The following is a 55,821-nucleotide window of genomic DNA, read 5'->3' on the forward strand; positions in this document are numbered from 1 at the left end:
TTTCAATGGCGGTACTAAATATGAGCAGATTGATGGAAAAGTAAATCCATTAGGCGCGATTAAGCCCGCCTAAATCCCCAACCCACTCATCTGCCCCGCCACTGCATCCCTGCGCTCGTCCAATGATAAATCTTCCGAAAGCACCACTGAGGCGGCCTGGGTTGGTCGGAGACTAGGTTTTACCCTAGGAGGAAGATCAGCATGGCACGACCCAGTCAGTACGACGCAGCCACGCAGGAGCGCGCGGTGCGCATGTACTTCGAGCGCCTCGAGGAAGGCGATATCTCCAAGGCGGGCGCCCGCCGGGAGATCGGTGAACTTCTCGGTGTGAAGGAATCCACCCTGCGCAACTGGATCCGCAAACAGGAAAAGCAGGCCGAAGCTCCTGAGCCTGGTTCCCTGTCCTACGAGCAACTCCAGGCCGCCTACGACGAGCAGGCCAAGGAAGTGGCCAAGCTGCGACGCGCGAATGAGATCTTGAAGACGGCGTCGGCTTTTTTCGCCCAGGCGGAGCTCGACCGCAAACTTCGGTAATCGTGGATTTCATCCGCACCTACCGCCACCGCTTCGGGGTCGAGCCAATCTGCGAAACCTTGACTGCCCATGGCATCGCGATTGCCCCAAGCACCTTTTACGACCATCAGGCCCGCGGCTTCGGCCCTTCGGGCGCCGAGTTGGATGAGGCCTATGCCGCTCACCGCATCTACCGGCTGTGGGAGGCCAACCGCAAGGTCTACGGCCGCCGTAAACTCTGGAAGGCCGCTGTCCGCGACGGCATGACTGTTGGCCGTGACCAGGTCGAACGACTGATGAAGATCACCGGAATCAAAGGCGTCTCACGTGGAATGCACCGTAAGAAAACCACCGTGGCCAACCCGGCCCACCGCCGGCACCCGGACCTGATCAACCGGCGGTGGAGCTATCCGTCGCACCCGAATCAGTGGTGGATCGCCGACTTCACCTACGTGTGGACACGCCAGGGCTTTTGTTACGTCGCCTTCATCGTCGACGCGTACTCACGGATGATCCTCGGCTGGGTCGTGACCCGGGTGATGGACACCCGGATGGTGCTCATGGCCCTGGAGCATGCCCTGTTTTCCCGCCGGCGTACGAAGATGGACTTCACCGCCACCGGCATCGTCCACCACTCGGACGCGGGTGCCCAGTATACCTCGCTGGCGTTTACCGACGCGCTGACGGAGGCCGGGTTGCAGGGCTCGATCGGCTCGGCCGGTGACGCGTTGGATAACGCGATGATGGAGTCGACGAACGGGCTCTACAAGACTGAGCTCATCGACTTCGACCCTGCACGGACATGGAGGGACGCCAAGGAGGTCGAAACGGAAACGGCCTCGTGGGTCTACTGGTATAATCACCAACGTCTGCACTCATCGATCGGTGACGTTCCCCCGATCGAATACGAGCAGGACTACGAGGAATTCAACACCACTCGAAAAGCCCAGTAAGGCTTTTAACCGTAGTCTCCGAAAAACTCAGGCCGATTCACCACATCCTCTTTAATCTTGCCGTCGCGCATAAACAGCACCCGGCCGGCACGTGCAGCCACGCGCACGTCGTGAGTAACCAGCACAACCGTCGTGCCCGCCTGGTTGATCTCCTCGAAGGCCTCCATGATCTCGTCGGCGGTTTTGGTGTTCAGCGCGCCAGTAGGCTCGTCGCCGTAGATCACCTTCGGACTGCCCATCAGAGCACGCGCAATTTCGGCACGTTGCAGCTCACCACCGGATGTCTGGGTAATCTCGCGGTCCTCCAAATGCGAGATGCCCAGATCAACCATGATTGAGCGCGCTTCCTGGACAATGGCCTCGCGGTCCGAGCGCCTGGACTTCATCGAGGGCAAGATGATGTTGTCCAAGATGTTTAAGTTTTTCAGCATCGTGGGATGCTGAAACACGAAACCCATCTCGTCGCGGCGTAGATCAGCGAGTTCATTCTCTGAGGCGGTGGCCAAGTTGTGGTCGTCGAAAAGCACCTCTCCGCTATTGATCGCGTCGATGCCGCTGAGCGCAAAGAGTAGCGTGGACTTGCCGGAGCCGGATGGGCCCATGATGGCGACGAATTCGCCAGGCGTGATGGTCAGCGAGACGTCGTTGAGCACGAGGTTCTCGGCGCCGTCGCTGCTAAACGATTTCCGGATGTTGCGTGCCTCGATGATATTGGTGCTCATGCTATTCCCTTATGTTGTTGGCAATTGTGATCTGCTTGGCAGCGCGCATGCCCAACATCGTGGCGAAAATGACGGAGAGGGCAAGGAATGCTGGGTAGGCGGCGTAGATCAGCCACGGGTTGGTGATGAAGCGGACGGAGGTCGCGCCGATTTGTGACAAGAATAGTCCGGCCAGCCAGGCACCGAGAGTGTTTGCCAGCACAATTCCGAGCAGGATTGCCACAATCGTGACCCCAAGGGTGCGGGTGAGGTACTGCGCGGTGATATCGGCTGTGGTGAATCCGCAGTATTTTAAGATGGCGATCTCGCGGCGGTCTTTGACCACGATCATCTGCACGAATAGGAGAGTGATCAAGAGTGTTAGGCCGATGGCTACGAGCAGCGCAATATAAGAAATGGACTTGATCTGCGCGATGGTATCGCCGAACATTTGTTGGGTGTACGTGTTCACGCTGGCCACTTTGGCAAAACTGAACTCGCTTTCCAGGGCGCTGACCTTGGCCTCGATGAGGTTTGGGTCGGTGGTGTTGAGATACATCATGGCGCGCAGAACGTCGGTCTGATTGTCGGTAAAGCTGGCCTTGGCGGTCTTGCCGCCGTTGGTCACGTCGGAGTAGATGCCGGAGACCATAAGATCGCGGGGTTGGCCCTGGATAGTTACGGTCAAGGTGTCGCCGACCTTCTTGCCCAGCTCGTCGGCGTTGATCGTAGAAAGCGCAATGTCGGTATCAGTGAGAGGAGCAGAGCCGGAAATATAGGCAACGGGGAAGACGGAGTGGTCGCCGAGTTCGATCCGAATGTTTTGGGTCTGGCCGGCAGTCTCCGTTGTATAGGACTTGGTCAACAGCGCCACGGAACGGCCGATCTCGGGATCGGCGGCAACTGCTTGCTCGATCTGCGCGGTGTCGCCGGCAATGTCGTCGGATTGCTGCAGGGTAATAATGATGTCGCTTTGGCCAATGCCAAGGTATTGCACGAAGCTCTTATCCGACATGGTGGTTGCAATGTTCTGCGGCACCGTCATGATGATCGTGGAGATGATCAGGATCAAAAACAGGGTCACGTACAGTTTCTTCCTGGTCAGCAGATCCTTCACGCCGAGAAAGGCATTGACACTGAGCGCGCGGTTCTGAGACAGCTTCAGTACCCGAGTGGGAGAGACCTTCTCTGCCGCCTCGCCGAAGCGAATGGCCTCGGTAGGCGAGATCTTCCGCAGCCGGTTGAGCACCTGATTGACGTAGGCAATAATCGCCAGCAGTACGAGGAGAATGCCCGCAACACCAACAATCGGAGCGTATTTGTCCAGGGAGCTCGTGCCCATGTACAGCCGGATATTCTCGCGCAGCGATCCCTGAAATGCCAGAGCCAGGAAGTAGCCGAGCAGGGCGCCGGCCACGGCAATCGCCACGTATTTCGCCAGGTAGATCTGCTTGATATCGCGAATCCGCAGGCCGATTGCCTTCATCACGCCAATCTCGCGGGTATCCTGTTCAATCTTGGTCAGCAGAGTAAACCGAATACACAAAAAAGCCACCAGCACGACCATGAGGCTCACGGAAATCAGAATGAGAATCATCATGCCGTCCGAGAGCGCATTGATCATCCGAAACAGGGGATAGGTGATCGTCGGCCCGTTCGCCTCCAGTCCGCGTGCGACATAGTCGGCCTCGAAGGCACCCAGATCCGCCGCGTCCTTCAGCCGAAATTCGATGAGGTATTCCACGGTGCCGGCCTCGCGCACGGCGGCAAAGTCACGGTCGCTGATAAGAAAGCGTTTCGACGACGAGAGCGTGGAATTCATCTGTGAGTCGCGCAGGAAACCAGCCACAACAAAGTCGCGGCCTGCGATCGAGGCTGATTCGCCAACAGTAGCCGAGCCGTCCTTCATGTAGGCCAGCGGAACCCAGAGCTCGCCGTCGGCGGGGTGAATCGGCTGATCATTGAGGTCCAGCAGAAAATCGAAAGACTGGTTCTGGGTGACCACGCCATTGTCTTGCACACTGTCAGAGAGCGATGCATCCCCGAGGTAGATTTGGCTGCCCTCGAGGTTGAGAAACTCTTGGACTTGAAAAGAGTCCACGCGGTCGTCGTGAAGCGAAAATTGCTCTAAGCGCTCGCGATCGAGCGGACCTGTGTGCATCTGTAGGAAATGCGGGGTTTGCGCGTTCGTCATGAGTGAGTCGATGGCGCCGGAGAGGTTCATGGTGAGAATCGTGGCGAGTGAGACCAAGGCCGATGCGGCCGCGACAAAGAGCACCATGGTGATGGTGACTAGCTTGCTGCGCGCAATATCGTTGCTAATGATCTTCAGATTCACAAATAATGCGGCAATCAAAAAGTTTTATTACCGATGGTTATGACATTACCCGGATAGGCGAATAAATACGCCGTGGGCTGGTGTGATCTAGCCCGGCGCGCGGTGGCTAGAATCGAAAAATATGGCAAAGAAAGTCAACGATCATTTAGCTACTCCCGCCTTGGCAGTGTTGACTGAGAAGCAGATCCCTTACCGCCTGGATATCCACGAGGCGGACCCGAAGTCGGCGAAAGGCTTCGCGCTCGATGCCTCTGAGGTGATGGGTGTGCCGCCGGAGCAGGTGTTTAAGACGCTGATGGCTGAGGTTGATGGGGAACATGTTGTTGCTGTGGTGCCGGCGAATCGCACCTTAAACCTGAAGCAATTGGCCAAGGCGGGCGGTGGCAAGCATGCGGCGATGATGGATCGCAGTCGCGCACAGGTGGTCACTGGTTATATCGCTGGTGGGATTTCGCCGATCGGGCAGAAGCACTCGCACCGCGTGTTCTTGGACGAGTCCGCGATCTTGCAAGACGAGATCTATCTCAGCGCTGGCAGGCGCGGCTGGTCGCTGATCATCGCCCCCGATGACGTGCTGCGTGCCACCGGCGGCAGCTACGCGGATATAGCTTCTGCTAATTGATACACCCCAAGATCTTAATGGCTAATCTTCAGCCAAACCGGATTAAGGTCAAAGCCAAACCAGAAGACCGGTTCTTAATATTTGGGGAATGAAGAAGTTCATCCTCGGGCTCGGCGTCCTGTCCACACTTGTGGCGTACAGCTACGGTATCCGCGCCCAACAACAACCCATTAATACAGCCGCATCCGAACCGATTGCCACCAGCACGGCACCATCGAGTGCCACAAGTGCCGCACCCTCGAGCACCACAAGTGCAGCGCCTTCAACCACAACTGCCTCCTCGGGCGCCTACACCGACGGCACCTACACGGGTAGTGCCGAGAACGCGGTCTACGGCACCGTTCAGGTCCAGGCCACGATCACGGGTGGCAACATCACCGATGTCACCTTCTTGCAGTCGCCGGATTCGCGCTCGGCTTCAGTGCGCATCAATCAGCAGGCAATGCCGTACCTGAAGCAAGAAGCCATCGCTGCGCAGGACGCCCAAGTCAATACGGTCAAGTCCGCGGGAGTGGTGTTTCTGCCTTTCGATAAAACAAGCAGCGTGACGACCTCAGGGACCGGCACGAGCTCGATGCTGGCGCGGGCTCATGCAACCTCCTGAGTGGATTCCCTGGCGTCGATCACAGAGCTGGCCATCATCGCCTTCGTCTGCTCCAGGCTCGTCAACGACATGTAGCGCTTCTGCTGGATCCAATCATCGTGCTGCTCCGCCAACACGGCACCGACGAGGCGGACGACGGCGTCGCGGTTGGGGAAGATCCCGACGACATCGGTGCGCCGGCGGATCTCCCGGTTCAACCGCTCGGTCGGGTTGTTCGACCACACCTTCGTCCACACGGCCTTCGGCGCGTTCGTGAACGCCAGCAGCTCATCGAGGGACTCCTCGAGGTAGTCCGCGACATGGGGGAACTTCTGCTCACAGAAGCCCACCACCTCCCGTGCCTGATCCCACACAGCCTGGGCGTCGGGTTGCTGAAAGATCGTCTGGAACATCGCCGACAATGTCGGCCACTGCGTCTTGGGCACAAGGCCGGAGAGGTTCTTCGAAAAATGCGTCCGGCACCGCTGCCAGGACGCGTTGGGCAGGACGTCGCTGATGGCGTGCTGGATGCCCAGGTGCGCGTCGCTGGTGACCAGGTACACCTGATCCAGGCCCCGGGCCTTGAGGTCGCGGAAGAACCCGGTCCAGGAGGCCACAGACTCGGATGTGGCGACCTGCATACCGAGTAACTCGCGGTAGCCTTCGGCATTGACGCCGGTGGCCAGCAGGACGGAGGTTTTGACCACGCGGCCGCCTTCACGGACCTTCATCGTCAGCGCGTCGCATGAAACATACAGGTAGGGTCCGGTATCCAGGGGCCGGGTCCGGAAGTCCTCGACCATGACGTCGAGGTCTTTGGCCATCTCTGACACCTGTGATTTCGACAGGTTGTTGATCCCCAAGCTGGCGACCAGGTCGTTCATCCTGCGGGTGGAGACACCTTTGAGGTAGCAGGTGGCGATCACGGTGGTCAGGGCCCGTTCGGCCCGGGTGCGTCGTTCCAGCAGCCAGTCGGGGAAGAACGAACCGGTACGCAGCTTGGGCACGGCGACGTCGATGGTGCCAACCCGGGTGTCGAGGTCGCGGTGGCGGTAGCCGTTGCGGACGTTGGTGCGGGACTCGGATGTGGTGGCGTATTCGGCGCCGCAGATCTGGTCGGCCTGGGTGGACAGGATCTGGTTGATGAAGCCCTGGAGCATCTGTCTCATCAGGTCCGGGGAGGCTTGAGACAGCAGGTCGTCGAGATAGGTGGTGGGGTCGATAGAATGGGGGCCAGCGGCCATCGTGGTGTCCCTTTCGAGGAGATGTAGGAGTTGATTCGAAAGGTACTGCGGTGGTCGCCTCGTGCATTCATGAGGGTTGTCACCGGCAGTTACAGATACACCACGCTAACGGACGCAACCGTGCGCGTGTTCCCGCACCTGATCCAGCGGGTGGGTACCTCTGCTACAAGTGCGGACTTCGTCTTCGTCACTGATCGGAAGGTGTCCTATCGCCCCGGTCAATACATGGAGTGGACGCTTCCGCACACAGGCGTTGATGCGAGGGGCAATCGTCGCTACTTTACGCTCGCGTCCTCGCCGACCGAGCCTAACCTGCGCCTCGGCGTGAAGTTCAACGATCCCAGCAGCAGCTACAAGCGAGCGATGGCCTCGATGAACTATGACACCCCAATGGTGGCGGCGCACGTTGCCGGCGACTTTGTCCTGCCCCGTAATAAACGCAAGAAGTTGGTCTTTATCGCGGGTGGCATTGGCGTGACTCCGTTTCGCAGCATGGTGAAATACCTACTGGATATGAACGAGCCCCGCGACATTATCATCCTCTACGCTGCGAAAAACTCCTCCGAGATCGCCTATGCGGACGTCTTCGAACAGGCACGAACCCAATTAGGCTTGTCGACGACCTACGTCTACTCCCAGCCCACCCATTCCCAGATTGATACTCCGTATATACGCACCGGCCACATCGACGGGCCAACTATTCAGGCCACGGTGCCGGACTTGAAGAACCGCACCTTCATGATCTCGGGGAGCCAGCAAATGGTCGACAGCGTTGAATCTGTATTGCTGCAGCTTGGCGTTTCCCGCCACAAGATTAAGACAGACTTCTTCCCCGGCTTTGTCGAAGGCGCAGATTCCCGCGACCACCACCAGAAGGGTGCCCGCTTGGCTACGCTCAATCTATGAAACCAAAAACCGTCCTGCTTCTAGCAGCACTCTTGCCCGCCGTGTTGATTGCGGCATGCAGCTCGCCCAGCCAAGCAAGTTCCCCACAAGGCAACTGGGGGAGTAATGAACCCCAGCAGCCACAGCTGACCCTCGCCGATGATGGCTCGCTGAGCGGCACCGACGGTTGCAATCGGATCATCGGGAGTTGGGAGCTTCACGACGAACGCGTCCAACTTTCACCACTTGCCACCACCATGATGTTCTGCGAAGGCGTGGACACCTGGCTGTCGAATGCTGCCACCGCCGAGGTGAAGCGCGAGACGCTGCACCTTTACGACGAGGCCGGCGCTGAAATCGGCACCCTGGAGCGCCAGCAATAGCTGGTTAGTAGTAGGTGCCCAGGGGTTCAAGAGTTGGATCAGGATCCTGGAGAACAGCGCGAACTCGGTCGCTGAGCTCTAGGCTCCAGCCCGGTTCGTCCAGAATTCCCGCCCACATATCCACCGCATCGGCCCCGTAGGCGTGCCCGTACCCATCTGGCACGCCCGTAGATAGTGCCATATCGGCGGTGACCTGCCAGAAAGTCACAAACGGCATCCACCGCATATTCGTGTTCACGTCCGGCCCGAGTTCTTCTTTCAGCCAATCGGGGCGGTGCAAGATTAAGTCGAAGCTCCACCAGACGATCGGGTCAGAGGCATGCTGCCAGTAGACGAACCGAGGCGTTGCCCAATCGTCGAGAAGCGAAAGATCTTCCCCGCGCGCAGCAAACCGGATATTCTCTCCGCCGTCAATCACTGGGAGGCGCTCGGGCGAGCCCGCGTCGCGCTGTTCGGTGAGGCGCTGCCACGGCTGGGAGAAATGCGGATTACCGATGATCAGCGCGCCGTCGAGGGTTTCAATGAGGTTCATTTTCGAACCAACCGCACCTTGGGCGCCATATCCGCCGAGGCTTTCGCCCATGACCACCAGACGTGGCCGGTCGGCCTCGGGAATGGTGGTCATCGCCTCCTGGACCTTATCTAGCAGCACAATGCCCGCCTCGAGGGGAGTCTCTCGGTCAGCCATAAACGCCAGCGGGCTTTGCAAGTAGCTGTACTGCATCGATGCGATTGCCGAGTTGCCAGCCGTGATGTATTCCAGGGAATCGGCACCCGCCGGGTTTACCCAACCGCGCCCTGTCGTGGTCACAACGGCGATGGTGCCACGCTCGAAAGCCCCGGTGCGATGCATTTCGGCGACGACATTGTCCGCGATTTCCTCCAGCGTATCCGCTGACTGTCGACCCGCATACACCCGAATCGGCTCGATCGCTTCCTGCCCAGTAACTGCAGTGATGTCTTGTGCTCGTGGGCCAGAGGCAACGAAAGAACGCCCGTCGCGCCCCAGCGAATCCCAGCTTTGCAGCGATTCATCCGAACCCGAGCGCAGCGGTTCGCCTGCGGGTTGCACGATACCTTCGCGGGTTTTCGAATTCACGGCAACCTGGGAGCTTTCCATCGCGCGCACGATCAGGTTCGGCAGGACTCCGTCGGCAAAAAGCGTTACGACGATGACAAGCACCGCCACCGTTGTCAGGCGTGAAACGGGACGCGGCACGTGCTTGGCTCCCCAGTTAATGATCTTCGCAGTAAGCGCGCCAATACCTCGTCCCAACTGGATGAACAACGCAGCCAGAGCGAAAGCGATGATGACGACAAGGATATAAAAGCTCCGTGCCTCCGTTTCCACCCCGACGAGCTCTCTGGTTTCACGCTGCCACTGGGCACCGAGAATGCCGAAGAGGGGAATGAGCACAATTGTGGCCACGGCCAGGGTCCACCAGCCGATCTTTCGTACCTGCGGGGAGGGCATCACTTTCACACCGGACCAGCGGAGTATCTTGGCAACGAGAACTCCGAGGCCATAGCCGATGGCCATGCTGATTGCAGTGGCCAGCGCCTGGAAATACCACATCCGGGGCAGCAGCGACGGGGTGAGCGACCAAGTGAAAAATAGGAGGGCTCCAACTAAACCTGCTGGGTGGAAGGAGCGCAGATAGGGCAGAGTCGCCCCTTTGATGTTTTGCACTAAGAAATCGTACCGATAACTCGGCCGAGCATGTTCAAATTCCTTGTTTTGGGTTTAGGCTGTTGCAGGGACCTTCTCCGGATTGAGCACTCCCAAATAGGCGGCGACGAAAGTGACCTGGAGCAAGCCGACCCCTCCCCACAGCGCGTGAGCCCAACCAAATCCGTTCAGTACCCAGCATTCGCCGAAGATCCAGCAGACCATGACGAAACCAGCCGCCAAGTGCGCGAGCGCGAACCGCTGCGGCCATTTCCAGCCGACAATGATGGCCGCCCACTGCCAGCCACCAACGACGACGCCGAGCAGAAAACTGGCAAGCAAATATTGCCCGGCAAAAAGCGTGGGATCTAAAGCAGGGGCATAGATGTGCGGAATAAATACGAGTGTGGCCCAGCCGATAAGTGTTGAAATAGCTTGGAACCAGGCGATGATGATGAGCAGCGTTTTCCACGTGCGTTTCATAACTTAAGTGTAAAACTTCGAGGTCCTAGCCCTGAGGGCTTTGCCCGTGGGGTCTATCACGCCGTTTTCGAGTTCCGGGGGAAATCGAGTTAGATGCGTCCAGTTTCGGTTAAGAGCTTGGGTGCGTCGCCGGATGCGAGAGCCAACGCACGTTGGTTCAGTTCCTCGACGCTGAGCTTTGTGCTCTGTCCGAAATCGACCAGTGCCAGTGTTGTGTTTAGCGACAAGGCGCGAATAATCGTCCACTCGACTGACTCGTCCATTGATTCAAGATTTGCTGTTTCAAGGGCAGGGAGCTCGGCCAAGATGTCTGTGCCGTGGACGGTTCGGAGGTCTCGAAGCTTGAGAATCCTGAGTGTGGGGTGGTTAGCCAGTGGCGTAAGGTCTACGTCTTCGATGTCGGAAAGACGAAGCTCTTGCAGTGGGAAATCGGCTATTCCGTTGAGATCAATCTTCTCCGATGTGTAAAGACAAAGACTAAACGGACTCTGGCCAGCCAAATCGCTCACCCGAACTAGGGGTTGACCGCCAATTGTCAGTTCTTGCGTGCCAAAAGGAATGCTGGCCGGATCGAAGTGATCTTCTGGTTTTACAGTGAACTTTCGATTCGGCGGCTTGATCTCAGGCGTCAAGCGACCAGCAATGTAATCGATCAGTGAGTCCGCGATCAGTGTAGGTCCGTCGTATTCATCGTCGCCGAAGGTAATTACTTGCCCCGGGGTTCCGTTGGGCCCGGGAACAGTATCGATGGCCAAGTAATTTCCGCCGTAATCGTTGGCGAAAGGGATCCATCCGGGGTGTTTTTGGCGAAGCTGAGTAGCTCCTTCTAACCCGTTCGTGTATCCGACGTTATTGTAGGGTGGGTAAAGCGCCACGTCGGCAGTGTTGGTGTAATCCCTTTCGATGATTTCCGTATTCGACAAGGACCAGTCCCCGGTTAAGCTTTCCTCCTCGACGTTGTCGAAAGAGATGAGCTCCGGGCCATTGGACAAGCGCAAGAGCGCTGCCAATTCGGGAGGTACGGGCTGACCGAGAACGTGAGAGAGCTCGTCGAGTTGCTGGTCAGTAGCGACACCAAAGGATCGGTAGAACTGGGAGTGGCTGTCCCAGAGAGACGTGAGCTCGTCGATACGTTCTTGTGAAGGCTCCGGAAGAACCTGCGGCGCATCGTTGATAGGAAGGTCGCGGAGCACTACATATTTGGGATTACCAGGCACGGATGCGACTTTCCAATAGCCGTCGACATCCAATGTCACCGCGATTGTCACCTGCTCCTTGGGGGCGAGAGCAACATGAAGTGCTTTGACGGGTTCGCGAACAAGTGGATAGAGCCTATTTGAATGCTCGAGGCGGTTTCCTTGTGCATCTTCGCACCAGAGCTGGAAACCATGGTTTCGTTGACCGTAGCTGAGGCGGATTGTCACAGATTCAGCGTCAGGCACTGCGACAAATGCAATGCGGAGGGTTTGCAAGAGGGGATTGAGGTGCTGCTGCTCAATGTGCATGGCCTCATTGTCTGGGAGGCCACGCACTCCTGCAACTGCTGGGGTTTAATGGTTGTGAGTGTTGTCTTGGGCTTTCTTCGCCTCATTGCGGATTTGAATGCCACTGATGAGCTGGAAGATGCCCCAACCAAGTGCCAGCAAGCCGAGGAAGACTGCGACACCGACGGCGGCGCTACCTGGGTTCGCAATGAAGAGGATGCCAGCGATGATGAAAAGAACACCGCTGATACCAATCGCCCAGCGCGAGCCCATCGTGACAGGCCCGAAGGCTGCGATCAGCCCGATGATGCCACGCAAGATCAGCCAGATGCCAAGAATCCACGCGATCGCGACCGCGCTTTCAAAAGGCCGGAAGAGAACGAGCAGGCCAGCGATGATGCCAATAATTCCCATCACAATCAGCCAGCCACGCGCCGGACGTCCTGCCGGTTGGAAAGCCGAGATGAGGGAGAGGATGCCATCGATGAGGGCGTACGCACCCCAGAGCATGACTAGGGCAAGGACTGTTTCTGTCGGCCAGACCAGCGCGACGATGCCAAAAATGATGGCAATGATGCCGGATCCGATGAGGAGAGTTCCTGAGCGTTTTACAAAGTCAAGCATGTTTTACACCGTTTCTTACTTGAACGATTTCCTCAGCATCACCGACTAAGGAATTTACCCCTCAAGTCTATCGGCATCGAAGATCAAATGGCTCGTACTCCAGAAACTTGGGTTTCGGTCTACGCTCGGAAATCAGCATCCACGTCAGCCAAGGAGTATCAATGCCCACTTATACCGTCTGGTCAAAGCCGAATACGATCTCAAGCGAGGCGAAGCGCCGAATTGCCGAATGCATCACAGCCGCTCACCACGAGGAAGCCAAAGCGCCTCGGTTTCTTGTCCAGGTGATTTTCACTGAAATTGCGCCGGACTCGCACTTCCTGGGCGGTCAGCCCGCCCCAGCGAGCCAAGTGTGGGTTCGCGGTGACATTCGCAGCGGCCGCGCCACCGAGCAGAAGGAGAAACTCCTGCTCCGCCTTACCAACGAGATCGCCGACATTCTTGGCATTGCGTCAACCGAGATGATGGTCTACCTCAACGACATCCAGGGCGCGAACATGACCGAATATGGCCGCTTGCTCATGGAACCAGGCGAGGAAGACGCCTGGTTTGCGAAACTCCCCGAGGAGTTGCGGGAGCACCTGCGTCGCCTCGAGGAATCCTAGTTAAACCGTGATTTTCGCCGGTTCCGTGTGGATCAACGTCTCGGACTTGGGCAGTGCCTCGAGGATTGCGGCCTCCAACTCGTCGGCAAGATCATGTGCGTGCTCTACGGTCCACTCGCCGGGAACGTTCATGATCACGTAGATCAGGCGCTGACGACCCGACGCCACCGTACGAGCAGGCTGAAAGGTCACGCCCTTCTCGGCACCGAACTTGTCCAGCACTTCGTTCAAGACTTTCACGTCTTCCGCAGGTAGCGCTTCGCTGATCAAGTTGCTTAACGACGATTTGAGCAGCGTGTAACCCGTCCACATGATATTGATGCCAACAAGCAGTGCAATGACTGGGTCGAGCCAGGTCCAACCGGTCAGCGCCACCGCGGCGATGCCGACGACGACGCCGACTGTGGTCCACACATCTGTCATCAGGTGGTGGCCGTCTGCGTTGAGAGCAGCGGAACGATACTTCTTGCCGCCCCGGATGAGCGCTTGCCCCACGAGGAGGTTGACCAGTGCAGCCGCGATGGACAGAACTAAACCGATTCCCACTTGCTCAAGTGGTTGTGGGTTAAACAGGCGCTCAACCGCGGTGTAGATGATCATGCCGGCAGCAACGAAAATCATTGCGCCCTCGACCAGGGCTGAAACGTACTCAGACTTGCCGTGGCCGAAGTTGTGGTTGTCGTCGGCAGGCTTGGCTGCAATCCTGATGGCAATGAACGCGACAACTGCTGCGATCAGGTTGACGCCGGATTCCAGCGCATCCGAAAGGAAGCCGACCGAGCCGGTGAGTACTGCGGCTGCGAACTTGAGCACAATGGTGACAATGGCCGCGGCGATGGACAGGAGCATAAATCTTTCGACGATTTTCTGCTCTTTCTTATGGGATTCTGAATCAACTGACGTAGTAGTCATGATGAAGCCTTCTATTTCAGGGCTGGGGCAGTGTCTACCCAAGCGCGGGATTGGATAGAAGGTCTCGTTCGCCCGTTTGTACGGACTGATTGGCCGGGCGAAAACTTCGCCAGGATGTCGACCATTCATCGCCACTGAAAATGTGGGTGTGAACTACTCCCCTTCGGTAAATCATCCTAGCACTACTATTCAGTAGTGCAGTGATTTAGGTCTGACTAAATAGGGGGTTACCTGGTGATTTGTATCATTGGGCATTGTTCATTTATTGTTAACGAGTCGCAAACAAAGCGAGCGCGCCCCGTTCGTCTAGCGGCCTAGGACGTCGCCCTCTCACGGCGGTAACACGGGTTCAAATCCCGTACGGGGTACCAAAGTATAGACCCAAGCTATTAAGCTTGGGTCTTTTTCTTTCCCCTTCTTCCAAAAGTCCGGAAGATCCGACATAAATTAAATTTCTTATAAATTTTAAGTTTGTATTTTTAATTGTTGACGTGTATACATTTATATGTTGTCACGTCACCGAATGTGTGCCTGAAACGCTGGAATCTTAATTGCGGGTCACATTTCCTTATCTAAGGCATTGAAAATGGCTAACTCTGTTGCTCGCATCTCCTACGAAAATTCAACCGACCTCACCGGAACACTTCGCAATTCAACCAAAGTCACATACCGCCGAGTTCTTAATGGCCGAACCCGCGTCGGTCTACATATCTGGGGCCTGATCATGCTGATCACCAGCCTCGCCCTACTAGGGTGGATCGCATTCGGTGCAGCAGTGAATCCATCCCCGCTAGTCATTGTCGCGGCTGTGCTCATGGCTTTGATCGAGCTGATCCGCATTTTCCAATCAGTGACTCTGTGGATTTTTGCCCGACATGCACATGATCCCGTGCCAATGAAGCCCGTCCCAGGACTTCGCGTTGCCGTGCATACAACTATCGTGCCTGGGAAGGAACCCTTTGACTTAGTTGCGAAGACGCTCCTTGCGATGAAGGAGATTCGCTACGAGGGCGGTTCTGTTGACGTTTGGCTTCTCGACGAAGGCAACGAACCTTACATCGCTCGTTGGTGTCAGGAAAATGGAATCCACCATTTTTCGCGAAAGGATATTGAAGAGTGGAACCAGCCCAGCGGACAATTTAAAGCGAAAACTAAGCACGGGAATTTGAACAGCTTCCACGCGGCGCACGGTCATGAATATGACATCGTTGCTCAGATGGACCCAGACCACGTCCCTTCACCGGAATTTCTTGAACGCAGCCTGGGCTACTTCGCTGATCCTTCCGTAGGCTTCGTGGTTGCGCCTCAGGTCTACGGAAACATTAAGGAATCCTTCATTGCTCACGCCAGTGCCGTCCAGTCCTATATTTTCCATGGCGTGATCCAGCGCGGTGCAAACGGCTTAAATGCCCCTCTGTTGATTGGCACCAATCACCTCATCCGCACCCAAGCACTTCGCGATGTAGGAGGCTATGCCGACAACATCATCGAAGACCACCTCACCTCAATGGCGCTTTTTAGCACAAAGAATGAAGCCGGGGAATTGTGGAAGGGCGTATATACCCCGGATATCTTGTCTGTTGGCGAGGGTCCTACAACCTTTAGCGACTACTTCTCTCAACAACAACGGTGGGCCTATGGGATCTGGGATATTGCCATCGCACACTCGCCACGTACCTTGAGGAAAATGCCCAAGAACCAAGCGGGAATGTTTGTCATGTTGCAATCCTTTTACCCGTCGGTCGCATTGACCTGGGTGCTTAGCATTATTCTGACCGGACTTTACTTAACTGGATTTGTTCACGGTCGCCCAATGACCGAATGGTTAATCTTCTGGGTGCTGTCCATGACTTCGACGCTGGGGTTCTTCTTCTGGCTGCGACGTTTCAATCTCGTCGAACACGAGCGCAAGGACCTGGGACTTTCAGGCATGCTCCTGCAGTTGATGTGCATCCCTGTATACGTGCGGGCAGGCTTCCAGGCAGTGCTTCGTCGAAAATTGAAATATGCAGTCACCGCAAAAGGCGACTTAGCCTCTCCGGATAGTCTGCGGACCTTTGGATCACACTTTGGGTGGGCAGCGGTGGCATTGGTCATGCTCGGTGTAAGCTTTGCGGGTCTGGGCTCGACATTCTTTGGTGTCCGCTTTTGGATTATGTGGGTCATATTTGTCTGCCTACTCGGTCCGACGGTGTGGATGGGAATGAACGCGCGTAGGCGTACAAAGGCGCAGCAGCTTGCAATTACGGCTGGCTCTCGAGAAGCCCAGCCGTGGATTCACATGCCAAAGCGTATAAGAAAAACTGCGTAGTGCCTGCAGAATTCTTTGCGAAGCAAGCTAAGGATAACCCCTACCGGAATGGTCAATCGCCTCGATAAGCACACGCTATTGAAGCGAGTGGGTTATAACCAGTGGTGTGATTGGGGAAATTGGTTCCCTTCGCACAAAGTGCAGCCTAAAGTCAGAAGTACGAAGTCAAAGCCCCCCGCAACACATGTAAAGCAGGGTAGAGCCTAGACATCGTGCACCTGAACCAAGAGGCCGAAAGGAGACTAGATGGCAGTAAGTGACAACACTTATTTCAGCCAAGCTGAGCACCCGGTACGCCGAGGGCTGATCGCGGCATAGCCATAATCCAAACTTCTGATTCGCTAGGTATGCGAGAAGTTACGGAGCTTACGCCCGAGAAATACCAAAGGTATCAGCTGCCTGAAGATTTGAATAGCGAATGAACTCCACTGTATATATGCACGTCACCCACTTATGAAACCGCGGACGTAGTTACGGGTAAGCACGAACCCGGATTAGAGAAACCTCCGCAAGATGACTTAGCTTCGCAGTAGAGTCCGTTCCTTTCAGACGGGTTCAGAAAACCGCATCCACAACCCCCGTGGATGCGGTTTTTCATTGCCTGGAATCACCGGTGGATTTTAGATCTTTTCCATGATCGCGTCGGCCATAGCCTGCTGGCCGAGTGGGGTCGGGTGCATCGGGTAGGTATCAGTTTCGATGCCCGTCACGTCGGTCCACCGGTCCTCGGGTGCGGCGCAGACTGTGTGGTCTTGCGCATTAGCCGGCATGACATAGGCCCACCCATGGTCCGCTGCGACCTTCGCTACGTGCTCGTTGAGCTGATTCGTCAGATCTACGGCCCAGGCGCGGTCCTGCGGGGAGACGAAGTAGGCATCTGGGCACTCGCCTTCGGCATTGAGCAGCGGCAAGTAACCGGTGACGTACACGTAGGCGTTGGGTGAACGCTCCGCAATGGTGGTGTAGACGTTGGACAGGTTTTCGTCGATATTAGCTAGCAGCTCGGCGTTGTCGTACTCTTCCGAGCAATCCGAATGGGTTCCGGACAGAAGGGCATCCTGGAAACAGTCGGCGAAGACGGGGAAATTGATGTCGTTGCCGCCGATGGTAACCGTGACTAGGTCCGTTTCTGGAGTGAGCGCGTCCGCCTGAGGTGCAATCATGTCGGCGCCTTCGCCACTCGGCGCCAAAATATCTTCTGTTGTTGCGCCAGAACAGGTGACGTCATCGGTAACTTCGACGCGGTCGTGTTGGCTAATCAGGGTGGGGTAGTTGTCAACCGAGCGCACACAGGCTTCTGGGCCAGTGGTGTCTCCGCTGAATGAACCCATGGCCGCGTAGGAATCGCCGAGGGCAACGTAGTGGTGATACGTCACTTCTATGGGAGTAGGGGCTGCCGTCTCCTGGGCAGGTTGGGATCCGCACGCGGTGAGGGCCCCAGCGGCGAGAAGCGTGACTGCGGTTAAAGTCCAGATCTTCTTCATATCGCTCAACACTAGCCCTTGGCGTACCGGATGCTCGAAAACAAAACCCGGTTGCTCGAAAACCAATTTCGAGCAACCGGGATGAAACGCGCGGGAACTAGACCAGCTTGTGGGTCAGGTTCGCTGGGCGGGTGTAGGTGTTCACCACTGGCGACCACTGGATTGCGTCATCCACGATCTTCTGCAGGGTCTCGCGGTCTGCGTCGCCGTCCAAGTCAACGGAAACGCGCACATCGGAAACACCTGGACGCTTGTGCTCGCCGAGGTCGCCAACGCCCCAGGTAGGGGAGATGTCAATGTCGCTCTCGATGTCAATGTTGATCTTGGTCAGGTTCACACCACGGTTGGTAGCAATAGCCTGGATGCCCACCGAGATGCATGCAGCAAGGCCGGCCTGCGCGGTATCGGTTGGATTCGGCGCGGAATCGTCGCCAAGCAATGCTGGTGGCTCGGAAACCAAAACCGGCTCCAGATCGCGGATCTGGGTGTAGTTGCGGAAAAGACCGTCAGCCTCGGTGTGCGTCTTGATGGTGCGGCGGCCGCCCTCTGGATTGTCAATGTTCTTCTGGGCAAGCGATGCCAGCTTGTCCTTGTCAATTGGCTCCAGAACTTCGCCGTCGTTGTGGTTTGGCGTCAGATCAGACATTTATATGCTCCTTGAAAGCTGAGTGTGAAACTACGGTGTTCACCATAGTCCGGGTTGAATTAAATTGCTAGACCGCTTGGTTCGCAGAAACTGAACTGAGTGCAACAGTAACCGCACTGTTCGCTGCCTTGTCAGTCTCCTGGATAAACCACGGATCCGTGCCGGGGATCGGCGGCGAGATCGTGGTGTCCGGGTACTGCGAGTGCGCCGGAATGCCCACCATGTGCAGACGTGGGTCCTGCTCACCGTCGGGATTGATCACCCGACGAGTCACCGGGTGCTGGTCCACAGAACCCGTCGGCAGCTCAGTGCCGTCCTTCGCCAGATCGGTAAAGGGACGCACGCGCTCGCTATCTACCAGGTTCAGGGTGAAGGCATCCACGGGTTTCCGGCGAATATCGGGTTTGTTCACCCACGCGTCGAGAAGCGTGGTGCCCTTATAGCGCACCCCGCCCGACGACGGCGAACTCATGGTCCACTCGCCGGTGTGACGGTCGGTATCGAGGAAAGGATGTGCGCCGATGAAGCGCACGATCCCGGCATCGACGAGCGCAAGCAGCTGGCGCGTTCTAAAGATCGGCGGTCCGGAGCACGCCAGCTGACCCAGCGCAATCGCCTTGTCGAACATGTGGTGCCGCGATTCCACCGTGTAGCGACCTTCCGCACCGAGTACCTGCGTTGGCTTACGCGAGAATCCGATCGACCACAACGCAGCACGGACAGGGCTGTCTAGTCCGCCCTCGGCGTCGCTCAAATCCTCCTGCATGCGCTGGACAAGGTAGGCGGTCAGTTCCTCAGTATTGTCAAAAGTTGCCGGAATCAGGTGCAGCCAACGCAGCAAGGAAAAGCGCTTCGTGGTGTACTCGGTGATCACATCGTCCATGGCAGTCACGCCGTTGAAAACCACGCTGGCGTCGACCTCGGCGTCGTCGATAGCTGCAACGATCGTGTCCAGGTCGGCCTTGAGTGCCTCCGGTTCTACGCGCGCCAGCGTCTTCACATACGCGTGATACGCGTCGCGCAGCACGGCCGGCCAGACCTCCACGTCGTAGTCGATGGAACGCTTTCCGCTTCGCGACGAAAGCTGCGCAACCACCTTCTTCAGCCGTGGGATTTCAGCTGCAGGAGGCAGCCCGCCATCATCGGACTGCGGCATGAATGGATAGCCGCGGCGCGAGCTGGCGTAGAAGGTAGGTTCCTTGCCAGTGGGAATGTAGCGCACTCCGCCGGAGGCGTTTTCGTCCTCGACAAACTGGCCCCCGCGCTCGACGGTGGTCATGATCAAAACGTCGAAAAATCCCATGCCAAGTCCGCGCGCCAGTACACTTTCATTAGCCTCGATGGAGTCAATGTCCTGCTCAATGGGGTTATCGGCGCGAATCCACTTGAGGTTTTCGTGAGCCTCTAAGGTCTTCTTGATCCACTTTTCCTGCTCACCTAAGCCCTGGTTTTGCCAGCCGGTTACCGCGATCGTGGCAGAGGCAGTGACTTCCTCGCCGTTGTCCAGGGTGATTAGATCGTGGTCGTCGACAGACTCAGTCTTGGTCGCACGCGCCTTGTGCTGGATAACCGTGACCCACTCCGGGACATCTTTGAGAATGGAGTGGAAGAACCAGAGCAGGTAATAGCCGTACAGGGCGCGCGGTGGGTAGGACTCGGGGTGGATCGCCTGGAGTTCTTCGTCGCTGAAGCGCTCGTTGACCTCGGGTTCAAGCGGATGCTTTTCGACGAAGGCCAGCTTCTCAGGGGAGACCTCGGAGGTATCGCCGAGGTGGAGGCGGACCCACTCATAGATGGTAGGGCCTTCGACAACAGGAGCCTCGACGCTGGCGCCCGGCTCGGCAAAGAGCGTCATGCCGTGGGCGAAGGTGTTCATGCACAGCGCCTTGGTTTGGTTAATGTCCCAGACTTTTCCGCCGCCGTGTTGTGCGTCGTCGATCAGGTGCAGCTCGAGGCGCTCTGGCGGGTTTTCCACTGTATTTAGGCGTGCAATGAGGCGCTCCAGCGTGGATACGCCGCGGGGTCCAAGGCCGATGAGGGCGATGGAAGGTGTTGAAAGTGGCATAGTTTGAAAGGTTCCTCAAAAAGTTTTTAGACCGCTAGGTCCGCGCTAATCTTTCCGAAACTATACCATTCTGTCTATTAAATTCAGACTTCTTTGTGGGGTGCCGCTTTTGCTCAAAGGCCCAATATTGGTGACGTTGGGCAAATGGACTGTTTACGTCGACTTTTGTGCACTATGTTGAAGCGTCGTCAATATCTAACGCCGTGAATAAAATTCCCTATAAGCCCGCCGAAACCAGCTCGGCGGCCTCGCTCAGTTCCTTGCCGCAGCACTGGGCGGGCGAGGGGCGCAGGCGCTCGGCCGGGCCAGAAACAGACAGGGCGGCAACCAAGGCCCCGGAAGAATCAAAGATGGGGGCCGAAACGCTGGCCAGGCCTACTTCGCGCTCGCCGATGGACTCGGCTAGGCCGGACTCGCGAACTGCGGCTAGGTCGGAGGGGGAGAAGGGCTCGTCGTGAAGCGAGCTAAATGCTGCGAAGATGCGGGCGGCCGAACCGTGAGTTAACGGCAGTTGTGAGCCGACGGGGACCGTGTTTTGGAGGCCGATCGGTGGTTCTTGGGCGGCGATGCAGGTGCGGGTGTGGCCGGTGAGTTGGTAGAGCTGGACGGATTCGCCGGTGGTGTCCACGAGCCTGGCCATGATCGGGGATGCGATGGAGATCAGGCGCGATGGGGCGGTACCTGCCAGTCGGTTGAGGGTGGGGCCGACCTCCCATTTGCCGTCTGACGTGCGGATGAGCATCTGGTGAGTCTCAAGGGCGGTGGCCAGGCGGTGGGTGGTGGCGCGGGGGATTCCTGTGGTCTCGCACAGTTCGGCGAGGGTTTTTGACCCGCTGGAGACGGCGTGCAGGATCGAGATTGAACGATCTAGTACCTGAATTCCGGATTCTACGCTATACTTTCCCATATACCGGATAATAGCATCTCACTTAATGGGAAACTGGGTGAGGTAATCAAGGAGGGGAACATGGCGGACAAGCCATTGACACTGGCAGAGAAAGTCTGGAACGACCACGTTGTTAAGCAGGGCGAAAACGGCGAACCAGACCTGATTTACATTGACTTCCAGCTGCTCCACGAAGTGACCTCCCCGCAGGCCTTCGACGGACTGCGCATGACTGGCCGCAAGATGCGCCACCCAGAGCTGCACCTGGCCACCGAGGATCACAACGTTCCTACCGAGGGCATTGTCAAGGGCTCGCTGCTGGAGATCCGCGAGGCTACTTCGCGCACCCAGGTGGAAACCCTGCGTAATAACTGTGCTGAGTTCGGCGTGCGCCTGCACCCCATGGGCGATGTGCAGCAGGGCATCGTGCACACCGTTGGCCCGCAGCTGGGCATTACCCAGCCGGGCATGACCATTGTCTGTGGTGACTCGCACACTTCTACCCACGGTGCCTTCGGCGCAATCGCAATGGGTATTGGTACCTCTGAGGTTGAGCACGTCATGGCTACCCAGACCTTGTCGCTGAAGCCTTTTAAGACCATGGCCATTAATGTCTCCGGTGAACTGCAGCCGGGCGTGACCTCCAAGGACTTGATTCTGGCGATCATCGCGAAGATTGGCACCGGCGGCGGCCAGGGCCACATCATCGAGTACCGCGGCGAGGCCATTGAGAAGCTGTCCATGGAAGCCCGCATGACAATGTGCAACATGTCCATTGAGGCAGGCGCCCGCGCCGGCATGGTTGCACCTGATCAGAAGACTTTTGATTACGTCGAGGGCCGCGAGTTCGCACCTAAGGGTAAGGACTGGGACGAGGCAGTGGCGTACTGGAAGACCTTGCCTACCGACGAAGGCGCGGAATTCGACACCGTCGTCGACATTGACGGCTCCGCGCTGACCCCATTTGTTACCTGGGGCACCAATCCAGGCCAGGGCCTGCCACTGTCTGAGACCGTGCCGGACCCTGAGTCCTTCGGCGACGATCAGGCTAAGGCCGCGGCTGAGAAGGCATTGGCCTACATGGATCTGAAGGCCGGCACCCCGCTGCGCGACATCAAGATCGACACCGTGTTCTTGGGTTCGTGCACCAACGCACGTATCGAGGACCTGCGCGAAGCCGCCTCGGTGGTCAAGGGCCAGAAGATCGCAGACGGCACTCGCATGCTGGTCGTTCCTTCCTCCACGCTGGTCAAGCAGCAGGCAGAAGAAGAGGGCCTGGACAAGATCTTTACCGAATTCGGTGCCGAGTGGCGTACCGCTGGTTGTTCCATGTGTCTGGGCATGAACCCGGATCAGCTGAAGCCAGGCGAGCGCTCCGCGTCCACCTCGAACCGTAACTTCGAAGGTCGCCAGGGACCAGGGGGCCGCACCCACCTGGTCTCGCCGCTGGTCGCAGCCGCAACCGCCATCACCGGCCACCTGTCCAGCCCGGCCGACCTGTAAATCACCCCAACCAATAGGAGAGAGACCATGGAGAAATTCACCACTCACACTGGCGTTGGCGTGCCACTGCAGTCGTCCAACGTGGACACCGACCAGATCATCCCAGCTGTATACCTCAAGCGCGTCACCCGCACCGGCTTCGAAGACGGCCTGTTCGCCAACTGGCGCAAGAAGGACGAAAACTTCGTTCTTAACCAGGAGCCATACAAGAACGGTTCCGTGCTTTTCGCTGGCGCTGACTTCGGCACCGGTTCCTCGCGGGAGCACGCCGTCTGGGCGCTGATGGACTACGGCTTCAAGGCCGTGTTCAGCCCACGCTTCGCCGACATCTTCCGCGGCAACTCCGGCAAGGCCGGCCTGCTTGCCGGCATCATGAGCGAGTCCGACATCGAGCTGATCTGGAAGCAACTCGAAGCAGAGCCAGGTCTTGAGGCCACCGTGTCCCTGGAAGACCGCACCGTCACCGTGGGTGAGAACACCTACACCTTCGAGATCGACGACTACACCCGCTGGCGCCTGATGGAGGGCCTCGATGACATCGGCCTGACCCTGCGCGAGGAAGACGCGATCGAGGCCTACGAGGCAAAGCGCCCAGCCTTCAAGCCTGCTGTGGCTTCTTCCTAATCCCGGTAAATTCAAAGAGCCTTCCCGCCACCCCATGACATTTGTCATGGGGTTTTGGTGACAATGCCAAGATCGCTTCATGACGAATAGCTCTACCTGGACTTTTATCTTCCCGAGATAGTGGAAGTAGCACAGAAAAAGTCCACTGAAAGGCGCTCTCATGAACACGGCAACAGCAACGCAACGCACACCCACCGACACGCACTCCACCGACGTCATTACTGTCCGCGGACTGACCCGCACTTACGGCACCAAGAAGAAAACGTACACAGCCGTCGACGCGATCGATTTCTCCGTCGCGCGCGGCGAGGTCTACGGCCTGCTGGGCACCAACGGCGCGGGCAAAACCTCCACGCTTGAAATCCTTGAAGGCCTTGCCACTCCTACCGCCGGTAGCGTCGCGGTCCTCGGCATGGATCCCATCACGCAGCGCCAAGACGTCCGCCGCCAAACGGGCATCGTGCTGCAAGACGGCGGCCTGCCCAGCCAGCTCACGGTTCAAGAAACCATGACCATGTGGGCGGGCACGTGCTCGTCGCCTTTGCCTATCGACGAGGTATTAAACCGAGTCGGCCTCGCCCACAGGCTCACTATCAAAGTGGGCATGCTCTCCGGAGGAGAAAAGCGCCGCCTCGACCTCGCCTGCGCGCTGGTGGGCAACCCCAGCCTGCTCTTCCTCGACGAACCCACCACAGGCCTCGACCCGGAGTCACGCCGCAACGTGTGGAACCTGCTCCGCGAACTTAAATCCGAAGGCGTGACCATGGTCCTTACCACTCACTACCTGGAAGAAGCCGAGTACCTGTGCGACCGCATTTCCATCATGCATAAGGGCTCCATCCACATCGAGGGAACACTCTCGGAAATTGCCGAGTACTCGAGTGCTCGCATCAGTTTCCGGGCACCGGAAGCCCCTCTGCCAGATCTGCCGGGCACAGCCATCACCCGGGACGGCAACGCCATCGCAATCAGCACCGACAACCTCCAAGCAGACGTTCTCACCATTCTCCACTGGGCCGAGGACAACAACCTCACCCTTGACGGCTTCAGCGCCGATGTCGCCAGCCTCGAACAAGTCTTTCTCGACATCGCAGGAAAGGACCAGTAATCATGACCACCCAAACCCGCACCCCAGAAACCACATCCACCAACTATTCCCGCACCTCATCGTTAGCTAAAGCCGAAACGAAACAATTCTTCCGCAACCCCACGCTGCTGTTTATGAGCCTGGTCTTTCCGGCCGGATTCGCCGGCACCATGTACGCGCTCTACGCAGCCATCGCCGAGGACTTTCCGGCAAACTTCCCGGCCGCAGTGAGCATGGAAATCTTCGTCCTGATCTCCCTGACATTCGTGCAGTTCTACTCGGTGTTGTCCATGGTGGCCACACGCCGCGATGAGCGCGTGCTCAAGCGACTGCGAACTGGTGAAGCCACGGACGTCAACATCATCCTGGCCATCTGCACACCTGGTGCCATCGTCACGCTATTGTCCTTCCTTGCCTTCGCCACCGTGATCGGCATTCTCTCCGGCAGCGCCCCCACAAACTTCCTGCTGCTTAGCGTGGCGATGCTCGCCGGGCTGGTCATCGCCTCAAGCCTGGCCCTGGTCACCGCCGCCTATACCCGTAACGCCGAGGCCGCGCAGATCTCGTCACTGCCGGTCATAGGCTTGGCCATGTTGTCCCAGCAATCTATCCGTTCGATGTTTCCCGAGAACATCGCCGATATCATCGCACTGACCCCGTTTGCAGCAATCTCGGATCTGACCTATCTCGGCTGGTCCGGACTGGATCGCGCAGGGGAAGTCCACGTGGGATTCGTCGATACGCTCGTGGAAGCCTGGCCTGCCATCCTCGCCTTAATCGCCTGGTCGCTCGCCACCACATACTGGGCAAAAACCACCATGCGCTGGGACTCCCACCGCGACTAACACGCAGATAAAGTAGGCATCATGTTGGGGATGAACACATGGAAGCAGATGGATTCCGTAGAACGATTCGTGTTCTACTTCCGTGCTTCCGTGCACATCATGATCGTGGGCATCATGGCCCTCGTACTGCTTGATAGTGCACTGGTCACAGGCATCGAGATCGACTTCACTCACCCAGCCGTCATCCTCGCGTGCGTGGTGCTCATCGGATTGACGGTACTCGGGCTCATTGTCACCGAGCTCGAACCCGTGTGGAACAACCGACCCCGCGCTAACGTCCGCCCCTGGCGCATTGCCACCGCCATCGCCTCAACGGTGGCGGTTTTCGCCGGAATACTCCTCGAGGAGTTCTCCGCAGGCACCTGGGCCTTTGCCGGTGTGACCTTCATCGGCGGAGGAGCGGTGATTCTGGCCTTGGTGGTCATCCCGTGGATGAAGTACCGTTGGTGGTTGATCATCGCGTTATTCCTCGTAGTCGGGGCGTTTTCGTGGTGGACCATGGCGATATTTTCCTTGTTAATCTTCGTCGCGATCGTGCTGTCCATCTGGTCGGTCAACGTGGTCAAAGAAGCCGAACGTGCCCGCTACCTAGAATCCGCCCTCAAGGTCTCCGAGGAACGGCTCCGCTTCGCCCAAGAACTCCACGACACCCTCGGGCAGCACCTCGCCGCGATGTCGGTCAAGGCCGAGCTTGCCCGTGCGCTCGCAGCGCGTAACGACGATCGCCTGGCCTCCGAGCTCGCCGAACTCCAAACCCTGACCAAAACATCCATGGCCGAGATGCGCGAGGTGGTCGACGGGTATCGCTCGATCAACCTGGCCACCGAAATTGAGGGTGCGCGCTTGCTACTATCCAACGCGGGAATCCAGACCACGATCCATGGGGGAGCCTTCGACATCGCCGAACCCGACCGCGAACTGGCAGCCTGGTTCATCCGGGAAGCCGCGACCAATATTCTGCGCCACGCCCACGCAAACTACGCCACTTTCACCCTCGGGCCCGCCTTCGTCGAGGTGATCAACGATGGTGTTTCGGGCGATATCGGCCGCGCCGGAGGGATGAGTGCGCTGCAGCGCCGTGCCGGGGCGAGTGGCTCGTCGATAAGCTTGCGAAGAGACGGCGCACAGTTTTTCGCGCGGCTGAACTTCTAGGAGGTCCAACATGACAATTCACGCGGTGATCGTCGACGATGAATCCTTGGTGGCGTCCTCCCTTGCCACGCTCATCGGGCTGGAGGAGGACATCGAGGTGCTCGCGGTGTTGGGCTCCGGCGAGGAACTGGTGGCCTGGTGGCAAAAACAGTTGGCCACGAACCAGCCGGTGGCAGACGTCATTGTCACCGACCTGCAAATGTCCGGCATTGACGGCATCGACGCGGTGGCGCAGATTCACCAGCTCAGCCCGGATGCTAAGGCGATGGTAATCACCTCCCATGGCAGGCCACGCCAACTTAAACGGGCGCTCTCAGCTGCCATCCTGGGGTTTCTACCCAAGACCTCCACGGCGCAGGAATTCGCCGCGGCCATCCGCGCGGTCAACTCGGGGCGGCGCTACCTCGACCCGGAACTTGCCGCATTGGCCATCTCAACGGGGGAGTCGCCGCTCACCGAGCGCGAAACCGACGTACTCGCCGCCGCCGGTGCCGGGGGCTCCGTGGACGACATCGCCCGCCAGACCTTTTTGGCCGCGGGCACGGTGCGCAATTATCTCTCTAGCGCGATGACCAAGGTGGGCGCGCAGAACCGCTTCGAGGCGTTTACCATCGCCCGCGATCGCGGCTGGATCTAGCTTTAGCGCACCGGTAGCGCGCTTGGCATGTAATCGGCGCCGGTGAGCTCACCGTTATTGAAGGACAGCGACCACACCGAGCCCTTCTTCGCCTTAATTTCCCCGTCGATCGGCAGGCGACCATTAGCCGAAAGCCACGCAATCATATCGGGAATGGCCACGCCCTGCGCCACAATCACGCTGGTCCCGCCCATATTCACCACTTCCATGAACGCCTGTTGCGCCTCTACCATGTGCTCCAGCCAGTACTCGTCGCCGAATCGCTTATCGACGACCACGTCCACCCCAAGCTCGTCTGCAAGCGGCTCCGCAGTCTGCACACAGCGATCTGGCTCCGCGGAAAACACCCGGGTCGGGGCAAAAGGAGTGAGCATCGGCACAAGCATCTCTGCCTGCCTGCGCCCCTTCTTCTCCAGTGGGCGCAGGTTATCGTCGCCATTCCACTTGGCGCGGTCATGGGCTTTTGCGTGGCGGACGTAGAGAATCCGCGAGGTGGCTGGCAAATTGAAACGCTTCTCCGCCTTGACCAGAACTTCCCGATCAAGGTCATAGGTCATGAGTTCCTGGGCCTGGTCCATCGGCAACCAGCGAATCTCGTCGACCTCGCTGTTCGGGGTGAACTCGCCGGAAAGTACCTCACCGGTCCAGTAATAGACCACCTTTGTGCGATCGAGCACTGGGTACACAGTGCGGCCAAGAAGCTTGCCCAGGCGCACGTGGTAACCGGTTTCTTCGAAAACCTCGCGCACGGCCGTAACCGGCAGTGACTCATCCGGGTCGACTTTGCCCTTGGCTAGCGACCAATCGTCGTAACCCGGGCGATGGATACAGGCAACCTCGCGGTTTCCATGCTCATCCTTGCGCCACAACACGGCCCCTGCGGCCAGTGTTGTCCGTGTGAATTCCTTACCCGGTTTGGAAGGAATGATCTGGAGCCGGCCGGTGACCAGCTTTTCGCCGAAGACGTCTTTATCGGTCTCGTGTAGCGCATTATTCTTGCCCATAACTTTCTATTGTGGCGTAATCAAGGCACGCGCGCTATCTCAACTAGGATGAGCACCAATAATTACTTTGGAAGGGAACGCTTAATGGTCAATGTTGCGGTGATGGGAGCTGGCTCCTGGGGAACCACTCTGGCAAAAGTCTTCGCAGATGCGGGCAACACCGTCACATTGTGGGCGCGCCGGGACGAGCTTGCTCAGGCCATTGATCAGACCCACATTAACCCCGACTACCTGCCGGAAATCACTCTTCCCGAGTCCATTTCCGCCACCTCGTCTGCCGCCGCCGCGCTTGATGGCGCCGACATTGTGGTCTTCGCCGTGCCTTCCCAAACCATGCGCGAAAACCTGCAAGTGTGGACCCCACTGTTGCCGCCGGATGCAACCCTAGTTTCCATTTCCAAGGGCATCGAGTCCGATACTTACAAGCGTATGACCCAAGTCATTTCCGAGATCACCGGCGCCAGCGACGACCGCATCGCAGTACTCACCGGCCCAAACCTGGCACGCGAGATCGCCGAGGAACAACCCGCCGCCACCGTCATCGCGTGCACCAACGAGAACCGCGCCAAGTTAGTTCAGGCCGCCTGCGCCACTTCTTATCTGCGCCCCTACACCAATACGGATGTCATCGGCTGCGAGGTCTCCGGTGCCTGCAAGAACGTCATCGCGCTGGCCTGCGGCATGGCTTCGGGTAAGGGGCTTGGCGAGAACACCCTGGCCACCGTGATCACCCGCGGTCTCGCCGAGATTACCCGCCTCGGCATGGCGCTCGGCGCCGACCAGCGCACTTTCGCCGGTCTTGCAGGCCTGGGCGACCTCGTGGCCACGTGTAACTCGCCTCTGTCGCGCAACCGGACCTTCGGTTTCCGGCTTGGTGCGGGCGGCACCTTGGAGGATGCAAAGGAAGCCACGCATGGTCAGGTTGCCGAGGGCGTTACCTCGTCGCGAAGCATCTTTCACCTTGCAAACAGCGTCGGTGTGGAAATGCCGATCACCCAGGCTGTGTACGCCGTGTGCCACAAGGGTATGAGTGTTGATGACATGATTGTTGCCCTGATGGGTCGATCCAAGAAGTCTGAGTAAGAGAAAGTAGGCTGTATTCGTGATACGTATAGCAGTAGTTTATGGAGGTCGCTCCACTGAGCACTCCATCTCGTGCATTTCCGCAGGCTCCATTATGGCGGCGCTTGACCCAGACAAGTACGAGATCATCCCCATAGGCATCACCCGCGAGGGCACCTGGACTTCCGGCTCGCTCGACCCCGTCGGCGGGGAGGCGTTGCCAGTTGTGCCCGAGGGCCGCGAGATCGCGTTGTCCGTGGATCCGCGCCGCAAGGGCGAGATCGTGGATGCACGCTCCGGCGAAACGCTCGCAGTCGTCGACGTCGTGTTCCCCGTCATGCACGGCGCCTTCGGTGAAGACGGCACTATCCAGGGCCTCTTCGAGATGTCCGGCGTGCCCTACGTCGGCCCCGGCGTCCTCGCGTCCGCGTGCGGCATGGACAAGGAATACACCAAGAAGCTGTTGGTTGCGGAGAGCCTGCCCGTTACGGATGAAGCAGTTTTGCGTGACGACGAGATCCTGCCCGAGGATCAAAAAGCTCGCCTCGGTTTGCCGGTGTTCGTGAAGCCTGCACACGGAGGTTCCTCGATTGGCGTGAACAAGGTGACTGACTGGGATGATTTCCCGGCCGCCGTTGCCCTGGCTCGCGAGACCGATACCAAGGTGATTGTGGAAGCCGAGCTCGTCGGCGACGAAGTAGAGGTCGGTGTGCTGGAATACCCAGACGGCAGGATTGTGGCCTCTTCACCTGCGAAGTTGATTGGCACGGAATCCACCGAGGAAGGCTTCTACGGCTTTGATACCAAGTACCTTTCTGATGCTGTCTCGGCCGAGATCCCTGGCCCCTACGATGAGGAAACCACTCGCCAGCTCAAGGCCATGGCCATTGAGGCTTTCAAGGCGCTGAACTGCTCCGGCCTATCCCGCGTGGACTTCTTTGTTACGGCGGAGGGCCCTGTGATCAACGAGATCAACACCCTGCCAGGCTTCACCTCAATTTCTATGTACCCGCAAGTGTTTGCAGCTGATGGCATTAGTTATGCGGAGCTGCTGGATACGCTGGTGGCAACGGCGCTGGCTAAGAAATAGCGCTGGTTAGAGGATGGTTTGAGTTTTTGGCATAATTTTCGGCGGAGGTACGGTCTCTAGCGTCCGGTGGACCTCCCGAATGAATGCACACGATCCATCCGGTTCTTGCTTGAGCCCGTCGTGATAGGTTCGAATTACTATAAACCCAGCGCTGCGCAGTAGCCTCTCGCGGTCTCGTTCCATTTTTATCACCGCTGCTGGCTGTTCACCGTAGGTGCCGTCGTATTTGGTTCGTCCGTCTATTTCCACCACTAGATAGCTATTAATTAGCTGGTCAACGTAGAAAACGTGACGGACCTTTTCTGCATCGGTAATTTCTACTTTGACCTGGAACCTTATATCCCGAATCCCTGGTAGGTCAGCCTTGATAAGCCGGTAGCGTGCAATCGTTTCAAGCGGACTTCCCATTCCGGCTTGAGAAAGCTCGATGGTCTCGCGAAAAGCCGGTAGCCCGATTGAGTTTTTTAGGGAGTCAGCTCTTTGGTGCAGTGTTGCTAACGAAAGGCTGTCCCATTGCAGGCGGGCGGAATCCATTGCAACCAGACATTCCAGTTCGCCGTGATGCCTATTGAGGTGCAGCAAGGTTTGGATTGCGCTGGTCACCCGGAGATTTGGGTCTGCGACGTGGACTTGAACTGGAACCGTGGTGGAGAAGTATTTTGTTCCAGGGCTCCACTGTTTTCGCGGAGGAGCATTAACTCCGTCCGGTAAGTAGAACTCGACGATTGTTAGCCTCGAGAGAGTTTTAAGGCCCATTGCGCGTGCTGCTGCTATGCCGGTGAGCACCGCCTTACGTTTGGTGCCATAGTGTTTCTTAATTAGCGCTAATTCTGTGTCTGATAGTGGTGACATGCCCATATTCTGGGTGTGAAACAAGACGCGTGCACAGGGGCGGGTTCTAGCCTGTGAGCAAAAAATAGTTATCCACAGTCTGGTGCCACCCAGGAAACGTAGCCTCACCTAGGAAGCAGAAGTGTGGTATCGAAACCTGGCTATCGTTCGATATCGAAGTCCTGATTTTAATGTCTTGTAAGTCAAGCACAAAGGCCTGATTTGGGGCGCTTTTTAGCCAGCGTTCGATATCGAAGTCCTGCGCAGCACCGAACCCTAGCTAGCAGAAGTGGTGGCCTCAATCGCCTCCGTAATCCGCACAATCGCGGAATTGCCCGCGTACTGCGGCACCGAAACAGCAATGTAGGTCTCGCGGCCCAGCGCAAACCAGGTGGAAGCCGTGGAACCATTGATCAGCTGGGTGTCCTCGAACCAGGTCACATTGTTGATTTGCTGCAGCTGCTCGCCGGCCTGGTAGTTTTCAGGTTCCGCAACGTTGCAGCGCACCACAATGGGCTCCTGACCATCGGCGGTCCAGGCAACCGTGTTGGGTTCGGAGACCTGCATACGCGAGTAACCGGAAGCAACAGAATCTGGTAGCGCAGACAAGAACCCTGCGCACACTGACTCAGAAGAACCATCAGCAAGCTGGGACAAAGGCGCAGGCCCAGGCTGAATCTCAGCAGTAGCAAGCGCCGAAACCGGCAGCGAGGAAACAGGCTCAGCCTGGCCATCCAGAGCCGAGGAATCCGCAGTTACCGCCACAACCGGGTACCGGTCCGTGCTGTACCAGGTAGAGAGGGTGGATTCGGGAGTGGCGTCGTCGATACGCAACCACTCCACGCCACCGAGGTTCTCGGTCTGGGCATACTCGGTGTACTGCAAAGGCATGTTCACGCCACAGCGCAAGGTAATGCGCTGGATCTCACTGGACTGCCACGCGGCCACACCGGCAGGAGCAGGCTCGATGATTTCGGCGCGCTTATTGCCCAGCAGCTCGTTGGGCAGCGAATCAACGAGCGCCGCGCACTCCGCGGTCTCGGCATCTGGCGCATCGATGGGCGTGATCGCGATGGGCTGGTTGGAGAGTTTGTCGAAGTACCAGCGAGCACCAAATATAACTGCAATGACCAGGACAATGGCAAGCCCAAGGCTAATCAGGGCTGGGGTGCGGTTAAATTGGAGGTCGTCGCTAGGCGTATCGTCGTTCATGTCGCCTTAGTCTACTGAAAGGCCTTTTTATCCAATGATCAGCACCGGGTTCCCCACGATTGGCCCAACGCTCGGCGAGGTCGGGGAGCACGCCGCCATCCAAGAGATCCGGACGGCGGCACCGTCGTCGCTCAATGGCGATGACGCGGCGGTGTTGGTTCACGCGTCGACGAATTCGCGCACCGTGGCCACGACCGACATGCTCGTCGAGGGGCGCCACTTCAAGCGGGAGTGGACCACGCCGTTCCAACTTGGGCGCAAGGCGATTGTGCAGAATTTCGCCGACGTTGAGGCGATGGGCGCGCGTCCCATTGCTGCACTGCTGGCAATTTCCGCCCCAGAGGACACTCCCGTTGCAGTTGTGCGCGAGTTAGCGGAGGGCATCGCATCGCGTTGCGACGACTACGCGGCCGAGCTGGTCGGCGGCGATCTCACAGCGGGGGAGAACCTGGTCATTTCGGTGACCGCAATTGGCACGCTCGGCGGCAACTTGCACGAGCTGACCCTAGATCAGGCCCGCGCCGGCCAGCGTGTCGTGGCCCACGGCAAGATTGGCTACTCGGCGGCGGGTCTGGCTATTTTGGCCTCGGGCATTGATGTCCACGAGTCGCTTTATCCGCTCATCGAGGCACACCAGGCCCCGTACCTGATTCCGGGCCGCGGCGTGATTGCGCGCGCGGCCGGGGCGACCGCAATGACCGATAACTCCGACGGTCTGATCAGCGATATGTCCACATTGGCGGAGCGATCTGGAGTGGGCATTGAATTGTCGTCGATAAGCATTGCTCCGGATAAATTGCTGCATGCGGCCGGCGAGCTACTGGGCGTGGACCCGTGGTATTGGGTACTTTCCGGCGGCGAGGATCATACGCTGCTGGGCACCACGCATGGGCAGGCGCCGGCCGGGTTCCGTTCAATCGGGCAAGTGGTGAAAACGCCGGGCGTGCGCGTTGATGGCAAGCGTCCGAAGTATGGCGAAGGGTGGCGGAGTTTCTAAATGGCACTTCCGGTTCATCCTTCATGGAATGAGGCGCTCGCGCCGGTGGAGACGCAGATTCACGCGATGGGCGATTTCCTGCGCTCCGAGCCCGCCTACCTGCCCGAGGGCAAGAACATTTTGCGCGCCTTTCAGGATCCATTCGACCAGGTCAAGGTGCTTATTGTCGGACAAGACCCGTACCCCACGCCGGGGCACGCGATGGGCCTGAGCTTTTCCACGATGCCCGGGGTGAAGCCGCCGCGGTCGTTGGTCAATATTTACACAGAGCTTCACGACGACCTGGGCGTGCAACCTAGAGCAGACGGCGATCTGACAGCCTGGGCGAACCAGGGCGTGCTCCTGCTCAACAGGGTACTTAGCGTGCGCCCCGGCGAGGCGGCCTCGCATCGGGGGAAGGGCTGGGAACAGGTCACGGAGCAGGCCATTCGTGCCCTGGCCGAAAGGAATCAGCCACTGGTAGCCATTTTGTGGGGCAAAGACGCCCAAAGCGCAGCCAAATTTTTGGGCAACACGCCAGTGATTGCGTCGGCGCACCCTTCGCCGCTGTCGGCTCGGCGTGGTTTTTTCGGATCTCGGCCTTTCTCACGAGCTAATCAGTCACTCGCCGACCAAGGTGCAGCCCCTGTGAACTGGCAACTGTAAAGTTGGTTAACATGTCGTATCCTGTTGAGCTTGATGGCGCCCGTATCCGTTCGTGGGCGTCGCGCGCGGTGGATGAACTCAACCGCAAACGCGCTGAAATTAACGCGCTCAACGTGTTTCCCGTCCCGGATTCAGACACCGGATCCAACATGGCCCACACCATGTCCGCGGCTCTCGCCGAGGCCGAGAAACTCGAGCCAGATGCACCTGCAGATAAGGTAGCCGAGGCTCTGGCCACCGGCAGTATCCGTGGTGCCCGGGGTAACTCAGGTGTGGTGTTGTCGCAGGTCCTGCGAGGTTTGGCGCAGTCGGCAAGTGCGGGCCAGGTCAATGGCGAGACCATTGCAAAAGCGCTGCGGATGGCGGTGCAGTACGTGGACAAGGCCATCGCGGATCCTGTTGAGGGCACAGTGGTCACCGTCCTGCGCGCCGCAGCCACGGCAGCCAGGGCGGCGGAACCGGAACTGTATGACGTGGTTTTGGCGGCCCGGGATGCCGCGCGCACCGCGCTGGAAAACACGCCCTCGCAGTTGGACGTGCTGCGCGAGGCTGGCGTGGTCGATGCTGGCGGTGCGGGTCTAGTCGTGCTGCTTGACGCGCTCTATAGCGAGGTGACTGGGGAGGAGGCCGTGGAGTCGTCGATAAGCGATGACGCGAAAGACGCCTCCCACTCGGTGCCCGGCGACCTGGAGGTCATGTTTTATTTCCGCGGGGATGTTAGCGCGCTGGAGGAGGCGCTGCATCCGCTCGGCGATAGCCTGGTCATCGCGCGCGCGAGCGATACCGAGGGGCGTGTGCACATTCACTCGGCGAACGCTGGCGAGATCATTGAAACAGCCTACGCGCGCGGCGAGGTGAGCGACCTGCGCCTGGAAATCTTGCCGCAGGGACCGCGCACGAGCGCACCTTCGCGGATTATCATTGCCGTCACTCCTCCTGGGTCGCTGAGCAGTTTGTATGAACAAGCCGGGGCCACCGTGGTTGCGCCGGGGGAGAACGTGGTGGGTGAGATTCTGGGGCTGATTCGTGAATCGGAGGCCCAGGAAATTGTGCTGCTGCCTAATGGTTTGCTGGACAACCGGGCGCTGGTGGCCATTGAAAAGGCGGCCGCGGCCTTTGAACAGCAGATCATGCTGCTTCCCACCGTGCGCCTGGTGTCTGGCATTGCCGCGCTGGCGATGCACGATCCGCAGCAACCGCTGGCCACTGCTTCCTACACAATGAGTGAGGCGGCCGGTGAGATGCGCATCGCCGTGGTCACCGAGGCCGAGCGCGCAGCTCTAACTCAGGCGGGGCCCTGCTCGCGCGGGGATCTCATTGCTCACTCCCACGGCGACATCGTGGCCATTGGAGATACCGTTTCGGACGCGACTTTGCTGTGCTGCAAGCGCCTGCTTGAATCCGGCGGCGAGCTGGTCACGCTGCTGGTGCACCCCGATTACGTGGACCAATTTGAGCAGGAAACCCTCCGCGAAAAACTCGGTGTCGATGTTGTGTTCTATCCTGCAGATGGACTTAATGTGTGCGCGGAGATCGGAGTGGAGTAGCGGCGGTGTTGGGGTTTCGCGATACAAGGCCTCTAGGTGAGGTTCTGCCGGAGAAGGAAGCCAAGAAGCTGACCAAGCATCTTGGCGTTTCCACCTGCGGTGACTTGGTTGAGCTCTTTCCGCGCAAATACCTCCACTATGGCGGCACCTCGGCCATTTTGGGTGCCCAGGACGGTGACACGATCAGTTTCATGGGCCACGTTGAGTCCCTGCGCACGGATTACCGCAAGGGCAAGCACATTTTGACGGTGGTCATCTTCGACGGCATCACCAGCGTGCGCGCCTCCTTCTTCAATGCGCACTATCTGGAGCGGCTTCTCAAGGTAGGCACCCGGCTCATGGTTACGGGCAAGCTTTCCTTTTTCCGCGGTAATCCGCAGATGTCACACCCCGATTACGTGCTCATGGATGGCTCCGGCCAAGCCACCGGCTCGATGGCGCAGCTGGGCAAGTTCGGCTCGCTCGCCGAGATGCTCAAGGGCCGCGAGTTCCTGCCTGTTTACCCGGCCACCGCCAAGGTGTCCACGTGGACAATCATGGGTGCGATCTATTCCATTTTGGAGTCCCTGCCCACCTTGCCCGAGCCACTCGGTGAGACCCCCGAGGGCTTCATCAGCTTTGATGCTGCCCTGCGCGGTATCCACGAGCCCCCGGCCGAAGGCCCCCAGGCGGCGGTGGATCGGCTGAAGTACAACGAGGCACTTTCCGTTGCGCTTGTTATGGCTTTACGACGAGTAGATGCCAGCCAGCAATCCGCGCCTGCGCTGCCGAGGGTAGAAGGCCGCGATCAAGACGGCATGCTCAAGGGCCTGCCGTTTCCACTGACCCACGGCCAGCAACAGGTGCTTACCGATGTCAGCGACGATCTTGCACGCCCTCGGCCCATGTCTCGTTTGCTTCAGGGTGAGGTCGGTTCCGGTAAGACTATCGTGGCGCTGTTGGCTATGTTGCAGGCCATTGACAATGGGAAACAGTGCGCGCTGCTTGCTCCCACCGAGGTCCTAGCGCTGCAGCACGCGCGTTCCCTGCAGCTCACCTTGCTCAACGCGGGTGTGCAAGTCAGGGTGGTGGCCTTGACTGGCTCGATGGGTGCTGCGCAGAAACAGGAGGCGCTGCTGAAAATTGTCACCGGCGAGGCAGACATCGTGGTGGGCACCCACGCCATCATCCAAGACTCAGTGGACTTCTTCGACCTGGGCTTCGTGGTCATCGATGAGCAGCACCGCTTCGGCGTGGAGCAGCGCGATCAGCTGCGCACCAAAAACGAGCGCTACACCCCGCACATGCTGGTGATGACGGCAACGCCAATTCCGCGCACCATCGCCATGACCGTGTTCGCCGACCTGGAAGTGTCCACGCTGCGCGAGCTGCCGGGCGGGCGCAAACCCATCCAGTCCTCGGTGGTGCCCGAGTTCCTGCCCACCTGGGTTGCTCGCGCCTGGGAGAAAATCCGCGAGGAAGTCGCCGTCGGCCGCCAGGCTTATATCGTGTGCCCGCGCATCGAAGGCGAAGGTGGTGTGCTTCAGATGGCGGCGCACCTCGCGGCCACCGAGTTCCAGGACCTCTCCGTGGGTGTCCTGCACGGCCGGATGAAGGGCGACGAGAAAGACGCCATCATGGCGGAATTCGCCCGCGGAGACATCGACGTGCTGGTGTCCACCACCGTCATCGAGGTCGGCGTGGACGTACCCAACGCCACCGTGATGATGATCCGCGAGTCCGAATCCTTCGGCGTTTCCCAGCTCCACCAGCTCCGCGGTCGCGTGGGTCGTGGCGGACACAAGTCGCTCTGTTTGTTCCATACACTTGCTAGCGATCAGACGCCCCAGTTCGACCGCGTACAGGCAGTGGCAGATACCTCGGATGGCTTTGAGTTGGCGGAGCTGGACCTAGAAACCCGCAGTGAGGGCGACGTGCTGGGCACCTCCCAATCCGGCACGCGCCGCAGGCTTAAGCTGCTGAGTTTGACCAAGGATTACCAATTGATTCAGCGGGCGAATGAAGATGCGGCAGCGCTCGTCGAGAAGCAACCGGACCTGGCGCGCGAACTGACAGCTGATTTGGACGACTCTGACCTTGAATACTTAGAGAAAAGCTAGCTTCCCGTTAAGGTAAGGGACATGAATCGCATTATCGCCGGCGATGCACGCGGCAGGAAGATTAAGGTACCGCCCGAGGGGACGCGACCCACGTCGGACCGGGCTAGGGAAGGTCTGTTTTCCTCGTTGAATGCCCGCTTTGGGTTCCCGGGTCAAGTTGTGTTGGACCTGTTTGCTGGCTCTGGCGCGCTTGGTCTCGAGGCGGCCTCGCGTGGCGCCGAGTCGGTTGTGCTGGTGGAAAATGATGCCAAAGCGGTGGAGATCCTTGAGTTCAACAAGGCGGTGGTCAAGCATCCACACGTGACCATCGAGCCCGTGGCGGCGTCGACCTACCTCGCGCGTGCCCCACGTGAGCACTTCACCATGGTGTTGGCGGACCCACCCTATGAACTTGCCGACGAGTCAGTCGTGGAAATGCTCAACGCGCTTATCCCGGCACTCGTTGATGGTGCCGTGGTTGTGGTGGAGCGCCACCGCGATAGTCCGGAGACCGCTTGGCCGGAGGGATTTACCCCGACGGGGCAGAAGTTGAAGAAGCGTCTGTATGGTATTGCCAGGATGGATATGGCTACTTTTGACCGAGACTCTGAAAGGAACACAGATCAGTGACAATTGCAGTTTGCCCCGGATCCTTTGACCCGGTCACCAATGGCCACCTCGATATTTTTGAGAGAGCAGCAAAGAACTTCGACGAGATCGTCGTGCTGATTACCGGCAACCCGGGCAAGACCTCGGGGCTGTTTACGGTAGATGAGCGCAAGGACCTGATCCGGGAAGTCACGCGCGACATCCCCAACTTGCGCATTGATCACTGGGGTGGGCTGCTGGTGGATTACACCACCGCGCACCGCGTGACGGCGCTGGTCAAGGGCCTGCGCTCGTCACTTGATTATGACTATGAGCTGCCTATGGCACAGATGAACCGTCGTCTCTCGGGCGTGGAAACGTTCTTTCTGATCACCAATGAAAAATACGGCTATGTGTCCTCCTCGCTGTGCAAGGAAGTTGTGCAGTACGGCGGAGATATCACGGGTTTAGTTCCCGACGTTGTCCTTGAGGCAATGCGGGAGAAATATCGGTGACCGCAGCGATAGTCGTATTCCTGACGGTCTTCGTCGGGGCGCTGCTCCAGCGCATCTCAGGAATGGGCCTCGGGCTTATCGGAGGGCCCGTGCTGATGATTTTCATGGGCCCTGTCGACGGCATTTTGGTCCTCAACGTGCTCGCCTCCATCAACGCGGCGATGAGCACCCTGACGGTATACAAGAACGTGAACTGGCGAAACTTCGCCGTGATTTCCTCGATGTTGGTCTTCGGTGCCGTGGTTGCGTCCGTTAGCGTGGTGTATCTGTAACTGCCGGTGACAACCCTCATGAATGCACGAGGCGACCACCGCAGTACCTTTCGAATCAACTCCTACATCTCCTCGAAAGGGACACCACGATGGCCGCTGGCCCCCATTCTATCGACCCCACCACCTATCTCGACGACCTGCTGTCTCAAGCCTCCCCGGACCTGATGAGACAGATGCTCCAGGGCTTCATCAACCAGATCCTGTCCACCCAGGCCGACCAGATCTGCGGCGCCGAATACGCCACCACATCCGAGTCCCGCACCAACGTCCGCAACGGCTACCGCCACCGCGACCTCGACACCCGGGTTGGCACCATCGACGTCGCCGTGCCCAAGCTGCGTACCGGTTCGTTCTTCCCCGACTGGCTGCTGGAACGACGCACCCGGGCCGAACGGGCCCTGACCACCGTGATCGCCACCTGCTACCTCAAAGGTGTCTCCACCCGCAGGATGAACGACCTGGTCGCCAGCTTGGGGATCAACAACCTGTCGAAATCACAGGTGTCAGAGATGGCCAAAGACCTCGACGTCATGGTCGAGGACTTCCGGACCCGGCCCCTGGATACCGGACCCTACCTGTATGTTTCATGCGACGCGCTGACGATGAAGGTCCGTGAAGGCGGCCGCGTGGTCAAAACCTCCGTCCTGCTGGCCACCGGCGTCAATGCCGAAGGCTACCGCGAGTTACTCGGTATGCAGGTCGCCACATCCGAGTCTGTGGCCTCCTGGACCGGGTTCTTCCGCGACCTCAAGGCCCGGGGCCTGGATCAGGTGTACCTGGTCACCAGCGACGCGCACCTGGGCATCCAGCACGCCATCAGCGACGTCCTGCCCAACGCGTCCTGGCAGCGGTGCCGGACGCATTTTTCGAAGAACCTCTCCGGCCTTGTGCCCAAGACGCAGTGGCCGACATTGTCGGCGATGTTCCAGACGATCTTTCAGCAACCCGACGCCCAGGCTGTGTGGGATCAGGCACGGGAGGTGGTGGGCTTCTGTGAGCAGAAGTTCCCCCATGTCGCGGACTACCTCGAGGAGTCCCTCGATGAGCTGCTGGCGTTCACGAACGCGCCGAAGGCCGTGTGGACGAAGGTGTGGTCGAACAACCCGACCGAGCGGTTGAACCGGGAGATCCGCCGGCGCACCGATGTCGTCGGGATCTTCCCCAACCGCGACGCCGTCGTCCGCCTCGTCGGTGCCGTGTTGGCGGAGCAGCACGATGATTGGATCCAGCAGAAGCGCTACATGTCGTTGACGAGCCTGGAGCAGACGAAGGCGATGATGGCCAGCTCTGTGATCGACGCCAGGGAATCCACTCAGGAGGTTGCATGAGCCCGCGCCAGCATCGAGCTCGTGCCGGTCCCTGAGGTCGTCACGCTGCTTGTTTTATCGAAAGGCAGAAACACCACTCCCGCGGACTTGACCGGTGCCGTTCCGGCCGCGCTGCTGATCCGCGTGGTCTCGCCTGACTGGTTGATCATTGTGGCCGGTACCTTGCTGCTGATCGCACTGTCGGTGGTCACCATTGGGAAGCGCTACGTTCCCCACGTCGAGGGAACAGTGCCTATGGCAGCCTCAGGCGTGATTGCCGGCTTCATGAATACGCTGGCGGGTATCGCAGGTCCGGCGATTACTGTGTATGCGACGGCTGCGCGTTGGGACCAGCGGATGTATGCGGCCACGTTGCAGCCAATCTTTATGGTTTCCGGTGCCATTTCCTTCTTGATCAAGGAGTTCACCGGTGCTGCCGACCTGACTACGGTGAATCCAGCAGTGTGGGGGATAGGCGTCGTGGCCATGATCCTGGGCATTTCCATCGGCGTGAAGGTGGCGCCGAAAATCCCGCGGGACAAGGCCTACAATCTGGCGCTTGCCCTCGCGGTGCTCGGCGGTCTTACCGCGGTGATCCGCGGAATTATTGGGCTGGTTGGTTAAAGCAAGCTCGAGAGGAACGCTTTCGTGCGTTCCTCTTTCGGGTTATTCAGCACTTCGTCTGGGGTGCCGTACTCCACGATCACGCCACCGTCCATGAAGGCGACGTTGTCGGCAACTTCGCGAGCAAAGCCCATTTCGTGGGTGACCACCAACATGGTCATGCCCTGATCTGCAAGGTCGCGCATGACACGCAGTACCTCCCCGACGAGCTCGGGGTCGAGGGCGGAGGTGGGCTCGTCGAAAAGCATCAATTTCGGATCCATAGCCAACGCGCGCGCGATGGCCACGCGCTGCTGCTGACCGCCTGAAAGCTGGACGGGGTAGGCATTGGCCTTGGAGGCCAATCCCACCATGTCCAATAGTTCCATCGCGCGCTTCTTCGCCTGCTCGACCGGCTGGTGCTTCACCTGGGTGGGCGCCTCGATGATGTTCTCCAGGGCCGTGCGGTGCGAAAACAGGTTGAAGGACTGGAAAACCATGCCAATGTCGGAGCGCTGGCGGGCGGCTTCCTTCTCGGAGATCTCGTAAAGGGTGCCGTCTTTCTCGCGGTAGCCGATCAGCTCACCTTCGACGTAGAGGCGGCCAGCGGTGATCTTCTCCAGGTGATTCACACACCGCAGCAGGGTGGATTTACCGGAGCCGGAGGGGCCGATCAGGGTGGTGACGTTGCCCTTGGGCACCTCCAGATCGATGCCCTTGAGCACGTCCAAATTGCCGAAGGACTTCCAGACATTATCGGCATGGATCATCAGATCGTTCGCCATTTATTTGTTCCTTTCAACAACGGTGACATTGCTTGGCACAGTGCCTTCGGCGTCGGCGAGGCTGGCCAGCTGGCGGGCGGTAAGTTCGCGGGTCGCGCCCTTTTCAAAGTACTTTTCCAGGTAGTGCTGGCCCACCATCAAAACCGAGGTGATGGCCAGGTACCAGGTGGCGGCAACGAGGAGCATCGGCACGGGCTCAAAGAGGGCGGCGGCGATATCCATGGAGCGACCGTAGAGCTCGGCGGTATACGGAATCGCGACAACCAGCGAGGAAGTCTTCAGCAGCGAGATGAACTCGTTGCCCGTGGGCGGGATAATAATGCGCATCGCCTGTGGCAATACGGTGCGGCGCATGGTCTTGCCCCAACTCATACCCAGAGCCTTCGAGGCCTCGATTTGGCCCTCGGGCACCGAAGAAACACCCGAGCGCACGATCTCGGCCATGTACGCGGCCTCATTCAAGCCCAGCCCGATGACAGCCAGTAAGAATGCCGACGAGGTCAAGCCTTCCAGCGAAATCTCTGCGAAACCGACATTAATAGACTGATACAGCGCACCGATCAGGCCCCAGAACATCAACTGGACGTAGACCGGCGTGCCACGGAAAACCCAGAGGAACGCCCAGGCCACAGCCTTGAACACCGGGTTGTCCGACATGCGCATCACTGCGATTAAGATGCCACCGACCACGCCAATGAGCATGGCCAAGATTGTGATCGCAATGGTGTGCAGAGCAGCAATAGCAATGCGGGTATCAAAAAGATACTTAAAGTAGGTGTCCCAGCCGTAGGCCGGGTTCGTGGCAGCGCCGATGATAAACCACGCGAACAGCGCGATTACAACGGCGGCCAGCACCCACCGGCCGGGGTGGCGCAGTGGCTTGGCCTCGATGCGCTGCGGGCGCGTAGCCGTCTCAGAGCGCCCTGCCGGCGTTGGATTCGTTGACGTGGTCATTAGCGTTGTGCCTCCACAGGTTGTTGCACAGGTTGTTCATTGATCAAAGCATGGTCGAGCAGCCCGTCCTCGATGGACCATTGGGCAAGAATGCGCTGGTATTCACCAGTATCGATGAGGTGTTGCATCGCCGCAGCCAACGCAGGTCCGAGTTCCGAGTCCTTCGGCACGGCGATGCCATAAGGTGCGGCGGCGAACATGTCGCCAACAATTTCCAGCTTGCCATCCGAGCGGTTGACGGCCCAGGCGGTCACAGGGGAGTCCGCCGAAAGTGCATCCGCGCGGCCAACCATCAGCGCCAGTGCTGCGTTATCCGAGGAGTCATAGCTCAAGATAGTGATCGGATCTTGACCCGATGCGATACATTCCTCGTTCTTCGGCCGCACGTCGTCAGTCTCCGAGACAGTGGTGCGCTGCACCGCAACTGTTAATCCGCATGGGTTATTCGGATCGACATTGTCGCCCGGCTGCTGCGCCCACTGGATACCCGCATAGAGAAAGTCCACAAAGTCATAATTAGTGCGGCGTTCCTCGTTGTCGGTAAAGCCCGACATTCCCGCGTCCACGGTGCCCGCATCCACTGCCGGCAAAATCATGGCAAAGTCTTGCTCTACAGGCTGGAATTCAAGCCCCATCACCGAAGCCAAGGCCCGGCCAAGGTCCATTTCCACGCCGATGATGTTGCCCTGGGAGTCCTTGAACTCAAATGGCGCGAAGGGCGGGTTCGACCCCACCGATAGCGTGCCGTCGCTTTTGACTGATTCGGGCACCATCGCGGCGATTTCCGGCACCGCCGCGGGCGTGATTTCTTGCCAGCCGTCGGGGTTGCCGCCCTCGACGTTGGTCACGCACCCGGCCAGGGAGGCCGTGGCAGCTAAAACGGCCGCCAGCATAACTGGTCTATTCATGGTGCTGAACGTTACCTCTTTCCGCGATTAAATCTGCTTTAACTGTAATTTATGCACGTAAATGAATAACAGGAGGGGTGCACAAAAGCTTTTCGCTTTACGACGATTTCCTCCCTGGTTTCCCATCTCTACAGAAACAAGAACACCACCCGAATCGGGTGGTGCGGGCACAAATCTTAGTGGCTTAGAAACTTAGAAAAACGACTTCAACGCATTCATCACTGCAACATACAAGCTACCGAATGCCGTGGCTGCCACCGAGCCCAGCACCCAGTCGAGCGCGACCCGGGAGGAGCCTTCCACAGTTGAGCCCGAGCTTCCCGAGGACATCATGTCCAGGCCTTCGGTGGCCCAGTTCCAGTGATCCTCAAGTTTCTGGCTGCTAGAGGTCTCCGCGCTTGAGGTCTCCGCGCTTGAGGTCTCTACCTGCGAGGAGATCTCGGTGGTGCTGCTTTCTTTCGCCGAGGCGGCGGGAGCTCCAGCAAATGCGAGGGAGACTGCGGCGGCAACGGCAACGAGGGATGTACGCATGAGGGCCATGATATCGCCAAAGGTGCATACATAAAACTCTTAGCGCAATTAGCTGGGTTCACTCGTCGTTACTTGCGTCGATGGTGTCTTAGACTGCTTGAAACGGTCCACGGCCAAGAACGCCGCAACGATGAGCGCGCCGAGAACCATCATGCCCACAACTGGTCCAACATTGGTTGGTTCGGTGTCGGGCCACGGCCACAGTGCGCGCAGCGAACCAACCATCAGACCGGCCATCAGCGCGAGGGTGACATTGCGATGCTTCTCCAAAAGCCAGGACAAAATACGAACGAAAGCAACCACGCCGGTGAGTGCTCCGAGGATGAACACGATGATCACATCCCACTCGCGATTAGACAGCGAGCCCATGATCGGCTGGTACAAGCCCAAAGCGAGCAACACGAAAGAGCCGGACAAGCCCGGAATCATCAGTGCGCACACGGCGACCATAGCTGCGAAGAAGATGGCCACGAGGCTTGGATTTTCTACCACGCCCGAGGTAAAGCCGGTGGCGATGAAGCCTATGAGTACTCCCGGGATGAATAGAAGGAGAAGTTTCCAGGTGGCCGTTCGACGATCCATCATGCCGATGGGAACAACGATGGATACCGCCACCATGCCCAGGAACAATCCGTTAGACAGATCGGGATAGTTGCTTACAAAGTTATGCATCACGGTGGACATCGTGAAAATGGCTAACACCATGCCGCCGCCAACGAGGATAAGGAAAAGCCAATCAATCTCGCGGAATCGCCGCCTCATAAGCAGGTCGGCGTTGTGCAGCGCCTTTTCATAAATACCAACGATGAGTGCTACTGTGCCTCCGGAAATTCCGGGGACCAGTTCGGCAAGTCCGATGAGGAAGCCACGGAAGGCATCGAAGACATAGTCTAAGAAATTCCGCTTGCGTACTGGGTGTTGATATTCGGTCGGGCTTGTCGTGCTCTGGGGATGTGGGTCGTTGGACATAAAACTGCCTAGCGATCACTTTCTACTCGGGTACTTGAAGTCTGACTCGCCCCGAGGTTACAGCGCTGGCATGCAAAACCCTATTCCGACTTATATATCACTGTTCCCAGCGTTGCGATCTGAATTACCTCGTCAATGGTGATGGAGTAAAACCATGGGGGAGGCGTATTGTTCGCAATCGCCTCGGCATCAGAGCGTGCCTTGGCGTTGGGGTGGTGCAAGTTGGACGAGGCCCAATCCGAGGCAGTTTCTGCCACCTCAACTGCGGAAACAAAATAGTTCAACGTGCGCCCGTCACGATTTACCGAGTAGACACCCTTCGTGGGAAAGGAGCCATCCGTGAACGGGCGGTCAGTCCAAGTAGGCAGGATGGCGCGTGCCCAGTGTGCCGTTGCCGTGGGGGATTCCAGCAGCATGCGCATGGCATCAAGCCTGCTGATCGTCATTCCGAATCACCTCCTTTACTAGTTTTTATTAGCTTAGCCTCTTAAAACTAATAGGGGAATATGTGCGGTGCGTCACACAGTCAATTACTAGGCGCTTTCGATATCCTCATTCGGAATCAAGGGCATTCCCTTGATTATCTCCCCGAGCTTAAGTACATCGCGCGGAATAAATTCCGCAACCGTCAGCCCGACCACATCCGCCACGTTTGCCACATCGCTAATCACGCGCCGCACCTGAGCCGTACTCAGCCCACCGGGCACTTGCCCCATGCCCAGCGCTGCCTCGTTGCTATCCACAGTGTCCACATCAAAATGGATGGCCACCTTCGTCGCGCCCGTACCCCGCAGCCAGCTCACCAGCGCATCCGACGTCTCCCGCAAATCCTCCGGACTAAAACTGCTAATGCCCCACGCCGCTACGTTGGGGAAGTCGTCCTCGGTCCAGTCATGCAGGCCCGCCAGCGCCACCTTTGCAGTGTCCACGGTTGCAGGAAGCTTTTCGACGAACGCCTGGTCCCCATGCCCCGTCAGCAACGCAACAGCCATTGCGTGATACCCCGGGTACTCACTCTCGGGAGTGCCAATATCCGGGTGCGAGTCCACCCACACCACAGCCAGCTCTTCTCCGTAGCGCTTCGCCAGGGCTGCAAAAGGTGCCACGCTCACGGAGCATTCCCCGCCGATGGTCAGAATCCGCTCAGGGTTGTGCTTCTCAATTGCCGCTAAAGCATTGCCCAGCGATTCCAGCACTGCCTGACGAGACTCAATCCCACCCGTCACACCTTCAGCATCACCTTCCGGTACAGTTACCACCTCGGTCGGGCCATCGTGCTCGGGTAGCAGCGCCTGGATAACCTTCGCGCCCACCGCATATCCCTTGCGGGCCGTGCTCAGTGGCAACTCCGGGATTGCTCCGGCAACCATCTCGCGTCCCGCGCCTTGCCACTGCGGCCAAATGAGACGCAAGGTACTTGAGGTGGTTGTGGTATTCACTGCTTCAGTCATGCTGGACTCCTTTGCTTGTTTAGGCCCCATGGTAGGCACTTTTCCCGGACTTCGATATCGACGGATATTGCATTTGCGACGTATGTCAAGTAGCTGCGCACACAGCAGATCGGTCGATATGGAACCCGCCCCACAGCAAAACAAAACCAGGCCAGAGCATTTTCACGCTCTGACCTGGCTTGGCCTTAAACAAATGGTGCCCCTGGTGAGACTCGAACTCACACTGGACGGGAGTTGCATACGCCTATTGATTGGCATGAACGGTTACGACTGTTCCTATAAGGCGTGCTCACACATACTGAACATTCTTTCTGATTGTATGTGTTTCGCATGTTTTCAATTATTATTTGGACACTTTTAGGACACCATCAATAACATCACCGATAGGCACACCTGCTCGATTCCTCTCATAGTAAGCGCGCTCAGTCAGGCGTGAATCAGCGTGGCCAAGCACGTCCGCTGCCTTATGTGGTCCAAGTTCATCTGCCACTATTGAAGCCACCGTCTTTCGTAGCGTGTGGATAGTAACCCATGAAAACTGCTCGCCCCGAAACTTTCGTAGAAGTCGATTAAAGTTGCTCTCCCATTGGAAAGTGCCGGTTCCTGAGGGGAAGATGATTCCTAACTCGTTGTGGTTGTCCTGGCGCTCGCGCACAATCTCGGACGCTCGCGCGGATAAGGGGATAGGCCTGTTGGCTGCCGCTGTTTTGCCTTCATCTTGCCTGTGGTTGCCGGTCTTTTTGGAGTAGGCAATAGTGCCCGAAGGTGTAACGGTCATGTGGCCGTCCTCGTTCTCTGTCACGTCCTCGAAACGTAACGCTAAGACTTCACCCGCTCTAAGCCCTGTCGATAGGCAGAAGTCAGTCACATCAATTAGGGTGACATTCTTAGACTTCTTGATCTGTTTGCGAAACAGCGGGATTTCCTCAACCGAAAGTGCTCGAACTTCATCGGGAGCATCTACCGGGAACTCTACAGCTGCTAACGGGTTGGTTTGGATTATCTCGTAGCGCAATGCCAGTTTGAACGCGCCACTGAGCACGGTTCTTGCTGTCGCTGCAACACCCGTGGATAAGGTTTTAGCCCAGGCATCGAGGAAGGCCGGCCCTACTTCGTTTAGCCGCATGTTCCCGAAGGCTGGCACTAAATGCTTGTCGATGTTTGTTTGGTAGCGCTCTAGCGTTTGGGGGCGCACATCATCTTTCGATTCAATCCACGTTTCCAACAATGCCTTCATCGTGGACGTGGAAGATAATCCACCCTGATCTGTCACACCTAAGCGTTCAGCACAACGTTTCTTGACGTTGGTTGTGGCTGAGGTTTTCGAGGTCCCTACGGCGCGTACTCGGACGGTATCGCCGTTGAATTTCCGTAGCCTAGTCGATGCTCGAAACTTCTTAGGCCCCAATTGTTCGACGTTGATTTCTCCCCAGGTGCCCAACGGTGTTGCAGGTCTACCGCGAACCATTAGAACGATTCTCGTATTCGTCTAATGCATCGAAGATTCTATTGAATAGCTGATTGGCTTGGTCTACTTGCTTCCGCAGCTCGTCGCGGGACTGGTACTCATGCCCAAAGTCTTCCGCTGCTCGAACGCTGTTATCTAAGTCGTTTAACGCTGCTTTGGCTTCCCTGAGGGTTTTCCTTAGTCGCTCAAACTCTTTTTTGTAGAACGTTCGACGTTGCAGGGCTTCCGATTCATGCGGGTTTTGATCTAGGAGCTGTGTCGCTATGGCATCGAGGGATACACCAAAAGCCTGAGAGAATCCCTGAGCTTCCACAAGTCGAACTTCCCGGTCACCTGACTCGATTCGACGTAGTGCCGTTTCTCCTACCTCAAATCCAAGGTCACCCATAATGTCGATTAACTCGCGTCTGGATAGCCCTTGTTGCTGCCTAAGGCTGGCTATATTCGCGTTCACTTTTTCCATTGTTACCTGCACTTTCGGGAAAATGTTGGAAATGAACTTGATCAAAACGAACAAATAGCGCTATATTGTTCATATCGGACAGTTCGGTATTCGTTCCAGATTCTAGCCAAGGAGAAATGATGAAGTCCACTATCAGCGTTCGGGAAGCAGCGAAACTTCTCGGAATCAGCCCGTCAAGCGCATACAAATCAGTCCATGCAGGCACGTTCCCTACTCAGGTCATTCAGATTGGACAGCGTTACGTGGTTCCCACTAAACCACTGCTCGACCTGCTCGACCTGGACGAATTGCCACCCGCTGCTTAACCCCGCCACCGATAAGGAGAAACCCTGATGCAAGACCCCACCATGCACGACCCTAAGAAATTACGGCATATCGCAGTCCACGAAGACCACACCCACTTTGAATGCTATTGCGGGCATGTCATTCCGAAGGGAACCCACCCAAGTGGTCGAAAGACGTGGAAGGAAGGTAAGGCAACTGAAGATAGGGAATGGTGCGAAACCTGCCTATACCTCTCCAACCTCAACCGAGAAATGAAGGAATACACCATCGAACAGTGGGCACTAGACGTCAAAAACAGTAAGGATAACCAGAATGTTTAACCAGCCAGGCGTGACCATCGATGCCACGGGCATCAACGTTGTCGGCAAGATCGGTGGCTTATCCATCACCGAATCACTAGGCCTTATCCGGCATCTCTCAATCGCTGTTCAAGATCAACTCAACCGCCCGTGGTCCGAAGATGACCCCTCAACCATTCTTAGCCGCGGCGAACGGTAACCAACTTCGCTAGCTGTGCAGCACTCCCAGGTGCCGCTGGTTCACGACCAAGCACTAGCACAAAGCCGCATAAGCGGTGTGAGTCGAGCCTAGGAGCCAGCCACACAACCCAAACCAAAAAGAAACCCCCCGGCAGCAACCAGGGGGGAACAACGTAAGGAGTTATAAGTGGATTATAACACGAAAATGCGCACCGGCCACATCCAAGAATACTTTCTTACCGTCCTGGAACTCACCGGCGCTGACGCTACCCGCGCCCTCGACCTCGTACACCCTGACGTATTGCCCTGGCAGGCCGCGAAACTTCACGCCGCCATAAAATACGTAGCCACCAAGTCACCCGATGATCGCATAAGCCAAACAGACGTGAACTCCTACCTCACAGCCAACGGACTCATGGCTAACCAAGGACTCGCTGCATGGTGGCAAGCACTTATCACCTCAGACGTGAAACCACGAACACCGGCGATACTCCAAGAACTCGCAGCACGAATCACAGAAGATCAATTCCGGTTGGCTTACTCCGAGATATACCGAGATTCCGATAACGCATTCACTGCCACCGTCACAGAGCTTATAGCCCGCATGAACCGCGACCGCACGAAGATGCTCACCATCTACAACCACCTCAACCAACTCACCGCAAAGGAGGACGCAGCATAAATGGAAGCGAAAGTAACCCAACTTCCGCGCGAGCTTGACAGTGCCCTAACCAAACAACAGTGGGCACTACTCGAAGATCGTGTATTTTCCGGCGCTGGTGAAGCCACAGCACGATTCCAGAAATGGGCAAACCATAACGCCGTTTCTCCCGTTGCAGCACTAATCATGGGAGCGGTTAAAGCCCTGGCATGTCTCCCACCTGGAACCAAATTCAATGCGGGATTACGTGACGGTTCGACCAACACTTTCGTTGTACTCGTTGGAAAACCAGGGCAAGGGAAAGACGAACTAGCCACCGCCATTGCCGAAGACCTCAACGTAACCCACCACGATAAGCCCGTTCAACTACTCGAATTGCCGGTTGGCTCAGGTGAAGGCATGGCCCTGAAACTACAGCCAGATGAAGAAGGTAACCCTGCATCGCCCGTGCTGTTCAGTGTGTCCGAAGTTGGGGACCTGGAAGCGAAGATGAAACGTGAAGGCTCAACCCTCAGGTCAACACTTCTCAGTGCTTATTCCGGTGGTGGTATCGGTTCAACCAACAAGGGTGAATCATCTGTAGTGCCGCGCAACTCCTACACCATGTGCATGTGGGTAGGTTGCCAGCCTGATAAAGCCGGGGCACTTCTTGAAGGTAGTGATGATGGTTTTGCTCACCGCTTCATCTGGACTGAACTTGTTAACCCGAATCATCAAGTCGTTGATCTGCCCATGAGTCTTGCCCCTGTAGTCATTCCCGACGATATTAAACAGGGCTTCACGTTCCCTGTAGAGATTCAAAAAGCCACGGTAAAGAATAAGACCGAAACACTCATGCTAGGCGCTCAGGGAGGCTATCAGGGCCACACAAACCTAACCCGCTTGAAGTTGTCTTGTGGACTCGCGCTAATCCGCTCTTCCCGCCATGTCTCCATGGGCGATTGGGTACGCGCGGGGCATCTCATGGACTACTCGAATACGGTTCGTCAACGTAGTGAAGCCTACCTTCAAGGGAAGCGGGTAGAACGTGACGCAGAACGTTTGCAGCGCCGCGAGGAAGCCGACGAACGAAACGCCGTGAACCGCCGTAAAAGGTACGGGAAGAAGATTCTCGCCGCGCTTGCCGATGACTCCACCGAGGAAGCACTCAAGTGGGGAGCGTTTAGACATAGAAAGTTCGCGAACAAGTACCGAGAAGATGGTTCCACCGCCCTGGAAGAACTCGCTGCCGTTGGTGCCGTAACTAAGAATTTCGACGCTGATGGCAACTTCGTTTCAGTGTCGCAGGGGCCAAAGTTCACCGAATATTGGAACGGGAACTAATGATCTTTCTATACCGGCAAGGTTCCCGAGTTCCCAAGGTTCCCATGCAGGTCACAGCCTTACAGGCAGGTTCCCGACCAGTTCCCCAAGTTCCCGAGATATGGCAAAACGGGGAACCCCGGGAACCACCGGGGAACCACCGGGGAACCATCAAAAACATACCCTGACCAGCATGGGAACCCCGGGAACTAAAAAATGAATCAGAAAAAGAAAAGGAAACCATGAATACTGATCACATGAAACGGATTATGGAGAAAAACCCATACATCCCTACACGAGAAGTTGTAGGCAACCACATCAAAAGAATGATCGATTACGACTACCGGAAAACCAAGCCGTGGCCAGACAATTGCCCTGTCTACAAAGCCCTCGGTATCGAACCGGGACAGAGTCACAGGCTCGAATGGGTAGACCACCCCGTAGTCGAGAAGGAAGACGGACACACTGTCTACGTCTCCCACCCGTACCAAATCCACGGAGGTGACCTCAAAGACTTCATCGCACTGGAAGAAAAAGGCTTCCAAGTGACCATCAGCGGCGGTTCCGAATACAGCCTTTCAACCGCCCGCGTAACGATTCACACACCCCAGAAGGAGAACTAACTCATGTCTAAGAACTACGAATCTGAGTATTCACGTTTCATTGCCCCTAACGGCCTGGAAGCCACCCTCAACCACGCCGCACAACCACAAGAACAACGACTAGTAGAACTCCAAGCCTTGTGCCGTATTGCCGATGCGTTGACCGTCTTAGCGGTTGAAGCTCACGAGAACCACCCTTCCCCGAATGATTAAATGGTCTAGGTAATGGTAGACTTTTAACCGTGGCCGGTTGATGTACTGGTGGTACGGGAACCAACCAGCCGCACTCTATGTTGAGACAAAAGCAGTAGTTTCTCCTGCCAATAGCCCCCTTCACCCCAAGTTGCTTTGCCAGGTGAAGGGGGCTTCACTAATTCTTGTAGAAGGTTCACATGTCGCTGAAACGTTGCCTACGATGCGGTTGCCACCGCCCCCGCCTGGACCCCGACCCCAAAGGCCTAGGACTCTGCGAAGAGCACTACAACCAGTTGAGTGCAGGCACCATCGGTCAAGACCACAACCCCCGCAGCAAAGAACGCACCGTCGAAGAGATGGAAGACTACCTCCTCCAAGCGTGGGAAGCCTTAGGCACGATCCCCAAAGACAGGGCCCTCGCACGCCAAATCGGGGTACCCAAAGACACCATCCACCACATCATGGGCCGCACCTGGCCCAGGTTCAGAACAGCCGCCTGGATACCCTTCACCGACGGTGTAGCACGCCTACGCTTCCACCACGAACACCCAGAAGCCAACCAAGAAGATGATGGTGGCCAATGGGACCAAGGCGAACCACCAGGCTCAAAGGGTCGCCTATCCGAGAATGAAGCCCTACTCGGGGAAACCCACCACGAATACAAAACCTGGACCAAAGCAGCATGAGCCACCCCAACACCGACCGCGACAAACGACAATGGCGAAACAAAGTCACACGAGAACGCAAACGCCTAGAGAAAGACCCAGTACTCGCAGTCTGCTGGTTGTGCGGTTCTGAAATCGACCTTCAGTTGCCTTACCACCACGAGAACGCGTTCACCCTCGACCACGTTGTACCACTCGCAGCTGGTGGTCACATCATGGGAGAAACCAGACCAGCACACAGAAGTTGTAACTCTTCTCGTGGAGATGGAAGAAGAAAACCAAACCAAAGACCAACACTTCTTGAATGGTGAACAACAACGTTGTTTGCTTCACGTGAAACAACTTCAAACAACTCTTGATTCAACGCAGCGCACGCCAGCACCCACAGCCACACACATGGTTGGTAGGCACCAATGATTGAGCCGACCCCACGGGGTGGCGGGGGACTCGGTCGCCCGATCCTCCGGGGGACCTCTCGGTATTGGGTCATTTGCTCGCGCCCTGATTCTGCTGCTTAGTTCCAGACTTCTTTTTGGTGGTGGTTTTCGTTTGGTGGCCTGGTTATTGTTGGGTTTTGTTGTCGTTTGGCCCTGGGGTGCCTTGGGGCGTTTTTGTAATCGGTTTGTAAACCGTTTTCGTATTGAAAAAGCAGGGTGGTTTTTGGCTGGTGGGTTCCACTGTCTCGTAGCGTTCCTCGCCCTTCAGCGTTCCTCGATAATTGTTGGTATGAAGCGTCCTGGTTTTCGTTCCGCTTATTGAACGCCCAACGGCTGGGCGTGTGATTGTTGATAGTAGGCGTCTTCCATCTCTTGTGGGGTGATGTATCCCAATGACTCGTGCAGGCGGTGGTTGTTCCACCAGTACACCCAGCGAAGGGTCGCGATCTCGACTTCCCCAACCGACGCCCACGGCCGGTGGGGATAGATCAGCTCGGTCTTGTAGAGACCGTTGACCGTTTCCGCCAACGCGTTGTCGTAGGAATCGCCGACGGTGCCAACGGACGGATCGATCCCAGCTTGAGCAAGTGCCTCACCGTAGCGGATGGACACGTACTGCGAGCCGCGATCGCTGTGGTGGACAAGTCCTTCAGCACGAAGATCACCTGCGTGATAAAGAGCGTGCTCAAAAGCCTCAAGAGGCAGCTCATCGGTGCGCATGCTCGCCCTGGTGGCAACCCCGACAATCTTGCGGGAGTACACATCGGTGATGAACGCGGTGTACGCAAACCCCGACAGGGTGCGCACGTAGGTGATGTCAGCGACCCACAGCCGGTGCGGCGCTGACGCGGTGAAGTCACGATTGACCAGATCAGGACGACAATCCGGGACATCAGCCCGAAGCGTTGTGATCGGAGTGCGGCCCCTTCTGCGGCCTTGGATGCCGGCGAGTTTCATCAACCGTGCCGTCTGATCACGACCGATGTCCCAGCCGGCGCGCTGCATGGCCTTCCACATCTTGCGTACCCCGTACACGCTGAAGTTGTCCTCGAAGACTCTCACCAATTCGGGGATAAGCAGCGCGTCTGACAAGCTCCTGGCCGACGGGGCTCGTGTTTTCGCTGCTCGGTAGCCGCGAGAGGTGATAAACCCACATTCTGTCTGCCTTAACGTGCGACAGATGGCCTCGACCCCGAAGCGATCGCGATACGTGTCGATGTATTCGATCATCTTCTGGTGGGACGGTCGAGTTCCGCTGCGAAAAAAGCTGACGCGGTCTTCAAGATCTCGTTCGCCCTGCGCAGCTCTTTGTTCTCCTGCCGCAGACGTTTCAGTTCGTCGTCAACCGACTCGCCAGTGCTCCGCTGAACGTCGGGGGACGCTTTGACAGGTTTCAACCAGTTGTTGAGCGTGTGCGCCGAGACGCCGAGCTTCTCGCCGATCTCCTCCGCCGCCGCCCACTTCGAACACCCCTCAAGCTCAACGAGCTCCTCGGCTAACCTCACCGCCTTGTCCTTGAACTCGTCACTGAACTTCCTAGGCATGATCCAATCCTCCTCTAGAAACGATCGGAACTAAACCCAGGACGCTTCAGTATGGCAAGGACAAAATTGGAGCCTAGGAGTCGTTTTCAGTGCGGTACTAATGCGGGTTATCGGCAGCATTCTAAGCGTGGTGAGCGTCCTTGTGATGCTTGTCGTACGGCTCATGCTGCTCATAGTCGCGCGTATCGCATGGGGGAGCGCACTGTGAAGAAGAAACGTAAGACTGATGTGTCTGGCCCTTCGATGGATCAGATCATGGGTGATAAGTACAACTATTTGGAAGAAGGAAATTGATGGCTGTGAAGTCGAAGTCGTTTGTGTCTCGTTTGGAAGAGTTTGATTCTTTCCCTGCAATTGGTGTTCAGTCGCCACTGCTTGGGGAGTTGGAGGATGCGGACCGGGCGGTGCAAGCGAAGTTGGAAGAGCTTGATGAAGCGTGTGGGGTTAGTGCTTTGTCGCCTGAGAAGTTGGGGGAGTTGGGGCAGCGGTTCGCTAAGGGTGAGTTGAAGCCTGAGACTGTGGCTGCTCGTATTTCGTCGGCTGCTACGGTTCCTCGTGGGCAGGCTGGTTCTCGTCATGCGGTGGTTCGTCAGGCTGCTAAGGCTCAGTTGCGTGCGGAGCTTGATAGGCCTGAGTGGTCTCGTAAGTCTCTGTTGGAGTCGTTTCGGGAGCCTGTGGCCAAGGTTGTGGACCAGGCCGCGGTTGAGATGGTGGAGACGTGGCAGGCGTTGCCTGAGCATTTGAAGGACTTTGCTAAGGGTATGCGTGGCCCTGGCAAGTTGGGCCGGTTGGCTAATGAGGTTGATTTGAATGCTTTGTCTGGTGCTGAGATTGACCAGGTGCGCCGTTTGTCTCAGGTGTGGGTTTTCTGGTCTCCTCGTTCTGTCCCGCCGTTGGTGTATGTGGCTGAACAGTTGGGCGAGTTGCCTAGCCAGTACACCGCGAGTGGGCGCGCGAATCCGAATGCGCCTGCACCGTTGCAGCACTCGTTGTTGTGGTCTGGTGCTGAGGAAGCGGCTGTGCTCGCTCTTGATGATCTGGTGATTGGTGGCCATGTTGATGAGCTTGAACCTGTCATTGATGGTTCTTGTGAGGAGTACGCGGAGCGTAAGGCATTCATGGACAAGATCGA

At 57.7% G+C, this 55,821-nt stretch carries 58 protein-coding genes, 1 tRNA gene and 1 other annotated feature (1 of these 60 only partly in view); of the genes, 34 read left to right on the top strand and 25 right to left on the bottom strand.

What is annotated here, in order from left to right; all coding sequences use genetic code 11:
• The first annotated feature begins 201 nt into the window (after nt 1–201).
• Nucleotides 202–1,466 (top strand): IS3 family transposase gene (locus tag ACXZ66_RS06585; protein WP_458748511.1). Its coding sequence is split into 2 segments (ribosomal slippage): nt 202–493 and nt 493–1,466, totalling 1,266 coding nucleotides; the frame shifts between segments, so codons are not numbered across the junction.
• Nucleotides 492–623 (top strand) — a sequence feature (AL1L pseudoknot). Its footprint overlaps the gene before it by 132 nt.
• A gap of 5 nt (nt 1,467–1,471) precedes the next feature.
• Here ACXZ66_RS06585 and ACXZ66_RS06590 read toward each other — a convergent pair.
• Together ACXZ66_RS06590 and ACXZ66_RS06595 are read right to left on the bottom strand one after the other, a co-directional pair.
• Nucleotides 1,472–2,188 (bottom strand): ABC transporter ATP-binding protein, encoded by a 717-nt coding sequence (locus ACXZ66_RS06590; RefSeq protein WP_458751097.1) that lies wholly within the window; start codon nt 2,186–2,188, stop codon nt 1,472–1,474.
• Nucleotide 2,189: 1 nt separating this feature from the next.
• Nucleotides 2,190–4,505 carry an ABC transporter permease gene (locus ACXZ66_RS06595; protein WP_458751099.1) on the bottom strand — a complete coding sequence of 772 codons (2,316 nt, stop codon included), beginning with the start codon at nt 4,503–4,505 and terminating at the stop codon, nt 2,190–2,192.
• 121 nt (nt 4,506–4,626) lie between these two features.
• Here ACXZ66_RS06595 and ybaK point away from each other — a divergent pair, with 121 nt between their 5' ends.
• Both ybaK and ACXZ66_RS06605 read left to right on the top strand, forming a co-directional pair.
• Nucleotides 4,627–5,127, top strand: coding sequence for a Cys-tRNA(Pro) deacylase (gene ybaK / locus ACXZ66_RS06600; protein ID WP_458751101.1), 501 nt, complete (start codon nt 4,627–4,629; stop codon nt 5,125–5,127).
• Between the two features lie 88 nt (nt 5,128–5,215).
• Nucleotides 5,216–5,731 (top strand): FMN-binding protein, encoded by a 516-nt coding sequence (locus ACXZ66_RS06605; RefSeq protein WP_458751102.1) that lies wholly within the window; start codon nt 5,216–5,218, stop codon nt 5,729–5,731.
• On the opposite strand, the gene ACXZ66_RS06610 is transcribed toward ACXZ66_RS06605, so the two are convergent.
• On the bottom strand, nt 5,716–6,954 hold the full coding sequence (locus tag ACXZ66_RS06610) for an IS256 family transposase (RefSeq protein ID WP_458749673.1): 1,239 nt from the start codon (nt 6,952–6,954) through the stop codon (nt 5,716–5,718). The genes ACXZ66_RS06605 and ACXZ66_RS06610 overlap by 16 nt on opposite strands.
• A gap of 30 nt (nt 6,955–6,984) precedes the next feature.
• On the opposite strand from ACXZ66_RS06610, the gene ACXZ66_RS06615 reads away from it, so the two are divergent.
• The gene (locus ACXZ66_RS06615; RefSeq protein WP_458751103.1) at nt 6,985–7,860 is read left to right on the top strand and encodes an FAD-dependent oxidoreductase; all 876 of its coding nucleotides are present in this window, start codon (nt 6,985–6,987) and stop codon (nt 7,858–7,860) included.
• Complete coding sequence (locus ACXZ66_RS06620; protein WP_458751105.1) at nt 7,857–8,222, top strand: META domain-containing protein; 366 nt, start codon at nt 7,857–7,859, stop codon at nt 8,220–8,222. Before ACXZ66_RS06615 ends, ACXZ66_RS06620 begins: the two co-directional genes overlap by 4 nt.
• Nucleotides 8,223–8,226: 4 nt before the next feature.
• Here ACXZ66_RS06620 and ACXZ66_RS06625 read toward each other — a convergent pair whose 3' ends face one another.
• The 4 genes from ACXZ66_RS06625 to ACXZ66_RS06640 form a co-directional block, all read right to left on the bottom strand.
• Nucleotides 8,227–9,912, bottom strand: coding sequence for an alpha/beta hydrolase (locus ACXZ66_RS06625; protein WP_458751106.1), 1,686 nt, complete (start codon nt 9,910–9,912; stop codon nt 8,227–8,229).
• 54 nt (nt 9,913–9,966) lie between these two features.
• Nucleotides 9,967–10,374 (bottom strand): hypothetical protein, encoded by a 408-nt coding sequence (locus ACXZ66_RS06630; protein ID WP_458751107.1) that lies wholly within the window; start codon nt 10,372–10,374, stop codon nt 9,967–9,969.
• An 89-nt stretch (nt 10,375–10,463) separates the two neighbouring features.
• Complete coding sequence (locus ACXZ66_RS06635) at nt 10,464–11,879, bottom strand: SMI1/KNR4 family protein (protein ID WP_458751109.1); 1,416 nt, start codon at nt 11,877–11,879, stop codon at nt 10,464–10,466.
• A gap of 45 nt (nt 11,880–11,924) precedes the next feature.
• Complete coding sequence (locus ACXZ66_RS06640) at nt 11,925–12,482, bottom strand: HdeD family acid-resistance protein (RefSeq protein WP_458751111.1); 558 nt, start codon at nt 12,480–12,482, stop codon at nt 11,925–11,927.
• A gap of 161 nt (nt 12,483–12,643) precedes the next feature.
• On the opposite strand from ACXZ66_RS06640, the gene ACXZ66_RS06645 reads away from it, so the two are divergent.
• Nucleotides 12,644–13,087, top strand: a complete 444-nt coding sequence (locus ACXZ66_RS06645) for a tautomerase family protein (RefSeq protein ID WP_458751113.1) — start codon at nt 12,644–12,646, stop codon at nt 13,085–13,087.
• Here the strand turns inward: ACXZ66_RS06645 and ACXZ66_RS06650 are convergent, their stop codons facing one another.
• Nucleotides 13,088–13,999 carry a cation diffusion facilitator family transporter gene (locus tag ACXZ66_RS06650; RefSeq protein ID WP_458751114.1) on the bottom strand — a complete coding sequence of 304 codons (912 nt, stop codon included), beginning with the start codon at nt 13,997–13,999 and terminating at the stop codon, nt 13,088–13,090.
• A gap of 295 nt (nt 14,000–14,294) precedes the next feature.
• Here ACXZ66_RS06650 and ACXZ66_RS06655 point away from each other — a divergent pair.
• Nucleotides 14,295–14,370 (top strand) — tRNA-Glu (locus ACXZ66_RS06655).
• Nucleotides 14,371–14,585: 215 nt separating this feature from the next.
• Nucleotides 14,586–16,310 (top strand): glycosyltransferase family 2 protein, encoded by a 1,725-nt coding sequence (locus ACXZ66_RS06660; protein ID WP_458751116.1) that lies wholly within the window; start codon nt 14,586–14,588, stop codon nt 16,308–16,310.
• A 620-nt stretch (nt 16,311–16,930) separates the two neighbouring features.
• Here ACXZ66_RS06660 and ACXZ66_RS06665 read toward each other — a convergent pair.
• From ACXZ66_RS06665 to ACXZ66_RS06680, 4 genes are all read right to left on the bottom strand, one after another.
• Nucleotides 16,931–17,794: an SGNH/GDSL hydrolase family protein gene (locus ACXZ66_RS06665; protein ID WP_458751117.1), complete on the bottom strand. Its 864-nt coding sequence runs from the start codon at nt 17,792–17,794 to the stop codon at nt 16,931–16,933.
• Nucleotides 17,795–17,891: 97 nt separating this feature from the next.
• Nucleotides 17,892–18,440: an OsmC family protein gene (locus ACXZ66_RS06670; RefSeq protein WP_458751119.1), complete on the bottom strand. Its 549-nt coding sequence runs from the start codon at nt 18,438–18,440 to the stop codon at nt 17,892–17,894.
• A 67-nt stretch (nt 18,441–18,507) separates the two neighbouring features.
• Nucleotides 18,508–20,505, bottom strand: coding sequence for an FAD/NAD(P)-binding protein (locus ACXZ66_RS06675; protein ID WP_458751121.1), 1,998 nt, complete (start codon nt 20,503–20,505; stop codon nt 18,508–18,510).
• A gap of 217 nt (nt 20,506–20,722) precedes the next feature.
• Nucleotides 20,723–21,412 carry an IclR family transcriptional regulator gene (locus ACXZ66_RS06680; RefSeq protein WP_458751123.1) on the bottom strand — a complete coding sequence of 230 codons (690 nt, stop codon included), beginning with the start codon at nt 21,410–21,412 and terminating at the stop codon, nt 20,723–20,725.
• Nucleotides 21,413–21,472: 60 nt separating this feature from the next.
• Between ACXZ66_RS06680 and leuC the strand changes: the two genes are divergently transcribed.
• From leuC to ACXZ66_RS06710, 6 genes are all read left to right on the top strand, one after another.
• Complete coding sequence (leuC, locus tag ACXZ66_RS06685) at nt 21,473–22,894, top strand: 3-isopropylmalate dehydratase large subunit (protein ID WP_458751125.1); 1,422 nt, start codon at nt 21,473–21,475, stop codon at nt 22,892–22,894.
• A gap of 27 nt (nt 22,895–22,921) precedes the next feature.
• Nucleotides 22,922–23,518: a 3-isopropylmalate dehydratase small subunit gene (leuD, locus tag ACXZ66_RS06690; protein WP_458751127.1), complete on the top strand. Its 597-nt coding sequence runs from the start codon at nt 22,922–22,924 to the stop codon at nt 23,516–23,518.
• A gap of 160 nt (nt 23,519–23,678) precedes the next feature.
• Complete coding sequence (locus ACXZ66_RS06695; protein WP_458751129.1) at nt 23,679–24,626, top strand: ABC transporter ATP-binding protein; 948 nt, start codon at nt 23,679–23,681, stop codon at nt 24,624–24,626.
• 2 nt (nt 24,627–24,628) lie between these two features.
• Nucleotides 24,629–25,450, top strand: coding sequence for an ABC transporter permease (locus ACXZ66_RS06700; protein WP_458751130.1), 822 nt, complete (start codon nt 24,629–24,631; stop codon nt 25,448–25,450).
• Between the two features lie 21 nt (nt 25,451–25,471).
• Complete coding sequence (locus ACXZ66_RS06705) at nt 25,472–26,602, top strand: sensor histidine kinase (protein WP_458751132.1); 1,131 nt, start codon at nt 25,472–25,474, stop codon at nt 26,600–26,602.
• Nucleotides 26,603–26,612: 10 nt separating this feature from the next.
• Nucleotides 26,613–27,239, top strand: coding sequence for a response regulator transcription factor (locus ACXZ66_RS06710; RefSeq protein ID WP_458751134.1), 627 nt, complete (start codon nt 26,613–26,615; stop codon nt 27,237–27,239).
• A 2-nt stretch (nt 27,240–27,241) separates the two neighbouring features.
• On the opposite strand, the gene ACXZ66_RS06715 is transcribed toward ACXZ66_RS06710, so the two are convergent.
• Nucleotides 27,242–28,243 (bottom strand): NUDIX hydrolase, encoded by a 1,002-nt coding sequence (locus ACXZ66_RS06715; RefSeq protein WP_458751136.1) that lies wholly within the window; start codon nt 28,241–28,243, stop codon nt 27,242–27,244.
• Between the two features lie 84 nt (nt 28,244–28,327).
• On the opposite strand from ACXZ66_RS06715, the gene ACXZ66_RS06720 reads away from it, so the two are divergent.
• Nucleotides 28,328–29,326: an NAD(P)H-dependent glycerol-3-phosphate dehydrogenase gene (locus ACXZ66_RS06720; protein ID WP_458751307.1), complete on the top strand. Its 999-nt coding sequence runs from the start codon at nt 28,328–28,330 to the stop codon at nt 29,324–29,326.
• A gap of 19 nt (nt 29,327–29,345) precedes the next feature.
• Entirely contained in the window at nt 29,346–30,395 is a 1,050-nt protein-coding gene (locus ACXZ66_RS06725) for a D-alanine--D-alanine ligase family protein (RefSeq protein ID WP_458751138.1), read from the top strand.
• A 6-nt stretch (nt 30,396–30,401) separates the two neighbouring features.
• Here the strand turns inward: ACXZ66_RS06725 and ACXZ66_RS06730 are convergent, their stop codons facing one another.
• Together ACXZ66_RS06730 and ACXZ66_RS06735 are read right to left on the bottom strand one after the other, a co-directional pair.
• Nucleotides 30,402–31,247 carry a hypothetical protein gene (locus tag ACXZ66_RS06730; RefSeq protein ID WP_458751140.1) on the bottom strand — a complete coding sequence of 282 codons (846 nt, stop codon included), beginning with the start codon at nt 31,245–31,247 and terminating at the stop codon, nt 30,402–30,404.
• A gap of 255 nt (nt 31,248–31,502) precedes the next feature.
• Nucleotides 31,503–32,438 carry a DUF3515 domain-containing protein gene (locus ACXZ66_RS06735; protein WP_458751141.1) on the bottom strand — a complete coding sequence of 312 codons (936 nt, stop codon included), beginning with the start codon at nt 32,436–32,438 and terminating at the stop codon, nt 31,503–31,505.
• A 34-nt stretch (nt 32,439–32,472) separates the two neighbouring features.
• Here ACXZ66_RS06735 and ACXZ66_RS06740 point away from each other — a divergent pair, with 34 nt between their 5' ends.
• The 9 genes from ACXZ66_RS06740 to ACXZ66_RS06780 all read left to right on the top strand — a co-directional run bounded on the left by ACXZ66_RS06740 (nt 32,473) and on the right by ACXZ66_RS06780 (nt 41,011).
• The gene (locus tag ACXZ66_RS06740; protein WP_458751143.1) at nt 32,473–33,435 is read left to right on the top strand and encodes a thiamine-phosphate kinase; all 963 of its coding nucleotides are present in this window, start codon (nt 32,473–32,475) and stop codon (nt 33,433–33,435) included.
• Nucleotides 33,436–34,080, top strand: a complete 645-nt coding sequence (locus ACXZ66_RS06745) for a uracil-DNA glycosylase (RefSeq protein WP_458751144.1) — start codon at nt 33,436–33,438, stop codon at nt 34,078–34,080.
• Nucleotides 34,081–34,091: 11 nt separating this feature from the next.
• On the top strand, nt 34,092–35,627 hold the full coding sequence (locus ACXZ66_RS06750) for a DAK2 domain-containing protein (RefSeq protein WP_458751146.1): 1,536 nt from the start codon (nt 34,092–34,094) through the stop codon (nt 35,625–35,627).
• Nucleotides 35,628–35,632: 5 nt separating this feature from the next.
• Nucleotides 35,633–37,726, top strand: coding sequence for an ATP-dependent DNA helicase RecG (locus ACXZ66_RS06755; RefSeq protein WP_458751308.1), 2,094 nt, complete (start codon nt 35,633–35,635; stop codon nt 37,724–37,726).
• Between the two features lie 21 nt (nt 37,727–37,747).
• Nucleotides 37,748–38,335, top strand: coding sequence for an RsmD family RNA methyltransferase (locus tag ACXZ66_RS06760; RefSeq protein WP_458751147.1), 588 nt, complete (start codon nt 37,748–37,750; stop codon nt 38,333–38,335).
• Nucleotides 38,332–38,808 carry a pantetheine-phosphate adenylyltransferase gene (gene coaD / locus ACXZ66_RS06765; RefSeq protein ID WP_458751149.1) on the top strand — a complete coding sequence of 159 codons (477 nt, stop codon included), beginning with the start codon at nt 38,332–38,334 and terminating at the stop codon, nt 38,806–38,808. Before ACXZ66_RS06760 ends, coaD begins: the two co-directional genes overlap by 4 nt.
• The gene (locus tag ACXZ66_RS06770) at nt 38,805–39,080 is read left to right on the top strand and encodes a hypothetical protein (RefSeq protein ID WP_458751151.1); all 276 of its coding nucleotides are present in this window, start codon (nt 38,805–38,807) and stop codon (nt 39,078–39,080) included. The genes coaD and ACXZ66_RS06770 overlap by 4 nt, the downstream gene beginning before the upstream one ends.
• An 89-nt stretch (nt 39,081–39,169) precedes the next feature.
• Nucleotides 39,170–40,408 carry an IS256 family transposase gene (locus tag ACXZ66_RS06775; protein ID WP_458749673.1) on the top strand — a complete coding sequence of 413 codons (1,239 nt, stop codon included), beginning with the start codon at nt 39,170–39,172 and terminating at the stop codon, nt 40,406–40,408.
• A gap of 21 nt (nt 40,409–40,429) precedes the next feature.
• On the top strand, nt 40,430–41,011 hold the full coding sequence (locus ACXZ66_RS06780; RefSeq protein WP_458751152.1) for a TSUP family transporter: 582 nt from the start codon (nt 40,430–40,432) through the stop codon (nt 41,009–41,011).
• Here the strand turns inward: ACXZ66_RS06780 and ACXZ66_RS06785 are convergent.
• The 9 genes from ACXZ66_RS06785 to ACXZ66_RS06825 form a co-directional block, all read right to left on the bottom strand.
• Nucleotides 41,008–41,775, bottom strand: a complete 768-nt coding sequence (locus ACXZ66_RS06785; protein WP_458751154.1) for an amino acid ABC transporter ATP-binding protein — start codon at nt 41,773–41,775, stop codon at nt 41,008–41,010. The two genes, ACXZ66_RS06780 and ACXZ66_RS06785, sit on opposite strands and share 4 nt — an antisense overlap.
• Nucleotides 41,776–42,729, bottom strand: coding sequence for an amino acid ABC transporter permease (locus ACXZ66_RS06790; RefSeq protein ID WP_458751156.1), 954 nt, complete (start codon nt 42,727–42,729; stop codon nt 41,776–41,778).
• On the bottom strand, nt 42,729–43,637 hold the full coding sequence (locus tag ACXZ66_RS06795; RefSeq protein ID WP_458751157.1) for an ABC transporter substrate-binding protein: 909 nt from the start codon (nt 43,635–43,637) through the stop codon (nt 42,729–42,731). Before ACXZ66_RS06795 ends, ACXZ66_RS06790 begins: the two co-directional genes overlap by 1 nt.
• Nucleotides 43,638–43,829: 192 nt before the next feature.
• Nucleotides 43,830–44,168: a hypothetical protein gene (locus tag ACXZ66_RS06800; RefSeq protein WP_458751159.1), complete on the bottom strand. Its 339-nt coding sequence runs from the start codon at nt 44,166–44,168 to the stop codon at nt 43,830–43,832.
• A gap of 48 nt (nt 44,169–44,216) precedes the next feature.
• Complete coding sequence (locus ACXZ66_RS06805) at nt 44,217–45,137, bottom strand: DUF368 domain-containing protein (protein WP_458751161.1); 921 nt, start codon at nt 45,135–45,137, stop codon at nt 44,217–44,219.
• Nucleotides 45,138–45,217: 80 nt separating this feature from the next.
• On the bottom strand, nt 45,218–45,583 hold the full coding sequence (locus ACXZ66_RS06810; RefSeq protein WP_458751163.1) for a hypothetical protein: 366 nt from the start codon (nt 45,581–45,583) through the stop codon (nt 45,218–45,220).
• An 87-nt stretch (nt 45,584–45,670) separates the two neighbouring features.
• Nucleotides 45,671–46,588, bottom strand: coding sequence for an arginase family protein (locus ACXZ66_RS06815; protein WP_458751165.1), 918 nt, complete (start codon nt 46,586–46,588; stop codon nt 45,671–45,673).
• 343 nt (nt 46,589–46,931) lie between these two features.
• Nucleotides 46,932–48,056 (bottom strand): tyrosine-type recombinase/integrase, encoded by a 1,125-nt coding sequence (locus ACXZ66_RS06820; RefSeq protein ID WP_458751167.1) that lies wholly within the window; start codon nt 48,054–48,056, stop codon nt 46,932–46,934.
• Entirely contained in the window at nt 48,043–48,519 is a 477-nt protein-coding gene (locus ACXZ66_RS06825) for a helix-turn-helix domain-containing protein (RefSeq protein ID WP_458751168.1), read from the bottom strand. Before ACXZ66_RS06825 ends, ACXZ66_RS06820 begins: the two co-directional genes overlap by 14 nt.
• Before the next feature lie 116 nt (nt 48,520–48,635).
• Between ACXZ66_RS06825 and ACXZ66_RS06830 the strand changes: the two genes are divergently transcribed.
• The 8 genes from ACXZ66_RS06830 (at nt 48,636) to ACXZ66_RS06865 (ending at nt 52,729) form a co-directional block, all read left to right on the top strand.
• Nucleotides 48,636–48,824 (top strand): helix-turn-helix transcriptional regulator, encoded by a 189-nt coding sequence (locus ACXZ66_RS06830; protein ID WP_458751170.1) that lies wholly within the window; start codon nt 48,636–48,638, stop codon nt 48,822–48,824.
• A gap of 27 nt (nt 48,825–48,851) precedes the next feature.
• Nucleotides 48,852–49,124: a hypothetical protein gene (locus ACXZ66_RS06835; protein ID WP_458751172.1), complete on the top strand. Its 273-nt coding sequence runs from the start codon at nt 48,852–48,854 to the stop codon at nt 49,122–49,124.
• Nucleotides 49,117–49,302: a hypothetical protein gene (locus tag ACXZ66_RS06840; RefSeq protein WP_458750131.1), complete on the top strand. Its 186-nt coding sequence runs from the start codon at nt 49,117–49,119 to the stop codon at nt 49,300–49,302. Before ACXZ66_RS06835 ends, ACXZ66_RS06840 begins: the two co-directional genes overlap by 8 nt.
• A 168-nt stretch (nt 49,303–49,470) precedes the next feature.
• A complete protein-coding gene (locus ACXZ66_RS06845) occupies nt 49,471–49,965 on the top strand; it encodes a hypothetical protein (protein ID WP_458751174.1) in 495 nt (164 codons plus the stop codon).
• Nucleotides 49,966–51,267, top strand: a complete 1,302-nt coding sequence (locus ACXZ66_RS06850) for a hypothetical protein (RefSeq protein ID WP_458751175.1) — start codon at nt 49,966–49,968, stop codon at nt 51,265–51,267.
• Between the two features lie 236 nt (nt 51,268–51,503).
• Complete coding sequence (locus ACXZ66_RS06855) at nt 51,504–51,869, top strand: hypothetical protein (RefSeq protein WP_458751177.1); 366 nt, start codon at nt 51,504–51,506, stop codon at nt 51,867–51,869.
• A gap of 3 nt (nt 51,870–51,872) precedes the next feature.
• Complete coding sequence (locus ACXZ66_RS06860) at nt 51,873–52,061, top strand: hypothetical protein (protein WP_458751178.1); 189 nt, start codon at nt 51,873–51,875, stop codon at nt 52,059–52,061.
• 179 nt (nt 52,062–52,240) lie between these two features.
• Nucleotides 52,241–52,729 carry a hypothetical protein gene (locus ACXZ66_RS06865; protein ID WP_458750138.1) on the top strand — a complete coding sequence of 163 codons (489 nt, stop codon included), beginning with the start codon at nt 52,241–52,243 and terminating at the stop codon, nt 52,727–52,729.
• Nucleotides 52,730–53,460: 731 nt separating this feature from the next.
• Here ACXZ66_RS06865 and ACXZ66_RS06870 read toward each other — a convergent pair.
• Nucleotides 53,461–54,689 (bottom strand): IS3 family transposase gene (locus tag ACXZ66_RS06870; protein WP_458750567.1). Its coding sequence is split into 2 segments (ribosomal slippage): nt 53,461–54,413 and nt 54,413–54,689, totalling 1,230 coding nucleotides; the frame shifts between segments, so codons are not numbered across the junction.
• Between the two features lie 293 nt (nt 54,690–54,982).
• Here ACXZ66_RS06870 and ACXZ66_RS06875 point away from each other — a divergent pair.
• Nucleotides 54,983–55,821, top strand: partial view of a hypothetical protein gene (locus ACXZ66_RS06875; RefSeq protein WP_458751179.1) — the 5' portion only. 151 nt of this gene lie beyond the right edge of the window; the window shows 839 of its 990 coding nt (coding positions 1–839); its start codon is at nt 54,983–54,985; its stop codon lies off the right edge, out of view.

It is taken from the genome of Corynebacterium sp. S7, from assembly GCF_054401105.1.

What these genes read in the sequence shown, in the direction of transcription:
- ACXZ66_RS06790 (WP_458751156.1), bottom strand. Translation starts at nt 42,729, where the DNA reads ATGACCACGTCAACGAATCCAACGCCGGCAGGGCGCTCTGAGACGGCT.
- ACXZ66_RS06665 (WP_458751117.1), bottom strand. Translation starts at nt 17,794, where the DNA reads ATGAAGAAGATCTGGACTTTAACCGCAGTCACGCTTCTCGCCGCTGGG.
- ACXZ66_RS06835 (WP_458751172.1), top strand. Translation starts at nt 48,852, where the DNA reads ATGCAAGACCCCACCATGCACGACCCTAAGAAATTACGGCATATCGCA.
- ACXZ66_RS06800 (WP_458751159.1), bottom strand. Translation starts at nt 44,168, where the DNA reads ATGCGTACATCCCTCGTTGCCGTTGCCGCCGCAGTCTCCCTCGCATTT.
- ybaK (WP_458751101.1), top strand. Translation starts at nt 4,627, where the DNA reads ATGGCAAAGAAAGTCAACGATCATTTAGCTACTCCCGCCTTGGCAGTG.
- ACXZ66_RS06645 (WP_458751113.1), top strand. Translation starts at nt 12,644, where the DNA reads ATGCCCACTTATACCGTCTGGTCAAAGCCGAATACGATCTCAAGCGAG.
- ACXZ66_RS06670 (WP_458751119.1), bottom strand. Translation starts at nt 18,440, where the DNA reads ATGTCTGATCTGACGCCAAACCACAACGACGGCGAAGTTCTGGAGCCA.
- ACXZ66_RS06605 (WP_458751102.1), top strand. Translation starts at nt 5,216, where the DNA reads ATGAAGAAGTTCATCCTCGGGCTCGGCGTCCTGTCCACACTTGTGGCG.
- ACXZ66_RS06810 (WP_458751163.1), bottom strand. Translation starts at nt 45,583, where the DNA reads ATGACGATCAGCAGGCTTGATGCCATGCGCATGCTGCTGGAATCCCCC.
- ACXZ66_RS06710 (WP_458751134.1), top strand. Translation starts at nt 26,613, where the DNA reads ATGACAATTCACGCGGTGATCGTCGACGATGAATCCTTGGTGGCGTCC.
- ACXZ66_RS06865 (WP_458750138.1), top strand. Translation starts at nt 52,241, where the DNA reads ATGTCGCTGAAACGTTGCCTACGATGCGGTTGCCACCGCCCCCGCCTG.
- ACXZ66_RS06730 (WP_458751140.1), bottom strand. Translation starts at nt 31,247, where the DNA reads ATGTCACCACTATCAGACACAGAATTAGCGCTAATTAAGAAACACTAT.
- ACXZ66_RS06640 (WP_458751111.1), bottom strand. Translation starts at nt 12,482, where the DNA reads ATGCTTGACTTTGTAAAACGCTCAGGAACTCTCCTCATCGGATCCGGC.
- ACXZ66_RS06720 (WP_458751307.1), top strand. Translation starts at nt 28,328, where the DNA reads ATGGTCAATGTTGCGGTGATGGGAGCTGGCTCCTGGGGAACCACTCTG.
- ACXZ66_RS06610 (WP_458749673.1), bottom strand. Translation starts at nt 6,954, where the DNA reads ATGGCCGCTGGCCCCCATTCTATCGACCCCACCACCTATCTCGACGAC.
- ACXZ66_RS06715 (WP_458751136.1), bottom strand. Translation starts at nt 28,243, where the DNA reads ATGGGCAAGAATAATGCGCTACACGAGACCGATAAAGACGTCTTCGGC.
- ACXZ66_RS06860 (WP_458751178.1), top strand. Translation starts at nt 51,873, where the DNA reads ATGTCTAAGAACTACGAATCTGAGTATTCACGTTTCATTGCCCCTAAC.
- ACXZ66_RS06775 (WP_458749673.1), top strand. Translation starts at nt 39,170, where the DNA reads ATGGCCGCTGGCCCCCATTCTATCGACCCCACCACCTATCTCGACGAC.
- ACXZ66_RS06840 (WP_458750131.1), top strand. Translation starts at nt 49,117, where the DNA reads ATGTTTAACCAGCCAGGCGTGACCATCGATGCCACGGGCATCAACGTT.
- ACXZ66_RS06700 (WP_458751130.1), top strand. Translation starts at nt 24,629, where the DNA reads ATGACCACCCAAACCCGCACCCCAGAAACCACATCCACCAACTATTCC.
- ACXZ66_RS06855 (WP_458751177.1), top strand. Translation starts at nt 51,504, where the DNA reads ATGAAACGGATTATGGAGAAAAACCCATACATCCCTACACGAGAAGTT.
- ACXZ66_RS06630 (WP_458751107.1), bottom strand. Translation starts at nt 10,374, where the DNA reads ATGAAACGCACGTGGAAAACGCTGCTCATCATCATCGCCTGGTTCCAA.
- leuD (WP_458751127.1), top strand. Translation starts at nt 22,922, where the DNA reads ATGGAGAAATTCACCACTCACACTGGCGTTGGCGTGCCACTGCAGTCG.
- ACXZ66_RS06850 (WP_458751175.1), top strand. Translation starts at nt 49,966, where the DNA reads ATGGAAGCGAAAGTAACCCAACTTCCGCGCGAGCTTGACAGTGCCCTA.
- ACXZ66_RS06830 (WP_458751170.1), top strand. Translation starts at nt 48,636, where the DNA reads ATGATGAAGTCCACTATCAGCGTTCGGGAAGCAGCGAAACTTCTCGGA.
- ACXZ66_RS06805 (WP_458751161.1), bottom strand. Translation starts at nt 45,137, where the DNA reads ATGTCCAACGACCCACATCCCCAGAGCACGACAAGCCCGACCGAATAT.
- ACXZ66_RS06660 (WP_458751116.1), top strand. Translation starts at nt 14,586, where the DNA reads ATGGCTAACTCTGTTGCTCGCATCTCCTACGAAAATTCAACCGACCTC.
- ACXZ66_RS06785 (WP_458751154.1), bottom strand. Translation starts at nt 41,775, where the DNA reads ATGGCGAACGATCTGATGATCCATGCCGATAATGTCTGGAAGTCCTTC.
- ACXZ66_RS06740 (WP_458751143.1), top strand. Translation starts at nt 32,473, where the DNA reads ATGATCAGCACCGGGTTCCCCACGATTGGCCCAACGCTCGGCGAGGTC.
- ACXZ66_RS06825 (WP_458751168.1), bottom strand. Translation starts at nt 48,519, where the DNA reads ATGGAAAAAGTGAACGCGAATATAGCCAGCCTTAGGCAGCAACAAGGG.
- ACXZ66_RS06635 (WP_458751109.1), bottom strand. Translation starts at nt 11,879, where the DNA reads ATGCACATTGAGCAGCAGCACCTCAATCCCCTCTTGCAAACCCTCCGC.
- ACXZ66_RS06620 (WP_458751105.1), top strand. Translation starts at nt 7,857, where the DNA reads ATGAAACCAAAAACCGTCCTGCTTCTAGCAGCACTCTTGCCCGCCGTG.
- ACXZ66_RS06680 (WP_458751123.1), bottom strand. Translation starts at nt 21,412, where the DNA reads ATGGGAAAGTATAGCGTAGAATCCGGAATTCAGGTACTAGATCGTTCA.
- ACXZ66_RS06650 (WP_458751114.1), bottom strand. Translation starts at nt 13,999, where the DNA reads ATGACTACTACGTCAGTTGATTCAGAATCCCATAAGAAAGAGCAGAAA.
- ACXZ66_RS06590 (WP_458751097.1), bottom strand. Translation starts at nt 2,188, where the DNA reads ATGAGCACCAATATCATCGAGGCACGCAACATCCGGAAATCGTTTAGC.
- ACXZ66_RS06760 (WP_458751147.1), top strand. Translation starts at nt 37,748, where the DNA reads ATGAATCGCATTATCGCCGGCGATGCACGCGGCAGGAAGATTAAGGTA.
- ACXZ66_RS06815 (WP_458751165.1), bottom strand. Translation starts at nt 46,588, where the DNA reads ATGACTGAAGCAGTGAATACCACAACCACCTCAAGTACCTTGCGTCTC.
- ACXZ66_RS06705 (WP_458751132.1), top strand. Translation starts at nt 25,472, where the DNA reads ATGTTGGGGATGAACACATGGAAGCAGATGGATTCCGTAGAACGATTC.
- ACXZ66_RS06735 (WP_458751141.1), bottom strand. Translation starts at nt 32,438, where the DNA reads ATGAACGACGATACGCCTAGCGACGACCTCCAATTTAACCGCACCCCA.
- ACXZ66_RS06675 (WP_458751121.1), bottom strand. Translation starts at nt 20,505, where the DNA reads ATGCCACTTTCAACACCTTCCATCGCCCTCATCGGCCTTGGACCCCGC.
- ACXZ66_RS06750 (WP_458751146.1), top strand. Translation starts at nt 34,092, where the DNA reads ATGTCGTATCCTGTTGAGCTTGATGGCGCCCGTATCCGTTCGTGGGCG.
- ACXZ66_RS06820 (WP_458751167.1), bottom strand. Translation starts at nt 48,056, where the DNA reads ATGGTTCGCGGTAGACCTGCAACACCGTTGGGCACCTGGGGAGAAATC.
- ACXZ66_RS06795 (WP_458751157.1), bottom strand. Translation starts at nt 43,637, where the DNA reads ATGAATAGACCAGTTATGCTGGCGGCCGTTTTAGCTGCCACGGCCTCC.
- ACXZ66_RS06745 (WP_458751144.1), top strand. Translation starts at nt 33,436, where the DNA reads ATGGCACTTCCGGTTCATCCTTCATGGAATGAGGCGCTCGCGCCGGTG.
- ACXZ66_RS06695 (WP_458751129.1), top strand. Translation starts at nt 23,679, where the DNA reads ATGAACACGGCAACAGCAACGCAACGCACACCCACCGACACGCACTCC.
- leuC (WP_458751125.1), top strand. Translation starts at nt 21,473, where the DNA reads ATGGCGGACAAGCCATTGACACTGGCAGAGAAAGTCTGGAACGACCAC.